Annotated in this window: 56 protein-coding genes (1 of these 56 only partly in view); 38 read left to right on the top strand and 18 right to left on the bottom strand. The window is 60.7% G+C overall.

Going from position 1 to position 56,385, the window contains the following annotated elements:
* The 9 genes from ACXAG8_RS04400 to ACXAG8_RS04360 all read left to right on the top strand — a co-directional run.
* Nucleotides 1-2,282 carry the 3' portion of a peroxidase family protein gene (locus tag ACXAG8_RS04400; protein ID WP_475222513.1) on the top strand. 562 nt of this gene lie to the left of the window's left edge, so the window shows 2,282 of its 2,844 coding nt (coding positions 563-2,844); its start codon lies beyond the left edge, outside the window; its stop codon occupies nt 2,280-2,282.
* Between the two features lie 3 nt (nt 2,283-2,285).
* Nucleotides 2,286-3,656, top strand: coding sequence for a hypothetical protein (locus ACXAG8_RS04395; protein ID WP_475222511.1), 1,371 nt, complete (start codon nt 2,286-2,288; stop codon nt 3,654-3,656).
* Between the two features lie 311 nt (nt 3,657-3,967).
* Nucleotides 3,968-4,963, top strand: coding sequence for a TRAP transporter substrate-binding protein (locus ACXAG8_RS04390; RefSeq protein ID WP_475222510.1), 996 nt, complete (start codon nt 3,968-3,970; stop codon nt 4,961-4,963).
* Between the two features lie 75 nt (nt 4,964-5,038).
* The gene (locus tag ACXAG8_RS04385) at nt 5,039-5,569 is read left to right on the top strand and encodes a TRAP transporter small permease (RefSeq protein ID WP_475222509.1); all 531 of its coding nucleotides are present in this window, start codon (nt 5,039-5,041) and stop codon (nt 5,567-5,569) included.
* A gap of 3 nt (nt 5,570-5,572) precedes the next feature.
* Entirely contained in the window at nt 5,573-6,853 is a 1,281-nt protein-coding gene (locus tag ACXAG8_RS04380) for a TRAP transporter large permease (protein ID WP_475222508.1), read from the top strand.
* Between the two features lie 123 nt (nt 6,854-6,976).
* Nucleotides 6,977-7,693 carry a ribonuclease activity regulator RraA gene (locus tag ACXAG8_RS04375; protein ID WP_475222507.1) on the top strand — a complete coding sequence of 239 codons (717 nt, stop codon included), beginning with the start codon at nt 6,977-6,979 and terminating at the stop codon, nt 7,691-7,693.
* Nucleotides 7,669-8,421 (top strand): FadR/GntR family transcriptional regulator, encoded by a 753-nt coding sequence (locus ACXAG8_RS04370; protein ID WP_475222505.1) that lies wholly within the window; start codon nt 7,669-7,671, stop codon nt 8,419-8,421. The genes ACXAG8_RS04375 and ACXAG8_RS04370 overlap by 25 nt, the downstream gene beginning before the upstream one ends.
* A 141-nt stretch (nt 8,422-8,562) precedes the next feature.
* A complete protein-coding gene (locus ACXAG8_RS04365) occupies nt 8,563-9,483 on the top strand; it encodes a sugar kinase (protein ID WP_475222504.1) in 921 nt (306 codons plus the stop codon).
* Between the two features lie 215 nt (nt 9,484-9,698).
* Nucleotides 9,699-10,445 (top strand): SDR family NAD(P)-dependent oxidoreductase, encoded by a 747-nt coding sequence (locus ACXAG8_RS04360; RefSeq protein ID WP_475222503.1) that lies wholly within the window; start codon nt 9,699-9,701, stop codon nt 10,443-10,445.
* Nucleotides 10,446-10,499: 54 nt separating this feature from the next.
* On the opposite strand, the gene ACXAG8_RS04355 is transcribed toward ACXAG8_RS04360, so the two are convergent.
* From ACXAG8_RS04355 to ACXAG8_RS04330, 6 genes are read right to left on the bottom strand one after another with little or no spacing between them, the layout of a single operon-like run.
* Nucleotides 10,500-11,345, bottom strand: coding sequence for an alpha/beta fold hydrolase (locus tag ACXAG8_RS04355; protein WP_475222502.1), 846 nt, complete (start codon nt 11,343-11,345; stop codon nt 10,500-10,502).
* Nucleotides 11,342-12,415: a branched-chain amino acid ABC transporter permease gene (locus tag ACXAG8_RS04350; protein WP_475222501.1), complete on the bottom strand. Its 1,074-nt coding sequence runs from the start codon at nt 12,413-12,415 to the stop codon at nt 11,342-11,344. The genes ACXAG8_RS04355 and ACXAG8_RS04350 overlap by 4 nt, the downstream gene beginning before the upstream one ends.
* A gap of 5 nt (nt 12,416-12,420) precedes the next feature.
* Entirely contained in the window at nt 12,421-13,398 is a 978-nt protein-coding gene (locus ACXAG8_RS04345; protein WP_475222500.1) for a branched-chain amino acid ABC transporter permease, read from the bottom strand.
* A gap of 22 nt (nt 13,399-13,420) precedes the next feature.
* Nucleotides 13,421-14,125, bottom strand: a complete 705-nt coding sequence (locus ACXAG8_RS04340; RefSeq protein ID WP_475222499.1) for an ABC transporter ATP-binding protein — start codon at nt 14,123-14,125, stop codon at nt 13,421-13,423.
* On the bottom strand, nt 14,122-14,886 hold the full coding sequence (locus ACXAG8_RS04335) for an ABC transporter ATP-binding protein (RefSeq protein ID WP_475222498.1): 765 nt from the start codon (nt 14,884-14,886) through the stop codon (nt 14,122-14,124). The genes ACXAG8_RS04340 and ACXAG8_RS04335 overlap by 4 nt, the downstream gene beginning before the upstream one ends.
* A gap of 56 nt (nt 14,887-14,942) precedes the next feature.
* Nucleotides 14,943-16,139: a substrate-binding domain-containing protein gene (locus ACXAG8_RS04330; protein ID WP_475222497.1), complete on the bottom strand. Its 1,197-nt coding sequence runs from the start codon at nt 16,137-16,139 to the stop codon at nt 14,943-14,945.
* Nucleotides 16,140-16,246: 107 nt separating this feature from the next.
* On the opposite strand from ACXAG8_RS04330, the gene ACXAG8_RS04325 reads away from it, so the two are divergent.
* From ACXAG8_RS04325 to ACXAG8_RS04310, 4 genes are all read left to right on the top strand, one after another.
* On the top strand, nt 16,247-16,849 hold the full coding sequence (locus ACXAG8_RS04325; protein WP_475222496.1) for a helix-turn-helix domain-containing protein: 603 nt from the start codon (nt 16,247-16,249) through the stop codon (nt 16,847-16,849).
* A gap of 116 nt (nt 16,850-16,965) precedes the next feature.
* Nucleotides 16,966-18,426: a xylulokinase gene (gene xylB, locus ACXAG8_RS04320; protein WP_475222495.1), complete on the top strand. Its 1,461-nt coding sequence runs from the start codon at nt 16,966-16,968 to the stop codon at nt 18,424-18,426.
* Nucleotides 18,427-18,437: 11 nt separating this feature from the next.
* On the top strand, nt 18,438-19,370 hold the full coding sequence (locus tag ACXAG8_RS04315; protein ID WP_475222494.1) for an aldose epimerase family protein: 933 nt from the start codon (nt 18,438-18,440) through the stop codon (nt 19,368-19,370).
* The gene (locus tag ACXAG8_RS04310; RefSeq protein WP_475222493.1) at nt 19,370-20,671 is read left to right on the top strand and encodes a cytochrome-c peroxidase; all 1,302 of its coding nucleotides are present in this window, start codon (nt 19,370-19,372) and stop codon (nt 20,669-20,671) included. The genes ACXAG8_RS04315 and ACXAG8_RS04310 overlap by 1 nt, the downstream gene beginning before the upstream one ends.
* Here the strand turns inward: ACXAG8_RS04310 and ACXAG8_RS04305 are convergent, their stop codons facing one another.
* Both ACXAG8_RS04305 and ACXAG8_RS04300 read right to left on the bottom strand, forming a co-directional pair.
* Nucleotides 20,672-22,183 (bottom strand): CRTAC1 family protein, encoded by a 1,512-nt coding sequence (locus ACXAG8_RS04305; RefSeq protein WP_475222492.1) that lies wholly within the window; start codon nt 22,181-22,183, stop codon nt 20,672-20,674.
* A complete protein-coding gene (locus tag ACXAG8_RS04300) occupies nt 22,173-23,390 on the bottom strand; it encodes an ROK family transcriptional regulator (protein WP_475222491.1) in 1,218 nt (405 codons plus the stop codon). The genes ACXAG8_RS04305 and ACXAG8_RS04300 overlap by 11 nt, the downstream gene beginning before the upstream one ends.
* A 152-nt stretch (nt 23,391-23,542) precedes the next feature.
* Between ACXAG8_RS04300 and xylF the strand changes: the two genes are divergently transcribed.
* The 12 genes from xylF (at nt 23,543) to ACXAG8_RS04240 (ending at nt 37,425) form a co-directional block, all read left to right on the top strand.
* Complete coding sequence (gene xylF / locus ACXAG8_RS04295) at nt 23,543-24,562, top strand: D-xylose ABC transporter substrate-binding protein (RefSeq protein WP_475222490.1); 1,020 nt, start codon at nt 23,543-23,545, stop codon at nt 24,560-24,562.
* Nucleotides 24,563-24,627: 65 nt separating this feature from the next.
* On the top strand, nt 24,628-25,926 hold the full coding sequence (locus ACXAG8_RS04290) for a sugar ABC transporter permease (RefSeq protein WP_475222489.1): 1,299 nt from the start codon (nt 24,628-24,630) through the stop codon (nt 25,924-25,926).
* Nucleotides 25,926-26,738: an ATP-binding cassette domain-containing protein gene (locus tag ACXAG8_RS04285; RefSeq protein WP_475223101.1), complete on the top strand. Its 813-nt coding sequence runs from the start codon at nt 25,926-25,928 to the stop codon at nt 26,736-26,738. The genes ACXAG8_RS04290 and ACXAG8_RS04285 overlap by 1 nt, the downstream gene beginning before the upstream one ends.
* Nucleotides 26,735-28,042, top strand: coding sequence for a xylose isomerase (xylA, locus tag ACXAG8_RS04280; protein ID WP_475222488.1), 1,308 nt, complete (start codon nt 26,735-26,737; stop codon nt 28,040-28,042). Before ACXAG8_RS04285 ends, xylA begins: the two co-directional genes overlap by 4 nt.
* 238 nt (nt 28,043-28,280) lie before the next feature.
* Nucleotides 28,281-29,693 (top strand): sugar ABC transporter substrate-binding protein, encoded by a 1,413-nt coding sequence (locus ACXAG8_RS04275; RefSeq protein WP_475222487.1) that lies wholly within the window; start codon nt 28,281-28,283, stop codon nt 29,691-29,693.
* 68 nt (nt 29,694-29,761) lie between these two features.
* Nucleotides 29,762-30,868 carry an ABC transporter permease gene (locus tag ACXAG8_RS04270; RefSeq protein ID WP_475222486.1) on the top strand — a complete coding sequence of 369 codons (1,107 nt, stop codon included), beginning with the start codon at nt 29,762-29,764 and terminating at the stop codon, nt 30,866-30,868.
* A gap of 1 nt (nt 30,869) precedes the next feature.
* On the top strand, nt 30,870-31,691 hold the full coding sequence (locus tag ACXAG8_RS04265; protein ID WP_475222485.1) for an ATP-binding cassette domain-containing protein: 822 nt from the start codon (nt 30,870-30,872) through the stop codon (nt 31,689-31,691).
* A gap of 158 nt (nt 31,692-31,849) precedes the next feature.
* Nucleotides 31,850-33,682 (top strand): 3D-(3,5/4)-trihydroxycyclohexane-1,2-dione acylhydrolase (decyclizing), encoded by a 1,833-nt coding sequence (iolD, locus tag ACXAG8_RS04260; RefSeq protein ID WP_475222484.1) that lies wholly within the window; start codon nt 31,850-31,852, stop codon nt 33,680-33,682.
* Nucleotides 33,679-34,578 carry a myo-inosose-2 dehydratase gene (iolE, locus tag ACXAG8_RS04255; protein ID WP_475222483.1) on the top strand — a complete coding sequence of 300 codons (900 nt, stop codon included), beginning with the start codon at nt 33,679-33,681 and terminating at the stop codon, nt 34,576-34,578. Before iolD ends, iolE begins: the two co-directional genes overlap by 4 nt.
* A gap of 50 nt (nt 34,579-34,628) precedes the next feature.
* Nucleotides 34,629-35,813: a phytanoyl-CoA dioxygenase family protein gene (locus ACXAG8_RS04250; RefSeq protein WP_475222482.1), complete on the top strand. Its 1,185-nt coding sequence runs from the start codon at nt 34,629-34,631 to the stop codon at nt 35,811-35,813.
* A 50-nt stretch (nt 35,814-35,863) separates the two neighbouring features.
* The gene (iolB, locus tag ACXAG8_RS04245; RefSeq protein ID WP_475222481.1) at nt 35,864-36,673 is read left to right on the top strand and encodes a 5-deoxy-glucuronate isomerase; all 810 of its coding nucleotides are present in this window, start codon (nt 35,864-35,866) and stop codon (nt 36,671-36,673) included.
* Nucleotides 36,670-37,425, top strand: coding sequence for an SDR family NAD(P)-dependent oxidoreductase (locus ACXAG8_RS04240; RefSeq protein ID WP_475222480.1), 756 nt, complete (start codon nt 36,670-36,672; stop codon nt 37,423-37,425). The genes iolB and ACXAG8_RS04240 overlap by 4 nt, the downstream gene beginning before the upstream one ends.
* Nucleotides 37,426-37,489: 64 nt before the next feature.
* Here the strand turns inward: ACXAG8_RS04240 and ACXAG8_RS04235 are convergent, their stop codons facing one another.
* Genes ACXAG8_RS04235 through iolC form a run of 3 tightly spaced genes read right to left on the bottom strand, consistent with a single transcriptional unit; the run spans nt 37,490 to nt 40,158 of the window.
* The gene (locus ACXAG8_RS04235; RefSeq protein ID WP_475222479.1) at nt 37,490-38,329 is read right to left on the bottom strand and encodes a class II fructose-bisphosphate aldolase; all 840 of its coding nucleotides are present in this window, start codon (nt 38,327-38,329) and stop codon (nt 37,490-37,492) included.
* On the bottom strand, nt 38,326-39,162 hold the full coding sequence (locus ACXAG8_RS04230; RefSeq protein ID WP_475222478.1) for a 5-deoxy-glucuronate isomerase: 837 nt from the start codon (nt 39,160-39,162) through the stop codon (nt 38,326-38,328). Before ACXAG8_RS04230 ends, ACXAG8_RS04235 begins: the two co-directional genes overlap by 4 nt.
* Before the next feature lie 3 nt (nt 39,163-39,165).
* Nucleotides 39,166-40,158 carry a 5-dehydro-2-deoxygluconokinase gene (gene iolC, locus ACXAG8_RS04225; protein WP_475222477.1) on the bottom strand — a complete coding sequence of 331 codons (993 nt, stop codon included), beginning with the start codon at nt 40,156-40,158 and terminating at the stop codon, nt 39,166-39,168.
* 227 nt (nt 40,159-40,385) lie between these two features.
* On the opposite strand from iolC, the gene ACXAG8_RS04220 reads away from it, so the two are divergent.
* Together ACXAG8_RS04220 and ACXAG8_RS04215 are read left to right on the top strand one after the other, a co-directional pair.
* On the top strand, nt 40,386-41,489 hold the full coding sequence (locus ACXAG8_RS04220; RefSeq protein ID WP_475222476.1) for a Gfo/Idh/MocA family protein: 1,104 nt from the start codon (nt 40,386-40,388) through the stop codon (nt 41,487-41,489).
* Between the two features lie 53 nt (nt 41,490-41,542).
* The gene (locus ACXAG8_RS04215) at nt 41,543-42,676 is read left to right on the top strand and encodes a Gfo/Idh/MocA family protein (RefSeq protein WP_475222475.1); all 1,134 of its coding nucleotides are present in this window, start codon (nt 41,543-41,545) and stop codon (nt 42,674-42,676) included.
* Here ACXAG8_RS04215 and ACXAG8_RS04210 read toward each other — a convergent pair whose 3' ends face one another.
* Complete coding sequence (locus tag ACXAG8_RS04210) at nt 42,677-43,675, bottom strand: LacI family DNA-binding transcriptional regulator (RefSeq protein ID WP_475222473.1); 999 nt, start codon at nt 43,673-43,675, stop codon at nt 42,677-42,679.
* Between the two features lie 243 nt (nt 43,676-43,918).
* On the opposite strand from ACXAG8_RS04210, the gene ACXAG8_RS04205 reads away from it, so the two are divergent.
* The 9 genes from ACXAG8_RS04205 to ureG all read left to right on the top strand — a co-directional run bounded on the left by ACXAG8_RS04205 (nt 43,919) and on the right by ureG (nt 49,419).
* Entirely contained in the window at nt 43,919-44,815 is an 897-nt protein-coding gene (locus tag ACXAG8_RS04205) for an urease accessory protein UreD (RefSeq protein WP_475222472.1), read from the top strand.
* A gap of 1 nt (nt 44,816) precedes the next feature.
* On the top strand, nt 44,817-45,119 hold the full coding sequence (locus ACXAG8_RS04200) for an urease subunit gamma (protein WP_475222470.1): 303 nt from the start codon (nt 44,817-44,819) through the stop codon (nt 45,117-45,119).
* A gap of 12 nt (nt 45,120-45,131) precedes the next feature.
* Nucleotides 45,132-45,299 carry a peptidase M23 gene (locus ACXAG8_RS04195; protein WP_475222468.1) on the top strand — a complete coding sequence of 56 codons (168 nt, stop codon included), beginning with the start codon at nt 45,132-45,134 and terminating at the stop codon, nt 45,297-45,299.
* Complete coding sequence (locus ACXAG8_RS04190; protein WP_475222466.1) at nt 45,296-45,622, top strand: urease subunit beta; 327 nt, start codon at nt 45,296-45,298, stop codon at nt 45,620-45,622. Before ACXAG8_RS04195 ends, ACXAG8_RS04190 begins: the two co-directional genes overlap by 4 nt.
* A gap of 3 nt (nt 45,623-45,625) precedes the next feature.
* Nucleotides 45,626-47,335, top strand: a complete 1,710-nt coding sequence (gene ureC, locus ACXAG8_RS04185; RefSeq protein ID WP_475222464.1) for an urease subunit alpha — start codon at nt 45,626-45,628, stop codon at nt 47,333-47,335.
* A gap of 130 nt (nt 47,336-47,465) precedes the next feature.
* Nucleotides 47,466-47,690: a DUF1127 domain-containing protein gene (locus ACXAG8_RS04180; protein ID WP_475222462.1), complete on the top strand. Its 225-nt coding sequence runs from the start codon at nt 47,466-47,468 to the stop codon at nt 47,688-47,690.
* A gap of 34 nt (nt 47,691-47,724) precedes the next feature.
* Nucleotides 47,725-48,177, top strand: a complete 453-nt coding sequence (locus tag ACXAG8_RS04175) for an urease accessory protein UreE (RefSeq protein ID WP_475222461.1) — start codon at nt 47,725-47,727, stop codon at nt 48,175-48,177.
* Complete coding sequence (locus ACXAG8_RS04170; protein ID WP_475222460.1) at nt 48,161-48,808, top strand: urease accessory protein UreF; 648 nt, start codon at nt 48,161-48,163, stop codon at nt 48,806-48,808. The genes ACXAG8_RS04175 and ACXAG8_RS04170 overlap by 17 nt, the downstream gene beginning before the upstream one ends.
* The gene (gene ureG, locus ACXAG8_RS04165) at nt 48,805-49,419 is read left to right on the top strand and encodes an urease accessory protein UreG (RefSeq protein ID WP_475222459.1); all 615 of its coding nucleotides are present in this window, start codon (nt 48,805-48,807) and stop codon (nt 49,417-49,419) included. The genes ACXAG8_RS04170 and ureG overlap by 4 nt, the downstream gene beginning before the upstream one ends.
* A gap of 10 nt (nt 49,420-49,429) precedes the next feature.
* On the opposite strand, the gene pqqE is transcribed toward ureG, so the two are convergent.
* Genes pqqE through pqqA form a run of 5 tightly spaced genes read right to left on the bottom strand, consistent with a single transcriptional unit; the run spans nt 49,430 to nt 52,539 of the window.
* On the bottom strand, nt 49,430-50,512 hold the full coding sequence (gene pqqE / locus ACXAG8_RS04160) for a pyrroloquinoline quinone biosynthesis protein PqqE (RefSeq protein ID WP_475222457.1): 1,083 nt from the start codon (nt 50,510-50,512) through the stop codon (nt 49,430-49,432).
* Complete coding sequence (pqqD, locus tag ACXAG8_RS04155; protein WP_475222455.1) at nt 50,509-50,796, bottom strand: pyrroloquinoline quinone biosynthesis peptide chaperone PqqD; 288 nt, start codon at nt 50,794-50,796, stop codon at nt 50,509-50,511. Before pqqD ends, pqqE begins: the two co-directional genes overlap by 4 nt.
* Complete coding sequence (gene pqqC, locus ACXAG8_RS04150; RefSeq protein ID WP_475222453.1) at nt 50,793-51,521, bottom strand: pyrroloquinoline-quinone synthase PqqC; 729 nt, start codon at nt 51,519-51,521, stop codon at nt 50,793-50,795. The genes pqqD and pqqC overlap by 4 nt, the downstream gene beginning before the upstream one ends.
* Nucleotides 51,518-52,405 carry a pyrroloquinoline quinone biosynthesis protein PqqB gene (gene pqqB / locus ACXAG8_RS04145; protein WP_475222451.1) on the bottom strand — a complete coding sequence of 296 codons (888 nt, stop codon included), beginning with the start codon at nt 52,403-52,405 and terminating at the stop codon, nt 51,518-51,520. Before pqqB ends, pqqC begins: the two co-directional genes overlap by 4 nt.
* 26 nt (nt 52,406-52,431) lie before the next feature.
* Entirely contained in the window at nt 52,432-52,539 is a 108-nt protein-coding gene (pqqA, locus tag ACXAG8_RS04140) for a pyrroloquinoline quinone precursor peptide PqqA (RefSeq protein ID WP_475222449.1), read from the bottom strand.
* A gap of 187 nt (nt 52,540-52,726) precedes the next feature.
* Between pqqA and ACXAG8_RS04135 the strand changes: the two genes are divergently transcribed.
* Both ACXAG8_RS04135 and ACXAG8_RS04130 read left to right on the top strand, forming a co-directional pair.
* Nucleotides 52,727-54,805: a 4Fe-4S binding protein gene (locus tag ACXAG8_RS04135; RefSeq protein WP_475222447.1), complete on the top strand. Its 2,079-nt coding sequence runs from the start codon at nt 52,727-52,729 to the stop codon at nt 54,803-54,805.
* An 86-nt stretch (nt 54,806-54,891) separates the two neighbouring features.
* Nucleotides 54,892-55,692, top strand: coding sequence for an FAD:protein FMN transferase (locus tag ACXAG8_RS04130; RefSeq protein WP_475222445.1), 801 nt, complete (start codon nt 54,892-54,894; stop codon nt 55,690-55,692).
* Between the two features lie 58 nt (nt 55,693-55,750).
* Here ACXAG8_RS04130 and ACXAG8_RS04125 read toward each other — a convergent pair.
* A partial coding sequence (locus ACXAG8_RS04125; RefSeq protein WP_475222443.1) for an FAD binding domain-containing protein occupies nt 55,751-56,385 on the bottom strand: 635 nt, incomplete at its 5' end.

The raw sequence follows: 56,385 nt of genomic DNA, 5'->3' as shown, positions 1-56,385 counted from the left end.
GTGTCGCGCTGGAAAGCTATTGGAGCAGGGGCGCGATTGCCTGGGGTTCTGAGGCGGTTCGATATACGTTCAAACCTGCCCAGGGCACGCCACAGGTCGCGGGAACCTTTTCCGGCGCATCGCGACTGGCGTCCGAGTTTTCGTCGCGGCAGGCCGCGGGCGACATCACGTTCGACCTGTACGTTCAGCGGTTCGTGTCCGAAGACCAGACCCCGATCGAAGATGCAGCCCATGCCTGGGACGAGATGGTCAGCCCGCCCGTCAAAGTGGCCGAACTGGTATTGCCGCAGCGCGACCTGAGCACGCCGCAGGCGCTGGCCGAGGCGCTGGACATTGAAACACTTGGGTTCAACCCCTGGAATACGACGCATGGCTTTCGCCCGCTGGGCAACCTGAACAGGGCGCGCAAGGCCGTCTATGATGCGTCAGCGACGCACCGGCAGGGGAAGCGGTTCAAGGCGCCCCCTCCGCCAGTTCGGAACCGCATTTTCGGGACGGCGGCGCGTTCGACCCTGCGTGCCGTCAATCGCCGACTACCGTGGCACAAGATCCCGCTCCTGCTGGTGCAACTGCTTAACCTCGATGCGCTGCGGCACGATCTGAGGCAAAAGAACCTGATTGATACCGACCCCGAAGAGCCGGTGCCGACCGCACGCGCCGTTCCGCCCGAACCCAGCCCCGAGCAGCGGATCTATCGCACATATGACGGCAGCTATAACGACCTGTCCGACCCCCGGATGGGGGCGGCCGGGGCGACATTCGGGCGCAACATGCCGTTGCAAGAGCAGCCAGAAGACAGCCCGAACCCGATCCGTGTCGCCCGCAAGCTGATGGACAGGCAGGATTTCATCCCGGCCAAGATCCTGAATATTCTGGCGGCGTCGTGGATTCAGTTCCAGGTTCACGACTGGGTGGCGCATGAGCGGCGCAAGCTGGGCGATGATGATGACGTTGTCCCGGTTCCCGAAGGTTACCCCGACTGGAAGAACCGCCCCAACCAAGCCCCCGAACGCAACATGCGCATTGCGGGCAATATCCCCAAAGCGGGTGCGGACGATCCGTTCCTGTTTGCCAACGAAAATTCCCACTGGTGGGACGGGTCGCAGATCTACGGGGTCAATTACCAGGCCGCGATGGAACTGCGCGAAGGTCCAAAAAACAGGAAAGGCCCGCGGCTGAGGCTGACGAAAGAAGGGTATCTGCCCGAGAATGTACATGGGTTTGAGTTGACCGGCTTCAACGAAAGCTGGTGGCTGGGCCTGTCGACGCTGCATACGTTGTTTGCCCGCGAACACAATGTCCTGTGCGACGCCTTGCAGCGCGAATACCCCAACATGGGTGACGAACGGGTCTATCAGACCGCGCGCCTAATCGTTTCTGCCCTGATCGCCAAGATACACACGGTCGAGTGGACTCCGGCCATTTTGGGGACGCAGGCGTTGGATATCGGCATGAAGACCAATTGGTACGGACCGCCGAAATCCTGGCTGACGCGGCTGGGTATCTGGCTGACCGATGAGCACGCGCTCAAAGGTATACCCGAGACCGAGCCGGACCATCACACCGGCCGCTATGCCCTGACCGAAGAATTCGCAACCGTCTATCGCATGCATCCGCTGATCCCGGACGACTACATCTTTTACGACTACGCAACGGGCCGGGAAAAGGCCCGGCGCGATTTTCTTGCGATCCAGGGCGAAAAGACGGACGAGCAATTGCGGACATTGGGATTGCGCGATTGCCTCTATTCACAAGGCATCGCGCATCCCGGTGCGATTACCCTGCACAACTTCCCCAAGGCGCTGCAGAATCTGGAACGTTTCGGCGAACTGATCGACCTGTCCGTGGTCGATATCGTGCGCACCCGTGCCCGCCGCGTTCCACGGTACAACGCATTCCGTGCGGGGCTTCATATGCCGCCCGTTACCGATTGGGACGACCTGACGGCCAGCCCTGAAACCAACCGTATCCTGAAAGAGCTGTACGGAGACATAGACAAGGTCGATACGGTCATCGGCCTGTTGGGTGAAACACCGCCGGACGGGTTCGGGTTTTCGGACACCGCGTTCCGGGTGTTTATCCTGATGGCGTCGCGCCGCCTACAGTCTGACCGCTTTCTGACCACCGATTTCCGGCCTGAAATCTATACGAAACTGGGCATGGACTGGATCGCCGAAAACGGAATGAAATCGGTGCTGCTGCGGCATTTCCCGGAATTCGCAGCCGTGCTGCCCAAGACCGCTACGGCCTTTGCACCGTGGCACAAGCTGCAGGAGGGGTAGCCCATGTCATCGCCCGAAAGGCCCAAGGGGCTTGATGCGTTCCTGAACGCACCGCTGGCCAGGACGTTGTGGAACCGGCGGACTAAGCGGGTTGGCCGCGGGTCGAACGTGGTGGCGGGCTCGTTAAGCTGGCAGTCACAGAACGATCCTTCGCCGCTTTCGCCCTTGCAGGAAGCGATCCTGATCGCTGCCACCGGCGCCTCGGGGATGACCATGCCGGACCGTCCGTTCTTTGATGACGAAAGCGGTGACCCGATCATGTCCAAACCGAACCTTGTGATGGAGGGCCGGACCGCAGGCAGCCCGGACAATGCGCAAGGCACGCATTTCTTCATGATCAACGACACCGGCACCTATTTCCTGCGCCGTCTTGCACCGCTGACGGGGGGCTTGGACAACTGGACGCCCGAGGTTCTGATCGAACGCGCCGCGCAGGCCAAGGTACAGATTCTGGATCGCCGGATAGACGTGCCCGGAGATATGCGCGATTTCCCGGCCTATCTGGATTCGAACCGTTTCCTGTCGAACACGCCCGGGTCGACGATCTTTTTTCCGGTCGTCGATCTGTCGCATCAATATATCAACGCTTTGATGTACCTGCTGACCCAGCCCGACAAGGCGCGCCCCGTCATCGTGGATGACCGCAACTTCTATCAGCCGGCAGGGGTAAAGAAATGGATCAAATCCGGGTTCCTGAACCCCGATATCAAGATCCCGCTGGGGGTCCTGGGGCAGATGCGGACCCAGATCGAGGCCGATCTTTTGGTGCAGAACCTGTTCCTTGTCACCGAGGCGATGGGGCTGGGCGGCTGGATACATGCCGCGATATCTCCGCCTGTTCTGATGGGCGATCCCAAGTTCAGCGACCGTTACGGCAAGATGCTGGGGTTTGACCATGTCACACCCAAATGGCGGGTGATGGACCTGCTGCGCTGGCACACACTGCCGGTCGCCGCCATGAAACATGTGCGCGCCCACGCGGTGGGCCTGCGCCACCATGGCGAGCATCTGATCAAGGGAAAGTGCCCGCCGTATTACGCCAGCATGTCCGAGGCGGTGGACGCAGTGATCGAAGGCAAATTCGGGCCAAATGGAATCTACAAGGACGGCGCGTTGTTCGACCGGATCTACAAGGGGGAGTTCGGCCGGAAATACCTTGAAGAGGCGGGGGAATATGAACGCGATGTCATCGAATGCGCCCGCGATATCTGTACCTATATCCATGACACCCACGGGCGTTTTCCGGCCCATTGCGAAGCCATTCACGCGCCGGGTGTCTGGTTGCAAACGCACCGTGTTGAAAACGAATATTACGACAAATACTTCGATGCCGGGCTGACCGCCGCCCAGCGCGCCCATGACAGTTTGTGGTAGGCATCTTTTGCGAAAGACCCATTCTGGATGTCTTTTGCAGCCCCCATACACGAGCCCCTGTTCCGCGTGATCCCCCCCCCGCACATCTTTGCCTTTCTACGGTTGAACTGCCCCCATCGCCGGGGCCGGAGCAGGGGCGAGATGCGCGAATCTCTTGGCGCGCGGTGCCCTTGATTCCCGGCGTTCGGACCCTGCGGACGGTGTTTTTCCAAGTGAAAACAGGGGATGAAAAGTGACCAATCTTTTTTAATTGTAAAAATTTGTAACTTATGAAAGATATGTGATGACAATTTGTCAGGAGGAGAAATCACATGACTTTCACAAGCCTTTTGGGGCGTGGGACCGTTGCTGGTCTGGCGGCTTCGATCACCATTCTTTCGACCGTAGCGGCCGAAGCCAAGGACTGGCGCGGCTGGAATATCCACGTTGAGGACTATCCGGTGTCTCACGCGATGGAGGCCTTTATGGCCGAAGTCACCGAAAAGACCGGCGATGATCTGAAAGGCGAGGTTTTCCACGCCGGCGTTCTGGGTTCGCAGCCTGACGCGATCGAACAGCTGCGCCTTGGCATCATCGATTTCGGCGTATTCAGCCTTGGCCCGATGGGGCAGGCCGTGCCGGAAACAAACGTCGTTTCGCTGCCCTTTATCTTCAAGAGCGTGCCGCAGATGCACGAGCTTATGGACGGGGCAGGGGGCGAGGCTCTTGCCGCCGCGTTTGAAGCTAAGGGTATTGTTCCGCTTGGATATTACGACGCAGGTGCACGGTCGTTCTATAATTCGATCAAACCCATCAACAGCCCGGCAGACGTTGCTGGGATGAAGGTGCGTGTCATGAACAACGACCTGTTTGTCGGCATGATCGAATCCATGGGCGGCAACGCAACACCGATGGCCTTTGCCGAGGTTTACCAGTCGATCAAGACCGGCGTCGTGGACGGTGCGGAAAACAACCCGCCCTCGTATGAATCGACCAATCACTTCGAGGTTGCGCAGTATTACTCGCTGTCGCAGCACCTGATCATTCCCGAATGCCTGTGCATGAGCAAAAAGACGTTTGATGCGCTCTCCCCCGAGCAGCAGGACATCGTCAAGGAAGCTGGCCGCAACTCGACCGAACTGCAGCGCAAGCTGTGGGAAGAGCGTGAGATCGCGTCCATGGAAGTTGTCAAAAACGGTGGCGTCGAGGTCAACGAGATCGCTGACAAATCCGAGTTCCAGGCAGCCATGGCACCGGTTTACGAGTCCTTCCTGGCCGATAACCCGGACATGACCGACCTTGTGAACCTGTTCCGCAACGCCGAGTGATCTGAAAACCTGAACAGGCCGTGTCCCGCCCTGAGTGGGGCACGGTCCAAAAAGACAGACAAGGGGGGCGGTCCAATGGAGTTGGACACCGGAATCGTACCTAAAATCGAGTGGATATTGGACAGGCTCAGCAGCCTTTGCATCCTGGTGGCATCCTGCGCGCTTGTTGTTCTTGTCGCTACGTTTGGCTGGCTGGTTTTCGGACGTTACGTATTGAATGCGACGCCGACATGGGTCGAACAGCTTGCGCTGCTGCTGGTGTGTTACATCGCCTATCTGGGGGCCGCCGCGGGCGTTCATGAAAACACCCACCTGGGGGTTACCATGTTCCGGGATTCGCTGGGTGAAAAGGTCAGCGGCATTCTCAAGCTGGTGAACGACGTCATCCTGGCCGTCTTCGGATTTGCGATGCTGATCGCCTGTATCGAACTGTTCAACTTTGGCTGGTCGACGCTTCTGCCGATGCTCGACATTCCGGAAAGTTTCCGCACCCTGTCGGCCCTTTTGTGCGGCGGGTTGGTATTTGTGTTTGCAGGCCTGCGGGCGGTGCTGCGCGTGATCTACATGACCAAGGGTCAGACATACGTTGGAAGAGAGGCGTACTGAATTATGGGACTGGCAATTCTTCTTGGGATGTTCTTTGGCTGCGTTCTGATCGGCCTTCCCGTTGCATTCGCCATGGGCATCGCGGCTGCCGCGACCTTTTGGTACGAGGGCTTTCCGCTGCTGATCACGTTTCAGCGTTCGGTCTCTGGGATTTCGGTCTTTTCGCTGCTGGCGATCCCGTTCTTCGTTTTCGCGGGCGAGCTGATGCTGCATGGCGGTATCGCCAAACGCCTGGTTCAGTTTGCCTCGGCCCTGGTCGGGCATGTGCGCGGCGGTCTGGCCTCGGTCAACATCTTTTCAAGCATGTTGTTTGGCGGGATTTCAGGGTCTGCTGTTGCCGACATCTCGGCGTTGGGGTCGATCCTGGTGCCGGTGATGAAGGAACGCGGGTATCGGCCGGATTATGCGGTCAACGTGACCGTTACGTCTTCGATTGCAGGGATTGTCATCCCGCCCAGCCACAACATGATCATCTTCGCGGTCGCAGCCGGTGGCGGGATTTCGATTTCCAAGCTGTTTCTGGCCGGGGTCGTTCCGGGTATCCTGATGTGCGTCTGCCTGGCCGTTTCGGCCTATGTCATTGCGATAAAACACGAATACCCGGCCGAAGCGTTCCCCGGATGGGGCGCTGTCTGGCGGGCTTCGGTCGCTGCGGTGCCCGGTCTGATCACCGCCGTCATCATCGTCGGTGGCGTGTTGTCGGGCGTCTTTACCGTGACCGAGTCCGGTGCGTTCGGGGCCATCTATGCGCTGTTGCTGACATTCTTTGTCTACCGGTCGCTGGATTGGAACGGGTTCAAGATCGCCGTTGTGTCGTCTGTGCGCACAACGGCCATGGTCATGGTCCTGATCGGCTTTGCCAGCTCGTTTGCCTATCTGCTGGCGCTGTACCAGGTGCCCGACAAGCTGAGCGACTTTATGCTGGGCATCACGCAGGAAAAGATATTTGTGCTGCTGATGATCAACGTCATGCTGCTGGTTCTGGGCATGATCATGGACATGGCCGCGTTGATCCTGATCTGCACCCCGATCTTCCTGCCGGTGGTCAAGGACCTGGGTATGGACCCGACGCAATTCGGTATCATGTTGCTGGTCAATCTGGGGCTGGGCCTGTGCACGCCGCCGGTCGGGACCTGCCTGTTTGTCGGATGCGCGGTCGGCAAGATCAAGATCGAACAGGCGCTGAAATCCATCTGGCCATTCTACCTGGCCATCCTGGCGGCGCTGATCCTGGTGACCTATGTGCCGGCAGTGTCGCTGTACCTGCCATCCTTGCTGGACTAGCCGGGCGAACTGACCTCGATACGGTCCCGCGCAACTTGCGCGCGGGGCGGTTCCTTCCCCCCGGCAGCACCTGCACGGGCCGGGTAAGGCATACTTAAAACTGCGTGAAGAACGGAGAATACGATGACATCCCTCAATTCGAAGACGCGCACCAAGCTGATGACCGTCAGCACCGCGACACTGACCACCGTCTTGTTCAAGCGTGGCTTCAAGAACGTCTACCTTCACGGCCCCCAACGGATGAACCCGGGTCCGAATATGGTCGGCGAAGCCTATACGCTGCGGTACATCCCGGCGCGCGAAGACCTCGACGGGCTGGACTCGTTCGCGGACCGCACCAACCCGCAACGTAAAGGTGTCGAGGAATGCCCCGTTGGCGCGGTTTTTGCCGTCGATTCCCGTGGGGATGCGCGGGCGGCCTCTGCCGGAGGCATCCTGGTTACACGGCTCATGGCGCGTGGCTGTGCCGGGATCGTCACCGATGGCGGGTTTCGCGACGCACCCGAGATCAGCGCGCTTAAGATGCCCGCCTACCATCACCGGCCCAGTGCCCCGACAAACCTGATCCAGCACCACGCCGTGGCCATCAACGACCCGATCGCCTGTGGCGGGGTTTCTATTTTCCCTGGCGACATTCTGGTCGGGGACAATGAAGGCGTCGTGTGCATTCCGGCACATCTGGTCGATGAAATCACCGACGAAGCGCTGGAAATGACAATCTTTGAAGACTTCGTATTGGAGATGGTGCAAAATGGCGCTTCGACGTTCGGACTGTACCCGCCGACCGACCCCGAAACTATGGACAGGTTTTCGTCGTGGAGAAGGAAAAACAACCGATAGAGCTTGCGACAAGCCCCAAGCCCAAACCGGAAAAGCGTTCTGGTGATCGTACTCTGGCAGACCGGGTGTACGAAAAGATACTGGCCATGATTTCCAGTGGCGAGGCGCCGGTCGGCGAAAAGCTTCCGACCGAACACACGCTCAGCGAACGGCTGGAAGTGTCGCGCCCGGTCTTGCGGCAGGCACTCAAGCAATTGCGCGAAGACGGCGTAATCGTGTCCCGGCAGGGGTCCGGGTCGTATGTCCAACGCCGCCCCGAGGCCGCAGTGCGCGACTTTGCCCCCGTGGGGTCAATCGCCGATATCCAGAGAACATTCGAGTTCCGCGCTGCGATCGAGGGCGAGGCGGCCTATCTGGCGGCCGAACGCCGCAGCGAAGCCGATCTTGAAAAAATGCGCGAAACGCTGGCCGAGCTTGACCGATGCATCCGCGAAGGTGAGCTGGGTGTCGATCTGGACGAGACCTTTCACGAGATGATCTGCCATGCATCGGGAAATCAGTATTTCTCGGCGGCGCGGACATCCATGAAATCGAATATCGTTGTCGGAATGAACCTGACCCGCAACCTGTCATTGACCAAGCCGATTGAACGGATGGAACTGGTACAGCAGGAACATTACGACATCCTGCGCGCCATCGAGGCCAAGGACAGCGAGCGCGCGCGGCTCAGCATGAGGGCGCATGTCGAAAACGCGCGCAAACGTGTGTTCGAGGGGCAGGGGATCTAACCAGCCTCTGGGCGCATACGCGGGCGCCTTTTGCCTTATCTCGCGCGTATGCAAGATTTACAAGCGATCAGATATTGTATATATTTGTAAACCAAATCGTCGGCAAATGGCTGGGCGATCTTTGGGAAATGCTGCTTGAAAATGACAGTCATGAAAGAGCCGGACTTGAATACGTTTCTGGGAATTGGCGAGTGTATGGTCGAGATCGCCTCGCGGGATGAAGGCGGCTTGTGCCAGAATTTCGCAGGCGATGTCCTGAACTCGCTCTGGTATGCGCGGGGCTTTCTGCCCGACGGGTGGAAGGCCGAGTTCTTTACGGGCTTTGGCGCAGACAGGATATCAGAAGAGATGCGGCAGTTCATCGAAGGTGCCGGTATCTCGTGCAAGCATTGCCCCACCTTCAGCGACCGCACGGTCGGTTTGTACCTTATCCATCTCGGGAATGGAGAACGCAGTTTCAGCTATTGGCGCGACACCTCGGCCGCACGTTCGATGGCGCGCGATATTTCGGCGCTTTGGGCGCGTGTGGCAAAGGCCGATCTTGTGTATCTTTCGGGGATATCGCTGGCGATCCTGCCATCAGAAGATCGGCAGGTTTTGCTGGACAAAATTCGCAATAATATGAAGAAAAATGCGATTCTGGCCTTTGACCCGAATATCCGACCGCGGCTTTGGGAGGGCCGGGATGTCATGCTGGACACCCTGTCCAGGGCCGGTGGTATTTCGGATATCGTCTTGCCCAGCTTCGAAGATGAGGCCATCAATTTCGGGGATCGTGACCCGCACGAAACCGCCCGGCGATACCTGGATCTTGGGGCCAAGCTGGTCGTGGTCAAAAACGGCGCCGAACCGACAATCGCCTGTCGCAATGACGACAGGTTCGAGATGCCGGTAGAAGCTGTGCAAAAGCTGGTCGACAGCACGGCTGCTGGCGACTCGTTCAACGGCGCGTTCCTGGCGCGAATGCTAAGCGGATGCGGTGTGCCCAAGGCCATGGAGGCGGCGCAGCGCTGTTCCGCACGTGTTGTCAGCCAGCGCGGCGCGCTGGTCCCGGTGGAGTGAAGGGCGCAGCCCCGATCCGGCATCCGGCCTTGCCGCGTGCCAGGACGGTAGCGCGGTCAAAGTTGTAAAAATTTGTATTGAGCTGACGCGGAAAATGGGCTAGGAACGTCCCTGATTGGTTCCGGGTCATCGACCCGTTTGCCACAGGGCGGGCGCCGCCTTTGCCACCGAACACGGCACCGGCCCCGACTGCGAAATGCCTAGAGGAGAGTGAAATGAGTTTTGACGGAAAAACGGTGATCGTTACCGGCGGCGGGCGCGATATCGGTCGTGCCTGTGTGATGGAACTGGCAGCGGCCAAGGCCAACGTCGTCATCAACTACCACGCCAGCGCCGAAGGCGCGGACAGCGCGGTGCGTGAGATCACGGCAGCCGGCGGTCGCGCCTTTGCCCTGCAGGGTGACCTGACCAAGGAACAGGACGTCAAGGCACTGGTCGCCAAGACCGTCGAAGAATTTGGCAAGATCGACTCGCTGATCCATGTGACCGGCGGGCTGATCGCGCGTGTCACCTTGGCGGATATGACGCTGGAGCATTGGAACAAAGTGATGGATGTGAATTTCACGTCGTTCATGCTGGTGTCGCGCGAATGCCTGCCGCACATGCCCGAAGGGTCCTCGATCGTGGCTTTCGCATCCCAGGCCGGGCGTGATGGCGGCGGCGGCGGGGCCTCGGTTTATGCGGCGTCAAAAGGGGCCATCATGACCTTTACGCGCGCCATGGCCAAGGAATTGGGGCCGAAGATCCGCGTCAATTCGGTTTGCCCGGGGATGATCGACACCGATTTTCACAATACGTTCACCAAATCCGAAGTGCGCTCGCATGTTGCGGGGATTACACCGCTCAAGCGCGAGGGAACGTCGGAAGAAGTTGCCAAACTGGCGGTGTTCCTTGCTTCTGACGCAGCTTCGTTCATCACCGGGGCCAATGTGGATATCAACGGCGGTTTGCTGTTCTCGTGATTTCTGCAGGACTTGCCTTGGGGCAGTGACCCCGGCCGCCGCTCGGATGCGCCCTTAGGTCAGGCGTTGGATAACCGAGCGGACGAGCCGGGCATCCTGTTGTCGTGACAGGCTGGGCGCATGGCCGCACCCGTCCAAGACCGTCACGTCAGGGCAGGGGCCACTTGTCTGCATTCTGGCCGCAATCGCGCCGGTGAGCAGATCAGAGGTCGCACCGCGGATGACATGCATGGGCGTCCGGATACGGTCGTATCTGTCCCAGCTTTTCAACTCGTCCCCCGAGGCGGTGAACTGAATCGTGATATTGGGATCGAAATGGGTGGTAAAGCCGCCGCCATCCCGTCTGCGAACCGAGCTGCGCGCCATTCTGGACCAGAACGCGTCATTGGCGGGGCCGAAGGGTTCATAGGTCTGGCGAAACCAGGTTTCGGCCTCGCGCAGGCCCGAAAAACTGGGCGCGGTTCCGGAATAGGACAAAATCCGCTCGATGGCCTGGCCGGGGATTTCAGGGCCGATGTCGTTCACGATCAGATATTCCAGCCGGTCGGCCAGCGGGCCAGAGGCCATGCGCAATCCGATCAGCCCGCCCATCGAGGTGCCGATCCAGCCTGCGCGGTCGATCTCGAAGAAATCCAGCAAGTCTGTTGCGATGCCCGAGTAATACTCGATCGAGTATTCGGCCCTTGGATCGGATGACCAGCTTGACAGGCCCCGCCCGATCGTGTCGGGGCAGAGGACAAAGAATTCGTCAGACAGGGCGGCAGCCAGTTCGTCGAAATCGCGGCCCGTGCGCGCCAGGCCGTGCCACATCACCAGGGGCCTGGCGGACGGGTCGCCCCAAAGGGTCACATGCAGTTCGTGATCCATGATCGGAACGAAGGCGAACCGGGGAAGGGTCATGCCTTGTCGCCTTTGCGGGCCAGCGTCCCGGCGATGCCCTGCGGGAAAAAATAGACCAGCAGGATGAAGATGATCCCCAGCCAGAACAACCATCGGTCAGGTTCCAGAATGAAGGGCAGGACCGGTATGTTCGACATCGCCTCGGCTGCGCTTCCCATGAGGTCGCGCAGGTAATATTGCGCAAGCACCAGCAGGACCGCGCCGATGACCGCGCCGTACATGGTTCCCATGCCGCCGATGACGACCATCAAAAGGATGTCGATCATGATCGTAAAGCTCAGCGCGGTGTCCGGGCCGGTATATTTAAGCCAGATTGCATAGACCGTGCCTGCCAGCGAAGCGATCACGGCGGCGACGCAAAAGATAAAGGTCCGATAGGCGACGACCCGGTATCCGATGGCCTCGGCGCGCGCCTCGTTTTTCCGGATCGCCTTGAGAACCGTACCAACAGGCGAGCCGACAAGGCGCAGCATGAGAAGGAACAGAACCAGGCAGGTGGTGAACACAAAGTAATAGGCCGCAAGCTTGCCATTGAGCCTGACGTCAAACAGCCGCGCGACCTTGCCGTCGTCGGTCACGGCCAGCTTGGTTGCGGGCTTGAAAAGATCGGGCGCTTTATAGGTGATCCCGTCCTCTCCTCCGGTGAACTGGGACAGTTGGCTGGCCAGAACCATGGCAACGCTGGCGGCCGCCAGGGTGATCATCGCAAAAAAGATGGCCTTGACCCGCAGCGACAACAGGCCGATGGCGATGGCCAAAATCAGCGAAACAAACGCACCGGCCACCGCGCCGGTCAAAACCGCATCCCAGCCCGGACCCATCTGCCGCAAGGCGATTGCAGCGCCATAGGCGCCCAGTCCGAAGAACATGGTATGGGCAAAGCTGACGATGCCGGTATAGCCGATCAACAGGTCATAGCTGGCGACCAGAACGATAAAGACGCAGATACGTGCGGCAACCTCAAGCGACCGGATGTCCTGGAACAGGAAGGGCGCAAACAGCAACAGCGCGGCGATCAGCAGAACGATGATTTTCACGGTCACGGCACCTGTGGTGAGAGTTTCATTCATTTGTGTCACCTCACCGCAGGACGCAGCCCGTTCGGCCGCCATAGCAGGATTGCCATCATCAGGATCATGTTCGAGGCCAGCGCCAGTTTCGGGGCCAAAAAGCCCACGTAATTGGCCACCAGCCCCACCAGGATGGCCCCCAGCAGCGTACCTTCGATCGAGCCCAGACCGCCGATGATGACCACGATGAACACCACGATCATCAACTCAGCCCCCAGCGCCGGGGTAATCAGCGTTTCATACCCGGCCCACATCGCGCCCCCCAGCGCGGCAAGGGCCGACCCCACCATGAATACGCCGACAAACAGCCGGTCGATGCGAAAGCCCAAAGCCTCGACCATTTCGCGGTTTTCGACACCGGCCCGGATCAGCAACCCGATGCGGGTACGGTTCAGTGTGGCGTAAAGGGCGGCATAGACGATGAGGCCCAACAGGAAAGCGAAGGCGCGGTAGATCTCGATGGCGACGTCACCGATGATGATCGACCCCTTTAGAAAGCCAGGGCGCGGGACGTTCATCGGGGTGCCGCCCCAGATGGCAAGGATGATCTGTTCGGCGACGATCAGGGCGCCCATGGTGATCAGGATCTGCCGCAGGTGGTCGTGATAGACCGGTTTGATGATCACCGTTTCAAAGAACCACCCGGCGGCAAGACCAAAGAGGATTGCCGCGGTAAAAGCAGCCAAAAGTGCGGCCGCGTTCAATACCACGCTGTCCGATCCCAGCCATCCGGCCAGCCAGCCCAGCACCGAGGCCGCGACGAATGCCCCAAAGCTGACAAAGGCCGAGTGACCAAAGTTGAGAACATCCATCAGCCCAAAGACCAGCGACAACCCCGAAGCCATGAGAAAGATCATCATCCCCATTGCCAGCCCGGCGACCGTCAGCGTCACCCAGGATGAGGGCGCGCCAATCAGGACAAAAGCCACCGCCGCGACCGCGACGGGCAGAAGATTGACGCCGCCAAAACGTTCCAATGTCATGCGTAACTGATCCATGTGTTCCTCAGGCAGATAGGCTGAGCAGGCTGTCCTGCAGGTCTTTGTCGGCGACGAAATCGCTCATCGTCCCCGTATGCGCGATGCGCCCGTCGTCGATCACCGCCATGTCCCGCCCCAGCGCGCGGGCAAATTCAAAATTCTGTTCGACCAAAAGGATGGTCGTGTTGTGCGAGATTTCCCGAAACGCCTCGGCCATGGCGTCAACGATCGAGGGGGCCAGCCCCTTGGTCGGCTCGTCGATCAGGATCAACTCGCGCGGCTCAATTATGGCCCGTGCAACGGCCAGCATCTGTTTCTGCCCGCCCGACAGGGACCATGCCGCCTTGGTCCAAAAGGTCTCAAGCGCGGGAAACAATCGCCAGATATGTTCAAGCCGGTCCTGGTCGAAACTGCCATTGGCGGTTGCCAGCACCAGGTTTTCCTGAACGGTCAGCCCGCCGAAAATGCCCATGTTTTCGGGTACGAAAGCGATGCCCAGCCGCGCGATTTCCGCCGTGTGCAGGCCGGAAATGTCACGCCCGCGGAAATGAACAGACCCGGGCGAGGGTTTCCACAGACCCATGATCGAGCGCAACGTCGTGGTCTTGCCCGCGCCGTTGCGCCCCAACAGGACAAAAACGCCACCTTCGGGAATATCCAGCGTGACGTCATGCAAGACCGCGTATTGGTCGATATTGGTCTGCATGGATTTCAGGGACAAAAGGGTCATGCGGGCTCCGCCGATTTTCCTAGATAGACATCGCGGACGATCTGGCTGGACATCACCTCGTCGGGGGCGCCATCGGCCAGCAGCTCTCCGTTGTGCAAAACGATGATGCGATCGGCCAGCGTGCGAACGACGTCCATCTTGTGTTCCACCAGCAGGATGGTCTTGGTCTGGTCATGTTTGATCTCGGCAATCAGGTCCAGCACGTCGGGCGCGTGGTCCAGCGACATGCCTGCTGTTGGTTCGTCGAACATGTAGATGTCCGGCTCCATCGCCATAAGAAGCGCCACCTCAAGCTTGCGCTGATCCCCGTGCGACAGGGCCGCGGCCGGAAGGTGCGCGACAGAACTCAGCTTGGTCGCCTCAAGGTAGCGTTCGGCCCTGGCTGCAAGCTCGGTCAGGGATTGCGTGCGCGTCAGAAACCGCCACCCTTCGCCGGACCGGGCCTGAACCGCCAGGCGGATGTTTTCCAGCACGCTCAGCTGGGGGAAGAGATTGGTCAGTTGAAAGGCGCGCCCGATGCCGTGATGCGCCCGTTTTGACGGCGGCATCGCCGACATGTCGACGCCATCCTTGATGACCTGACCCGCACTGGGCATCAGCTGCCCGGAAATCAGGTTGAAATACGTGGTCTTTCCGGCGCCGTTTGGTCCGACAATTACGGTAAGCTCGCCGGGGTTGAACGCGCAGCTGACGGCGTTCACGGCGACGTGCCCACCAAACCGGATCGTCAGGTCCCGCGTGACAAGAGAAGGTTGCGACATCGATAGCACCTGTTTGGGCAAGCCCCGGCCCGCAATCAGGCCGGGGCAGAGCAAACTTAGTTCGAGCGGCCCAGCGGGATGTCCATTTCATCCGCCGTGATTTCGCGCACCAGTTCGGGAATGGCCCAATCCACATCGTCATCCACGCGGATTTTGAAGTGATACATGGATTGCAACGCCTGGTGATCCTCGGGGCGGAAACTCATCGTGCCCTTCGGGGTTTCCCAGCTCATGCCTTCCATCGCCTCGATCAGGGCTTCGGTTTCCCATTCCTCGGCCGTTTCCAGCGCCTTGACCACCGCCAATGCTGCGGCCATTCCGCCTGCGGTAAAGAAATCGGGGGGGCTGTCAAAGCGGTCCAGATGGGTTGTGACCAGCCAGTCGTTGATCTCGTTCTTGGGGCTTTCGTAATAGTAGTATATCGCGCCCTCCATGCCCGGAACCTGCTTGTAGGTCGGCAGGACCGGCAGGATATGCCCGCCTGTCGAGATCTCGATGCCAAAACGGTCAGGTTGCATGGCCTGGATCTTGCCCATCGGGTCGCCGCCGCCTGCAACATAGATCAAAATGACCTTGCGGCCTTCCTTGTCTTTCAGCGCGTTGAACATCCGTTCGGTGGCAGCGGTGAAATCCGTGGTGCCCTGGGGGATGTATTCCTCGGTCACAACCGTCGCGCCCGAGCCGTCCAGCGCGGCCTTGAAGGCGCTGATGCCGTCGCGGCCAAACGCATAATCTTCGGCCAGGGTCGCAACATAAAGGTTTTCATCCGGGTTCAGCGCCAGGGCCTGCGCCTGCATGTCCATGGACGAGTTGCGCGAGGTCTTGAAGACGTACCGGTTGCCGTCGGGGCCGGTCAGGCTGTCGGCAACCGCCGGTTCCACCAGCAGGATCTTTTCATATTCCTCGGCGATCGGCAGCAGCCCCTTGGTTACGCCGGACGAGGTTGCGCCAACGGCCAGCAGGACTTCGTCATCGCCATAGGCTTCGGCCAGAACCGCGCGGGCGACATCCGGCTTGAACTGGGTGTCCTTGTGAATGATCTCGATCGGGACGCCTTTGACCATGCCGGTCCCGTCCGTCGCATATTCGATGCCCAGCTCGAACCCCGTTTGGGCCTGTTTCGAGAACACCTCGAAGCTGTGCCCGGAAATTCCGTGGACCAGCGCGATCTTGACCGGGTCTTGCGCATATGCAGCCCCGGCCAGTGACACGGCAATCCCTGCCGCACCAACCAGTTTCACCAGTGGGTTCATTCTTTCCTCCCTCATTTGTCGTGGCCCGGCATCCGTTGCGCAGGCCGTTCCTTTTGAGTAACTCTTCGATCACAATGGTTTCAAACGGCGCCGGAGCACGCAATATTGTGGAAACACGTATCGATGACTGCTTTGGAAGCGGACAGTTCGCGGAACTGGCGTTCACATATGCGCCGGTCGGATTGGTCGTTACCGAAAGCCGGGTGATCCGCGATTACAACATCGCCTTCGCCGAGATGTTCGGATATGGCGTGGATGACTTGAAAAATCAGGTTTTTTCAATCCTTTACCCGACGGATGAAGAATTCACAAATGTCCGGGACCGCGGGGTCAAACGGTTGCGGGAAACCAATACCTATTGGGATGAACGGATCATGGCCCGAAAGGACGGCAGCCTGTTCTGGTGCCGGGTCAGGGGGCATTCCTTTACGCCGGATCAACCGCTGCGCCGCGCGGTCTGGAGCTTTGCCGACCTGTCCGAAATCCGGCCCTATCGCGACCTGACCCGCCGCGAACGCGAGATCGTTTCCTATCTTGCCGATGGGCTGACCAGCAAGGAAATCGCGCTCAAGCTGGATATCTCGTACCGCACGGTCGAGGTGTACCGGGCCAAGCTGCTCAAGAAATTCGGTGTCGCCAATTCCAACGCTCTGTTCCAGGCGCTGGGCGATATCGAGGGCGATCACGTCGTTCGCCATGTGCCTGAATAGGACCGGGTCGGTTTCCCCATGGTCGCAGATCGGCGGGTTCGGCCGGAACTCCACGCTTGACATAACCCGGCGTCCAATTAATTTTACCAACTAAAATAAAATGGGGGGAGTTTGGGATGTATCTCGGGCTGGATTTGGGCACGTCAGGTCTGCGCGGCATTCTGGTGGACGAGGGCGGCGTTGTTGTCGGCGATGCCGAGGCCGCCGTCGCGACCCAGATGCCGCATCCGGGATGGTCCGAACAGAACCCCGCGGACTGGATCGCCGCCTGCGGTCAGGTTGTTGCGGCCCTCAAGGCCGCGCATGGTGCTGCGTTTGCGCAGCTGCGGGGCATCGGGCTAAGCGGGCACATGCACGGGGCAACGGTTCTGGATGCCGATGGCGCGGTTCTCAGGCCCTGTATCATGTGGAACGATACCAGATCGGCGGTCGAGGCCGCAGCGTTGGACGCGATGCCGGAAATGCGTGCGATTTCGGGCAATATCGTCTTTCCGGGGTTCACGGCGCCCAAGCTTGAATGGCTGCGTCTGAATGAACCGGGGGTCTATGCCAGAATTGCCAAGGTCCTGCTGCCAAAAGACTATCTCAGGTTCTGGCTGACCGGGGACTATATCGGCGAGATGTCAGACAGCGCGGGCACATCATGGTTGGATACCGGCGCCCGGCGCTGGTCGCAGACCGCGCTGGATCTGAGCCATATGGAGCATGGCCAGATGCCGGACCTGGTCGAAGGCAGTGCCGCTGGCGGGCAACTCAGGTCCGACCTGCAGCGCGAATGGGGGCTGAATGGCCGTATCGTGGTTGCGGGCGGTGGCGGCGACAATGCCGCCGCAGCCTGTGGTGTCGGCAGTGTGAACGAGGGCGAGGGGTTTTTGTCGCTCGGCACGTCGGGCGTTTTGCTTGTGGCCAAGGACCGCTATGCGCCCGCGCCGGAAACGGCGGTGCATTGTTTCTGCCATGCCGTTCCCGACCGCTGGATACAGATGGGGGTTATCCTGTCGGCCACAAACAGCCTAAACTGGCTGTCCAAAACCCTTGGACAGCCAGCCGCCGCGCTGGCCCAGGCAGTGCCTGACCAACTGGAGGGCCCGGCGGATGTTACTTTTCTGCCCTACCTCTCGGGCGAGAGAACGCCGCATAACGATGCCGATATTCGGGGCGCGTTGCTTGGGGTCGACATTTCGACCGACCAGGCCGATCTGACCATGGCGGTCATGGATGGGGTCGCCTTCGCCATGCGGGATTGCCTTGAGGCGCTGCGCGAAACCGGAACCGAGGCCGGAACGCTGCTGGCGGTTGGGGGGGGCGCAAGGTCTCGCCCCTGGTTGGAGCGGTTGGCAACCGTGTTGAAGCTGCCTTTGGCCTTGCCGGGTGGCGGTGAGCTGGGCGCGGCGGTCGGCGCGGCCCGCCTGGCCATATGCGCGGCGACGGGGGCAAATGCGCAGGATGTGATGACTGCCCCGGAAATCGTGGAAACGATCAGCCCGCGCGCCGATTTGTTCGCGGCCTATGATGATCGGTATGAACAGTTCCGGGGGTATCATCGCGCTTTGTCTTCGGCGGTGAAAAGAAAATGAATAACAATAGTTTGAGTGGTAAAGTTGAACAAGTAACCCTGGCGGATGGCGACATGCGTCTGGATGTGCTGAGTTATGGCGCGCGTACGATGGCATGGCGGTTGGGTGAGATACCGTTGATCCTTGGATACCGTGACCCGCGCCAGTACCTGCAAGACACATTCAGCATGGGCGCGATCGTTGGCCCGGTTGCCAATCGTATACGCGGCGCCACGTTTGACCTTGGCGGCGAGCGCTATGATCTGGACCGGAATGCGGGGGCGCATACGCTGCATGGTGGCGCGGCGGGCCTGGGCCATTGTGACTGGACCATCGCACAGGAAACGGACCGTGACGCTGTCCTGACCTATACGTCCAGACTAGGCGAGGGTGGGTTTCCTGCCGAAGTGGCGTTTGAGATCAGGGTAAGCTTGCGTCAACGGCGGCTGACCTATGCGATCTCGGCCATTCCGGACCGCCCGGCGCCGATCAGTCTTGCGCAGCACAATTACTATACTCTGGGACAGACATCCGGGATTGGTGAAACCTGCCTGCGGCTGGCCGCGGCAGAGGTTCTTGAAGCGGATGCAGAGGGTATTCCGACGGGGCGCAGGCTGTCGGCGGCGGATGAGGGGCTGGATTTCACGCGATTGCGCAAGATCAGCGCAGCCAGGCGCGCGCTGGATGATTACTTTCTGTTCGCGCCCGCGCGGGAATGGACCACACCTGTTGCCGAGTTGCTGGCCCCGTCCGGTATCGCCATGTCCGTCAGGTCCGACCAGCCGGGCACGCAGGTGTATACGGGGGCGCATCTTGGCGCCCCATTCGGGGCCGGGGCGGGGCTGTGTATCGAACCGGCCGGATACACGAACGCGGTCAATACGCCCGAGTTTCCGTCCGTCATCTATACGCCCGACCAGCCATACAAGCAGATGCTGACGCTGGAAATCGCAGGGGTCGGCTGATGCAAACGGTGCGGACAGCGATTGCGGCCAGCGCTTTGGTCCTGACGGGGCAGGGCGCGCTGGCGCAGGACCTTGGGCCAAGGCCGCAATTCGACCCGCCGGACATGCACAGCGTGCACCTGGGGCAGCTTTTGTTTTACGATCCGATCCTGTCGGGCAACCGCAATATCAGCTGCGCCACATGTCACCATCCCGATCACGGAACCTCGGACGGGGTTTCGCTGGGGATCGGCGAGGGCGGGGTGGGTCTTGGCCCTGACCGCGCTCTGGACCCGGACAACCCGCCCGAGCAGCGCATTCCGCGCAACTCACCAGCGCTGTGGAACCTGGGGGCGCAGGAATTCACGACGTTTTTTCACGATGGCCGGCTGGGCGATGACCCGACGCAGCCAAACGGGATACGAACGCCGCTTGGCGCGCATATGCTGCCCGGATTTGACTCGGCCCTTGCTGCGCAAGCGATGTTTCCGGTGTTGTCGCCGGATGAAATGGCGGGTCACTATTCCGAGAACGACGTAAGCCAGGCGGTGCGCCTTGGCCTGATATCTCAGCCGGGTGGGGCGTGGGACCTGATTGCCGCGCGGGTTGCGGCCATCCCGGCATATGCCGAAGGTTTCGAAAAGCTCGCACCGGGTCAGGCGCTGGATTTTGCCATGATTGCCAATGTCATAGCAGACTTCATCGCGTTTGAATGGCGCGCGGATGACAGCCCGTTCGACAGGGCAATGCGCGGTGAGATCACCCTGTCGCAGGACGCGCTGCGCGGGCTGGATCTGTTTTACGGCAAGGCCGCATGTGCAGGCTGCCACGCTGGCTGGTTTCAGACCGATCACAGGTTTCACGCAATCGCGATGCCGCAGATCGGGCCGGGCAAGGCGGCGCGGTTTGAAAACCACGCCCGCGATGACGGGCGTTTGCGGGTCACCGGGCGCGCACAGGACGCTTTTGCCTTTCGCACGCCGTCGCTGCGGAATGTGACCCTGACGGCACCCTATGGGCATAGCGGGGCCTTTGCCGCGCTGGAAGGCGTCATTCGTCACCACCTTGACCCGGACGCGTCGCTGCGCGCCTATCGGCTGGACCAGGCCATGTTGCCGGTCTTTCCAGGGGCAGACGATGCGCGGGTTCTGTCCGACCCGAATGCCGTGGCCGCCATCGCGCAGGCAAATGAGCTGTCAGGACCCGTTCTGAGCGATGCCGATATCGCGGCGCTGATTGCCTTTCTTCACAGTCTGGAAGACCCCGCCGAACGCCTGGGCGTACCGGACGCGGTTCCCAGCGGCCTGCCGGTGGACAGGTAATCAGCGGCTGAGTTCGATGATCCGATTCGGTTCGCTTTCGATCCAGTCCGAAGTCCTGCCATCGGGCCAGATCACGCGAACCCGCACCGGGTCTGACCCCGCCAACCCAAAGTGGTGATAGCCTGCAATCCCGCTGGCATGCCCCCCGCCGATCGTGATTTCGCGCACATGTTGGCCTGTGGGCGATGACAACTCGATAAAGGCTCCGGCGGCCTGGCGGTTGGGGCGGTCCTGCGAGACCGCGACAAGGGTCCAGTTTCCGCCCGCCGTCAGGTTCTGAAACACCTCCATCGGCGCGCCGCGATTAACCACGATCAGGTCCAGGCGACCGTCATTGTCGAGATCGGCCAGCGCGCCGCCGCGCGATTTGGCCATTGACCCAACGCCTGCGACCCGGGCGGTTTCCGTGAACCGGCCATCGGGGCCCTGCACCAACAGGGTGTTGGGGTCGTCCATCGCGGCGTCGGGCATTTGTTCGACATTGCCTTTGGCCACAAAGATGTCGTCGCGACCGTCGTTGTTCACGTCGCCGAATTGCGCGTGCCACCCGGTCGAGGGCCGCCCATCCGGGCCCGAATGCGGCCGGTGCGCGGTGGTTCCGCGCTCGTATGTTGCGTCCCGCCATGTCGGCCCGCCTGATGCGGGTTCAAAGACCTGGAATTTCTGATCCCCCATCGAGGTCAGGTAAACCTCGGGGAACCCGTCTCCGGTCAGGTCGCGGGACGCGATGCCCATGCCCCAGATCGCGTAGGGCTGCCAACCTTCCTTTGCCGTGTAAAGGCGCGGATCGGGCTCCATCGCCCAAAGCTGTTCCTGACCGTCTCGGACATAGTAGTGCCGGTCATTGCTGACCCGCAGGTCGGCCCGGCCCGTGCGTGCCCAGTCGGAAAACAACAGCGACAGCGCGCAGTATCCGGGCCGCAAGTGCCGCGCTGCCCCGTAGGTGCCGCCGTTTGGACGATACAGGAGCGTCGCGTCGCAGGCCTCGAATGGCCCGTCCGGGGCCGCGCGGTCCACATAGGTGCCAAAGGCCAGCGTCGGCAGGGTCTGGCCCTTTTCCCATGTGGCAGAAAAACCGGTGGTCCAGTGGTCACCCGATTGAAACCCGATCCCTTCAAACGGTACGAATGCGCAGTCAGGCTGCCCGCGCATCAGGATGTCGGGGCCCACGCGCAGGATGGCCAGGTCCATCAGCCCGTCGCTGTCAATATCGATGGGGTACGCACCGGTGACATGATCCAGGGCCAGCACAGGCGGCGTTTGCGCGTGAAACGACAGGGTTTGGGACGAGGTGTTCACGAACAGCTGGGCCGGGTTCGATCCACCGGCCACATAGGCGTCGGGCAGGGCATCGCCGTTGCAGTCAAACACGGCCACGCCGCCGCCCACGAAATGCTCCCACCCGCCGTCATAAACATGGGGCGGCACCGGGACGGTCGCGAAGTCCGGCGTCACGGTCCCTGCCTGTGCGACCGAAGCGGTCAGGATGAACGCCGCGACTTCAATCCGCATGGCTCGCCAGTTCCTTGACCTTCAGGATCGACACTTGTTCGATCCCGTATGCGGCAGCCCCCTTGGTAAACAAGGCGTCGCCCCAGTGATGGACCGTGATCTCGGGAAGCGGGGCATCGACATCGGCCACGCCCTGGCGGATGCGGGTCATGACCTCGGGCGAGGACAAATAGTCGAACTTCATCTGAGCGCCCGACAGAATGATCAACTCGGGGTCGAACAGGTTGATCAGGTTCGAAACCCCCATCGCAAACATCTTGCCCGCGCGGTCCAGAACCGAAACTGACCGGGCATCGCCGGATTTTGCATTGGCATAGACATCCGCGACTGACTGTACCTCGTTTCCGTGTCCGGCAATGTTGGCCTCGCGGATCAGGGCATAATCCCCGACATAAGCCTCAAGACAACCACGCTGACCGCACTGGCACAGCGCACCTTCCAACTGAACCTTGGTATGGCCGAACTCGGCACCACACCCGCGTTCGCCGCGATGCAGTTTTCCGTCAAGGACGATACCCATGCCCACGCCGTGTTCAACCGTGATGACCAAAAAGTTCTTCAGCTCTTTCCCCAGCCCGAACAGTTGCTCGGCCTTGGCGACAAGGTTGGTGTCGTTTTCGACAAAGGCCGAGCAGGGCAGGTGGTCCGACAACAGAGGCCCGAAATCCACGTTCCGATCCGTCAGGGACGAGGACCAGTGAACAAAGTTCCGTTCCGCATCCACCAGCCCGGCGATCCCGATCGAGATACCGGCCATGTCATCAATGGACCGGCCGATCGAGGCACAGGCGCCTTCGACCGATTTGCGCACAGCCTTGGTAAAGGTATGGGGGTCCATGCAGGGATCGGTCAGCGGATGTTCAAATGAGGTGATTTCGGCCCCGGCAAAATCGACCAGAAGCACCGATATCTGGTGGCGCGCAACCTTGAGCCCCGCCACCAGGCTGAAGTTGCCGTTCAATTGCAGCAGGACCCTGGGCCTGCCGCGTTTGCTGGCGCGGGCGGCCCCGTCGCTTTCGGTTTCCTTGATCATCCCGGCCGAAATCAGGTCGGCCGTGGCGGCGGTCACCGTTGCCGGGCTGGTTTGCAATTCAGACGCTATGTCGATCCGCGAGATCGCCCCCTTGGCCCGGATATGCTCCAGCACCCGCAGGCGCGTTACCTCGCGTTGATCCAGTGAAATTGAAGAAACGTTTCGTTTCAGCATTTTAACCCCGCGACTCTGCCGTGACTGGCAGCATATTTCTTTTTGTGCGGTTCTGGTAGAGTAAATATTTTACCGACTGAAATAAATATGCTATCACCTTTGATCAGGGCCACGAATCGAATTGCGATGGCTCGGATAAATGGGAGGAAATCATGAAGGGCTTACTCAGCTTGTCTGCTGTGGTTGCATTGTTGGGGACAACGGCCTTTGCCGACCCGACGGTGGGTGTCAGCTGGTCAAATTTTCAGGAAGAACGCTGGAAGACCGACGAGGCCGCAATCAAATCCGCTTTGGAAGCGGGCGGTGCGGACTATATTTCAGCCGATGCGCAATCGTCATCGGCCAAACAGCTTGCGGATATCGAAAGCCTGATCGCGCAGGGCGTTGATGCCCTGATCATCTTGGCGCAGGATGCACAGGCGATCGGCCCGGCGGTTCAGGCCGCGGCGGACGAGGGCATTCCGGTAATCGCCTATGATCGTCTGATCGAAGACGACCGGGCCTTTTACCTGACCTTTGACAATGTCGAAGTGGGGCGGATGCAGGCGCGGGCCGTTTTCGGGGCAATGCCCAAGGGCAACTATGTCATGATCAAGGGGTCTCCGACGGATCCGAACGCGGATTTCCTGCGCGGCGGCCAGCAAGAGATCATCCAGGCGGCTGTTGACAGCGGCGATGTCGTGATCGTGGGCGAGGCCTATACCGATGGCTGGTTGCCCGCAAACGCGCAGCGCAACATGGAGCAGATCCTGACCGCCAACGAAAACAATGTTGACGCCGTGATCGCCTCGAATGACGGCACCGCCGGTGGGGTCGTCGCCGCGCTGACCGCGCAGGGTATGGAAGGCATCCCGGTTTCGGGACAGGATGGCGATCATGCCGCGCTGAACCGGGTGGCGCTGGGAACCCAGACCGTTTCGGTCTGGAAGGATGCCCGCGAACTGGGCAAGGCGGCAGGCGAGATCGCCGTGGCGCTGAGCAACGGGACCAGCCCGTCTGACGTGGACGGCGTTGTCAGCTGGACCTCGCCGGGGGGTACCGAAATGAACTCGGTCTTCCTTGCGCCCGTTCCGATCACCCGCGACAATCTTTCGGTTGTTGTCGATGCCGGATGGATCCCGCTTGAGGACCTGTGCCAGGGCGTCGAAAACGGCCCCGCGCCGTGTAACTAACCCGATATACCCCGATCCGCCTGCAGCGCGGGTCGGGGCCACAAGCTGACTATGGAAGCGCGGAAATGACCGACACTTCATCTCAGCCGATACCTCAGAAAGTCAAACGCGGCCTGTTTCAGCAACTGGAACTGGATATGCGGCTTCTTGGCATGATCGGCGCCTTTTTAATCCTGTGCATTGGGTTCAACATCGTTACCGATGGCCGGTTCCTGACTGCGCGAAACCTGTTCAACCTGTCGATCCAGACGGTTTCGGTTGCGATCATGGCCTGCGGAATGGTGTTCATTATCGTGACCCGCCATATCGACCTGTCGGTTGGTGCCTTGCTGGCCACCACATCGGCGGTCATGGCCATGACCCAGACCGAATTGCTGCCGCATATGTTTGGCCTTGGCCTGAACAATCCGGCCACCTGGGCGATTACCCTTGTCGTGGGACTGGCGGTGGGCACGCTGATCGGTGCGTTTCACGGCTGGATGGTCGGCTACCTGACAATTCCCGCCTTTATCGTGACGCTGGGCGGTTTCCTGGTCTGGCGCAACGTCGCCTGGTACCTGACCAGCGGCCAGACAATCGGCCCGCTGGACAGCAACTTTCTGATGTTCGGGGGCACCAACGGAACCCTGGGCACAACCGCAAGCTGGATGATCGGGCTGTTTGCCACGGCAATTGCGATCTGGGCCTTGTGGAGCGCCCGTCGCGCCAAGGCGGCACATGGCTTTCCGGTCAAGCCGGCCTGGGCCGAGACAACACTGGCCTGCGTGATTGCCTGCGCGATCCTGGGATATGTCTATATCCTGAACAGCTATGCCATTCCGACGCGCAAACTGCAGCGCATGTTTGAAGCCGCCGGACAGACAATGCCCGAGGGCCTGGTCGTGGGATACGGTCTTCCGATCTCGGTCCTGATCCTGATCATCGTCGCGGTGACGCTGACGGTTGTGGCCCGCAAGACGCGGTTTGGCCGCTATGTCTTTGCCACCGGCGGCAACCCGGACGCGGCCGAGCTTTCGGGGATCAATACCCGTCTTTTGACCGTCAAGATCTTTGCCCTGATGGGGTTCCTGTGCGCGCTGTCCGCCGTTGTGGCCTCGGCCCGTTTGGCGAACCATTCCAATGACATCGGGACGCTTGATGAACTGCGCGTCATCGCCGCGGCCGTCATCGGCGGGACCGCATTGTCGGGCGGGATCGGCACGATTTATGGCGCAATCCTTGGCGCGTTGATCATGCAGGCGCTGCAATCGGGCATGGCCATGGTCGGTGTGGACGCGCCGTTCCAGAACATCGTCGTGGGCAGCGTTCTGGTTCTGGCGGTCTATATCGACATCGTCTATCGCAAACGACTGGGGGCAAAATGATGCAGTCCAAGAACGCACAAGACGCCGCGTTGCCGTCGGGTCGTGGATCAGGTCAGCCGCCCCTGGTCGAAATGCGCGACATCTCGATCTCGTTCGGCGGCATCAAGGCCGTGGATCACGTATCGGTCGATCTTTATCCGGGCGAGGTCGTCGGCCTGCTGGGGCATAACGGGGCAGGGAAGTCCACGCTGATCAAGGTTCTGTCGGGGGCCTACCAGATGGACCAGGGTGAAATCCGCATCAACGGCACGCCGGTCGAGATCACCAACCCGCGGGATGCCCGCGCCAACAACATCGAAACCATCTACCAGACGCTGGCGCTGGCCGATAATCTGGATGCAACGTCGAACCTGTTTCTGGGGCGCGAAGTGATCACGCCGTTTGGCCTGGTCAACGACGCCGCGATGGAGGCCGAGTGCCGCAAGATCATGGCGCAGCTCAACCCGAACTTTCAAAAGTTCAACGACCCGGTATCGGCCTTGTCCGGGGGGCAGCGGCAATCGGTGGCAATTGCTCGCGCGGTGTACTTCAACGCGCGGATTCTGATTATGGACGAACCAACGGCTGCGCTGGGTCCGCACGAAACCCAGATGGTCGCGGACCTGATCCAGAAACTCAAGGCGCAGGGCATCGGAATATTCCTGATTGATCACGACGTTCACGCCGTCATGGAACTGTGTGACCGGGCGTCGGTGATGAAGAACGGCCAGCTTGTCGGAACGGTCGATATCGCCGACGTCACGGATGACGATCTTTTGTCGATGATCATCCTTGGCAAGACACCGGATCAGCTAAAGGAGAAGAACACGTGAGCAGCGGTTTTTTCGAAGGGATCGAAAAGGTCCGGTACGAAGGCAGCGACAGCACCAATCCGCTGGCGTTCCGGCATTATGACCCGGATGAGATCGTCCTGGGTCGGCGTATGGAAGAGCATCTGCGCTTTGCCGTCGCCTGGTGGCATTCTTTCGCCTGGGAAGGCGGCGATCCTTTTGGCGGTTCGACCTTTGAGCGCCCCTGGCATCCGCAGGATGACATGGGACGGGCCCGCATCAAGGCGGATATCGCGTTCGAACTTTTCGAAATACTCGGTCAGCCGTATTTTTGCTGGCATGACGTCGACATTCGCCCCGAGCAGGGGAATTTTGCCGACAACCTGCGGACACTGAATGAGATCACCGATTATATCGGCGAGAAAATGCAGGTGACGGGAACCGCGCTGCTGTGGGGCACGGCTAACATGTTCAGCCATCGTCGGTGGATGTCCGGGGCCAGCACCAACCCCGATCCGGATGTGTTTGCCTTTGCCGCCGCGACGGTCAAGTCATGCATGGATGCAACCCACAAGCTGGGGGGCGAGAATTATGTTCTGTGGGGCGGGCGCGAAGGGTATGAAACACTTCTGAACACCAACCTGAACGCCGAGATGGACCATATGGGCCGGTTCCTGTCCATGGTTGTCGACTATAAGCACAAGATCGGGTTCAAGGGCGCCATTCTGGTCGAGCCCAAGCCGCAGGAGCCGTCGAAACATCAATATGACTATGACGCCGCCACCTGCATCGGGTTCCTTCGCAAATACGGGCTGGAAAATGAGGTCAAGCTGAACCTCGAACAGGGCCATGCGATCCTGGCCGGGCATAGTTTCGAACATGAAATCGCCGTTGCCGCCGCCGAGGGCATGCTGGGGTCGATCGACATGAACCGCAATGATTATCAGTCGGGATGGGACACGGATCAGTTTCCCAACAATACGCCCGAAGTGGCCTTGGCCTTTTACTATATCCTGAAATCGGGCGGCTTTACCTCGGGCGGCACCAATTTCGACGCGAAGATCCGGCGCCAATCCATTGATCCTCAGGACCTTGTTGCCGCTCATGTCGGTGGCATGGACATTTGCGCCAGGGGTTTGAAGGCCGCCGCAGCCATGCTGGAGGACGGCGGGTTGGAAGAGGCGCTGGTCACGCGGTATGCCGATTGGGAAACGCCCCGCGCACAGGCGATGCTGAATTCCGACCTGGATGAAATTGCGACCCGTGTTCTGGCCGAAGACATCAATCCATCTCCGCGGTCTGGCCGGCAGGAGATGCTGGAAAACCACGTCAACAGATTTGTCTGACCCACAACGTGGGGCCGAACGCTGTGAACGGGGCGTCGATCAGTGATGGTCGACGCCCTTCTTTTGCGAGCTGGCCGAAACTTTTTGGCGTGCGAATCCCGATTCGCGCCATTGAACAAGGCGTGCAACCGGTTGCAAAATGACGCTCACTTTTTGCCGTTGTGGGGTGCAGAATTGGCCAAGGACCCCGGTCAATTTGGGGCCACGTCGCACCTATTTCCTTTGTTGCACCGGGGCAATGGATCGCCTGCAAAGCAACATTTGGCGCCGGAAAATGCCGCCGTTGGGGGCGGGTTTCACCCCTGCAAATTGGCGCGCACACACCCAGACGATGACGAAGAGTTCTGCGGACTTGGAAATATTGTGCGCGAAAATGGCCTCGGCGCTACTTATTAAGCAAGGTCAACATGTTGAACGGGCTGTACGTCGCTTGGCGATGCCCAAAAACAACATCGGCGTTTTCATGTGGCGCGCGATACTCATCGCCGTTGCTGGCGCGGCGGAATCGACCGTGGTCGCGATGCATGCCATGGCTGCAATCCCAATGGCGCCCAGTCCGGGCCAAAGACCGATGCGCTTGAAAGAATTTTTTGAAACCGGTTGCAAAATGAATCGATATAGGGAAACTGAGGGGACCCTGACCAACAGGGTAGCAGAGATTCGGCTTTATCGAATCGCCGGGGCAGAGACCCCGTCAGACAATAGAATTGTTCCAATGGGAGGAAACCAAATGAACAAATTCATCAAAGGGGCACTGGCTGCAGGGGCCCTGGCTCTGGCAACACCCGCCTTCGCTCAGGAAATCATCGTTGTTTCGCACGGTCAGGCCAACGACCCGTTCTGGAGCGTCGTCAAAAACGGTGTTGAGCAGGCCGGCAAGGATGTGGGCGTGAACGTTGACTATCGCGCACCGGAAACCTTCGACATGGTCGCCATGTCGCAGCTGATCGACGCAGCCGTGAACCAGGAACCCGATGGTCTGATCGTTTCGATCCCTGATGCGGATGCGCTTGGCCCGTCAATCGAACGCGCCGTTGCAGCCGGTATTCCGGTTATCTCGATCAACTCGGGCTCGGACGTATCCAAAGGGCTGGGTGCATTGCTGCACGTCGGTCAGGACGAGTTTGACGCAGGCAAGGCCGCGGGTGAAGCGCTGGCCTCGATGGGCGGAACAAGCGCCATCTGTGTGAACCAGGAAGTCGGCAACGTGTCGCTGGACCTGCGGTGCTCGGGTTTTGCTGAAGGCTTCGGTGGCAATGTAGCAGTCCTGCCCACAACCAACGATCCGGCGGAAATCGAGTCCAAAGTTGCGGCGGCCCTGGCTGCAGACGAAGGCATCGACACCGTTATGGCGCTGGGTGCAAGCACAGCCGGTGAGCCGGCGGTAGCTGCTGCCAAAGCGTCGGGCCGTGACGTCAAGGTTGCGACCTTTGACCTGTCGGCAGACTTCCTGCAGGCCATCGTTGACGGTGATGCAGCATTTGCAATCGACCAGCAGCAGTTCCTGCAGGGCTACCTGTCGGTGAACTTCATGGGCCTGCACGCCAAATTCGGCCTGATGCCGGGCGGCAACGTTCCTTCGGGCCCGAACCTGATCACCGCCGACAAGGCAGGCCAAGTGATCGAACTGTCCGCACAGGGCATTCGCTGATCTCGGTCGCGAACTCAAACCAGAGGGGCGGCGCATGGGCGCCGTCTCAGACACATTGGGAGGAAACGATGAGTGATTCAGCTCAACTCGCAGGGGACGAAAGGGTCAAGAAAGAGCCTTTCCTGACCAAGCTCATGAAACGACCAGAGCTTGGCGCCATGGCTGGCGTGGTTCTCGTATTCATCTTTTTTGCCATCACGGCAGATGAGTCGATGTTCACCCTGGCGGGGGTCATGAACTTTATGACACCGGCGGCGCAGTTGGGCATTCTTGCCATCGGTGCGGCCCTGTTGATGATCGGTGGCGAGTTCGACCTGTCCATCGGATCCATGGTCGCATTCTCGGGCCTGTTCTTCGGCGTCTGCGTGGTGACGTGGCAATTGCCGCTGATCCTGGCGATCCCCATGACATTTGTTTTTGCGGCCATCGTCGGCGCGATCAACGGCAATATCGTGATCCGGTCGGGTCTGCCGTCCTTTATCGTGACGCTGGCCTTTCTGTTTATCCTGCGCGGTTTGTCCCTGGTGGGGCTCAAGGCGGCGACGGGCGGTTCGACCCAGTTGCGCGGCGTGCGTGACATGGTCGCGAATGACTGGCTTGCCCCGTTCTTTTCGGGCGAGGCATTCGGTGGGCTGTTTGCCTGGATGGCGGCCAATGGCATGATCGACACTTTCAAGAGCGGTGCCCCGAAAGTGCCGGGCGTTCCGGTCGAGATCCTGTGGTTCATCGTGCTGGCCCTTGTCGCCACTTACGTACTTCTCAGAACACCTGCGGGGAACTGGATCTTTGCTTCGGGCGGCGACAAGACTGCCGCGTCGAACTCGGGTGTTCCGGTCAGCCGTATCAAGGTATCGCTGTTCATGCTGACGGCCTGCTGCGCCGCACTGGTTGCGATCATCACCGTGATCGACGCCGGATCGACCGACGCGCGCCGTGGCTTCCAGAAAGAATTCGAGGCGATCATCGCCGCGGTGATCGGCGGCTGTCTGCTGACAGGCGGCTACGGATCGGCCATCGGCGCGTTCTTCGGGGCCATCATTTTCGGCATGGTCGTGATCGGCCTGACCTACACGGATTTCGACCAGGATTGGTTCCAGGTATTCCTGGGTGCAATGCTGCTGATCGCGGTTCTGTTCAACAACGCAATCCGCAAACGCGTAACCGGGGAGCGCTGATATGACCGAAGACACCAAGTTCCATCATGGCGATGCGGTCACCGATCAGGCACCGATTGTCGAAATGAAAGACATCGAAAAGCACTTTGGCAACATCATTGCCCTGGCTGGCGTCAGCTTTGACGTCAAACCCGGCGAATGCCATTGCCTGCTTGGCGATAACGGGGCAGGCAAGTCCACCTTCATCAAGACGATGTCCGGGGTTCACAAACCCACCAAGGGCGAGATCTACTTTGAGGGCAAGCCGCTGCATTTCGATACACCCCGAGATGCAATGGAGGCCGGGATCGCTACGGTGTTCCAAGACCTTGCCATGATCCCGCTGATGAGCGTGACCCGGAACTTTTTCATGGGGCGCGAGCCGACAAAGGGCAAAGGCCTGATGAAACGGTTCGACGTGGACGCAGCCAATGACATCTGCATGGAAGAGATGCGCAAGATGGGCATCAACCTGCGCGGTCCGGACCAGGCGGTCGGAACGTTGTCCGGCGGTGAACGTCAGACAGTTGCCATCGCTCGGGCGGTCTATTTCGGGGCCAAGATCCTGATCCTTGACGAACCGACATCGGCTTTGGGCGTTCGCCAGACTTCGAATGTTCTGGCAACGATCGACAAGGTGCGCAGCCAGGGCGTCGGGGTGGTCTTCATCAGCCACAACGTGCGTCACGCGCTGGCGGTTGGCGACCGGTTCACGGTTCTGAACCGCGGCAAGACGCTGGGAACCGCGCAGCGCGGCGACATCACGCCCGAGCAACTGCAGGACCTCATGGCCGGTGGCCAGGAGATGGCAGAACTTGAAGGGTCTTTGGGCGGCACCATCTAAGCTGTCCGAAATCAGATGCACCGCCGGGGACGGCGGTGCATCACCCAGTGCAAGGCCCCGTGCGGCCAAACCCGATCAGGTGGGTCCAAGTGCCTGAACCTTCGAGAACGCGAAACCCGACGGATTGCCCATAGCGGCATGTGTTGAAAGGGATCATGATGAGCAAGACAATCCGATTGACCGCGGCGCAAGCTTTGGTGCGCTATCTGGGGGCACAGATGAACGATTCCGGCGAGCCGTTCATCGCCGGCGTCTGGGCAATTTTCGGACACGGGAACGTGGCGGGTCTGGGCGAGGCTTTGCACGGCGCCAAAGACAGCCTGCCGACCTACCGTGGGCACAACGAACAGACCATGGCGCATTCTGCCATTGCCTATGCCAAACAGTTGGGCCGTCAGCGCGCCATGGCCGTGACCTCGTCCATCGGGCCGGGGGCCACCAACATGGTAACCGCCGCGGCGCTGGCCCATGTGAACCGAATTCCGGTGCTTTTTCTGCCCGGTGACGTGTTTGCCACGCGAGGACCGGACCCGGTTTTGCAGCAGATCGAGAATTTCGGCGACGGGACAGTCTCGGCGAATGACTGTTTCAGGCCTGTCAGCCGGTATTTTGACCGGATCACGCGCCCCGAACAGTTGTTGACGGCCCTGCCGCGCGCCTTTCGGACCATGACCGACCCGGCCGATTGCGGCCCTGCAACGCTGGCCTTCTGCCAGGACGTGCAGGCCATGGCCTATGACTATCCCGAAAGCTTTTTCGAGCCGCGCGTCTGGCATCAGCGCCGGGTTCGCCCGGACACGGACGAGTTGGCCCGCGCGGCAGCGGCGCTGAAATCGGCCAAGCGCCCTGTTATCGTCGCCGGTGGCGGCGTGCATTACTCGGACGCGACGGCCGCATTGCAAAGCTTTGCCGAGGCTCACAACATCCCCGTGACCGAAACTCAGGCCGGGAAATCCTGTCTGGCATGGGATCATCCCCTGAATCTGGGTCCGGTTGGCGTCACGGGTGGCGCGCCCGCCAATACCGTATGTGCCGAGGCGGATCTGGTTCTTGGTGTCGGAACTCGGTTCCAGGATTTCACAACCGGATCGTGGGGCCTGTTTGCCAATCCCGAACGCCAGCTGGTCTGCCTGAACACCGCAGCCTATGACGCCGCGAAACACGATGCGATGCCGTTGCAAAGCGACGCGCGTGTCGGTCTTGCGGAACTGGGCGCGGCGCTGGATGGCTACCGCGCACCCGAAGTGCCCGAAACGCTCAAGTCCGAATGGTTTGGCAACGTGGATACGCTGACCGCGGCACCTGCTGACGGAAACGCATTGCCGACCGATATGCAGGTGGTCGGCGCGGTACAGCGTGCGGCGCATGACGAGACCGTTGTGATGTGCGCGGCTGGAACCATGCCGGCCGAGCTGCACAAACTGTGGAAAGCGCCGCGCCCCGGTGCCTATCACATGGAATACGGGTTCAGCTGCATGGGCTATGAGATTGCCGGTGCGATGGGCATCAAAATGGCCCAGCCCGAACGCGACGTGATCTGCTTTACCGGCGACGGCACCTATATGATGGCCAACTCGGAAATGGCGTCGGCCGCGATGATGGGCGTGTCCTTCACCGTGGTTGTGACCGACAACCGTGGCTATGGCTGCATCAACCGCCTGCAGATGGGAACAGGCGGGGCCGAGTTCAACAACCTCCTGGATCATTCGTACCACGAAACCCCCTCGGCGATTGATTTTGCGGCGCATGCCGGTTCGATGGGCGCAACCTCGGTCAAGGTCAGCAACATCGCAGAGCTGGAAGAGGCGCTGGCCAAACGGAGCGAGATCAAGGGGCCTTATGTGGTTGTCATCGACACGGATCCCTATCCCTCGACCGAATATGGCGGAACCTGGTGGGAAGTCGCTGTTCCCGAAGTCAGCGTGCGCCCATCGGTGAACGAGAAACGCGTGGCCTATGAGGCTGCAATCAAGGAAAGAAATACGAAATGAGCGTGAAAATCGGTATCTCTCCGATCGCCTGGCAAAATGATGACCTGCCGGACCTGACGGCGGATTACACCATGGAGCAGGCGCTGAAGGAAGCCCGCGAAATCGGGTATACGGGCGTCGAGCGCGGTCAGCGCATGCCTGGCGACACCGAGGGGCTGCGGGCCTATCTCGACAGCAACCAGATTGCCTTGTGCGGTGGCTGGTGTTCGGGGGCGACTTTGGTCAACGACCTTGCCGCGGAACGTGAAGCGGTGCGCGAGCAGGTCGCGCAGTTCGTGGCGCTGAACAGCCCTTGCATCGTTTACGCCGAGTGTTCGAATACTGTTCAGGGCCAGATCGGCACGCCGGTCAACAGCCGCCCGAAACTGTCTCGGGACGAGGTGCTGGCCTACGCGGCCAAGTTGGGTGAACTGGCAAAATGGATGGCCGATCAGGGCATGCCGATGGCCTACCATCACCACATGGGCACCATCATCGAAAGCGAAGATGACGTGAACTGGCTGATGGAAGGGTCGGGCCCCGAGCTGAAGTTGTGCTTTGACACGGGCCACCTGTTGTTTGGCGGCGGCGATGTTCTGGCGACGCTGAACCGCTGGGGCGACCGTATCCAGCATGTCCATTTCAAGGATATCCGCCCCGAGGTGGTTCAGGACACGCGGGAAAACGACCGTAGCTTCCTGGATGCCGTCATCGCGGGCGCCTTTACGGTGCCGGGCGACGGGTGCATCGATTTCCAGGCCGTCGCCAACGCGCTTGAGGCCATGGATTACGATGGCTGGATCGTGGTCGAGGCCGAACAGGACCCGGCCAAGGCGCCGCCCTACGAATATTCCAAAATGGGTTACGAGCACATTGTAGAGGTCTGCGGGCAGGCCGGATTGGAGATCGTTTCCTAAGCACGCTTTTTCCGAAGATCAACGCCGACGCCATGAGAGAGGAGCACGTCATGGTACATCAAGACATTGGGTTTGTTGGATATTTCGACCGGAAATCCTGTGATCTGGATGAATTCAAGGTGTTGACTTCGCAAAACCTGACCGCCGCGTCCGTGCCATATGCCGCGGCGGTCGAAAAGAACGTTCCGATCTATGATATGCAGGCCCTGCGGCCCGCGCTGGATGATCCGCGGGCGCGGCGGGACCTGTTGGCCGAATGGGGCCATGTTTTGAACCGCTCTGCCGGTGTCATCGCTCTGAAAGGCGCGTTTGCCGATCATTCAGTGATCGACCGGGCCAGTGATGTATTTCGACAGATCATAGCGGACGAACGCCTTGGCGGTGCGGGCAAGGGCGATCACTTTGCGGCCTCGGGTGCCAATGACCGGATCTGGAACGCCTTGCAAAAGCATTGCCTGACGGATCCCGAAGGATTTGCGCTTTATTTTGCGAACAAGGCCGTGGCGGCCGTGTGCGAGGCCTGGTTGGGGCCGAATTACCAGATGACCGCACAGGTCAACCAGGTGCGGCCCGGAGGAAAGGCCCAAACGGCGCATCGCGATTACCATCTGGGGTTTCAGTCGGCGGAAACCGCGTCGCGCTTTCCGGCGCATGCCCATCTGCTGACATCGGCCCTGACGCTGCAGGGGGCTGTTGCTCATTGTGACATGCCCCTGGAAAGCGGGCCGACCAAATTGCTGCCGTTTTCGCAGCTTTATCCGGCGGGATACCTGGCGTTTCATGACCCGGCACATCAGGCATTTTACGAGGACACCTGTATCCAGATCCCCCTGCAAAAGGGAGATGCGGTCTTTTTCAATCCGGCGCTGTTCCATTCGGCGGGCGAGAACACCAGCGCGGACATTCACCGGATGGCGAATTTGCTGCAAGTCTCGTCTGCTTTCGGGCGCGCGATGGAGGCGGTCGACAGGCGAGCTATGTCCGAGGCCGCATACCCCTGGCTTCTTGCGCTGAAGCAGCGCGGCGATCTGACGGATGCGGACCTGGACGCGGCGATTTCGGCGATAGGCGAAGGATACGCGTTTCCCACCAACCTTGATACGGACCCCCCGATTGGCGGCAACGCGCCCCAAAGCCAGGCTGACATGCTGCGCGAAGCGCTGGCCTCGGGCTGGTCCCCGGAACGGCTGGCCCAGGCCCTGTCTGCCCTGCAGACGCGGCAAGCGGCCAGATAGGAACAAACCGGGCGGATCGGTTTCGGTTCACCCAAAGAGGAGCGAACAGAATGACGAACTTGTTGAGAAAACCCTTCGGAGCCCGCGGAAAGGTCCATGAAATCACCCCGACCAGCGCCGGTTGGCGCTATGTCGGGTTCAGCCTTTACCGGCTGCGCGCCGGGGACCGGGCGGCCGAGGCCACCGGCGATCGCGAGGTTATTCTGGTCATGGTTGAAGGCAAGGCCAAGGTGACCGGAGCCGGGCAGGACTGGGGTGTTCTGGGCGACCGGATGAACGTGTTCGAGAAAACGCCTCCTCATTGTCTCTATCTGCCCAACGGCACCGACTGGGAGGCGGTAGCCGAAACGGATTGTGTCGTGGCGGTCTGCTCGGCCCCCGGAATGGGCGGGCACAGCGCCCGGCGCATCGGCCCGGACGGCATCACGCTGACCGAGCGTGGCAAGGGCGCGAACACCCGCCTTATCAACAACATCGCCATGGAAAACGAGGATTACGCAGACAGCCTGCTGGTCACCGAGGTGTTCACGCCCGCCGGCCACTGGTCTTCCTATCCCAGCCATCGGCATGACGAAGACGACTATCCCCGGATCACGTATCTTGAAGAAACCTATTACCACCGTTTGAACCCTGCCGACGGGTTTGGAATTCAGCGTGTGTATACCGATGACGGGCAACTCGATGAAACCATGGCGGTGTCCGATGGCGATGTCGTTCTGGTGCCGCGCGGGCATCACCCATGTGGCGCGCCTTATGGGTTTGAGATGTATTACCTCAACGTCATGGCCGGACCGCTGCGCAAGTGGCGTTTCGTGCCCGCACCGCCCGTCGAATGGATCATGGAGCGCGATGCGAAATGACCGGTTTCGCGCGCTATCCCAGCCTGAAGGACAAGACTGTCTTTGTGACCGGCGGGGCCGGGGGGATCGGTGCGCTGACGGTCCGCGCCTTTGCCGAGCAGGGCGCGCGGGTTGGGTTCGTCGACATCAACGCAGCGGCCGGGGACGCGCTTTTGGCCGAACTGGACGGGACCCATGCCTTTGCGCAATGCGACCTGCGTGACGCCGAGGCGTTGCGCGGCGCCTTCGCGCAACTCAGCGATCAGTTGGGCAGCGCCCATGTTCTGGTCAACAACGCCGCCCATGATGATCGCCACGATTGGCGCGAGGTGACACCCGCGTATTGGGACGAGCGTATGGCCACCAATATCCGCCATATGTTCTTTGCAATTCAATCAGTCGCCCCGGCAATGATTGAACGGGGCAGCGGTTCGATCATCAACCTGGGGTCCAATTCGTGGTGGGAAGCAGGGGCCGGGTTTCCGGCTTATGCGACGGCGAAATCGGCCGTTCACGGCTTGACCCGAACCATGGCGCGCGAATTGGGCGACCACCGCATCCGCGTGAACACGGTTGTTCCCGGCTGGATCATGACAGACCGCCAGAAAGAGCTTTGGGTGACGCCCGAGGCGCTGGCCAAGCAGGTTGACCGGCAATGCCTGCCTGACCCGATCGACCCGGTCTATGTTGCCCGGATGGTCCTGTTCCTGGCCTCGGATGACGCGGCCATGTGCAGCGCCGGCAACTTCATGGTCGAAGGCGGATCAATCTAGACCCGTAGCAGGCCCCGGTTCGCTGGGGCCGTGTGGCACCGACCCGGCGCGGCTGGGTTCGGCTTCAGCGCTGCGGCGGCGCGCCAAACGTCCGCAGGACGGTGCGGGCGGCCTGTTCGACGGGCGCAAGCGTATCCTTCAGGATCGTGACCCGGTCGAACCGGTCGGGGTCGCTGTTTACCGCGTCGCGCAATGCGCTGCCAAAGGCCATGCGCAGTTCGGTGCCGATGTTGAACTTGCAAATCGAGGTTTCGCGCGCCAGCCGCGCGCGTTGTTCCACAGGCACGCCAGAGCCGCCGTGAATGACCAGCGGAATATCGGTGGCCGCGTCGATCAGGCGGATGCGATCCTCGTCCAAACCGCCTTCCTTGTTTTGCTGAAGGTGCACATTTCCGACCGAGATTGCCATGGCGTCAACGCCGCTGTCGCGGGCGAATTGCGCGGCCTCGTCCGGGTCGGTGCCGGCCGAATTCTCGCCGCCGGAATAACCGACAAACCCGATTTCACCTTCGCAGGATATACCGGCCGCGTGCGCCAACTCGGCAATCGCCGCCGTTTCGTCGATATTCTGCTGCAGCGGTTTGCGCGATCCGTCAAACATCAGCGACGTGAAACCGCTTTCAAGGGCCTGCTTGCATTCCTCGAACGTGTAACCGTGGTCCAGATGGGCGACGACAGGGACCGAGGCCCCCTCGGCCAGGTGGCGGAACATTTTGCCCAGAACGGGCAGGGGCGTGTGCTCGCGGCAGCTTGGCCCCGCCTGCAGGATCACGGGTGTGTTCTCTGCCTCGGCGGCGGCAACATAGGCGCGCATGTCTTCCCATCCAAGGGTCACAAGGCCGGCAACGGCATAGCCTTTTTCATAAGCGGGGGTCAGAATATCCGAGAGTGTGGCGAGGGTCATTTGAACTTTGCAATCATATCCTTGATGCCCGGGATCGTTTCGATCTGATAGGCATGGGTGGGTTGGAAATACTGAACCAGTGACCGCTGGCTCAGCCCGCCCAGAATGGTGAAATAATACATCTCGTATCCGGGCAGAACGCAGCAGGGGTGGTAGCCGGTGTCGATGCAAACGGTCGACCCGTCGACGATGTGATAGGCGTCACCGGGGGCGTTGTCTTCGCGCTGCAGCATCTGCAGACCCGATCCCCATTTGGGTTTGAACCGGAAGTTATAGGTCTCGTCATGACGGGTTTCGTCGGGCAGGCGGTCGGTGTCATGCTTGTGGCTGGGAAAGCCGGACCATCCGCCCTGTCCGACGGTATACAGCTCGCTGACCAGCAGGCGCCCGACCTTGTCGCTTTGTTTCTGGCCGAGTATGTGCTTGATCTTGCGGTGGGTTTTCGTGTCGTCGCTGCCGTATTGAACCAGGTCATGGTTCCGGACATCGAACGGGTCCAGAACCTTGTCGTATTTTGCGCCCGCGACAAAGACCTCTGCCGCGTCGGTTACACAGACCATCTGAGCCTTGGCGCCAACAGGCACATAGACACCTTCGGGTTCGCCGTCCCAAACGTCTTCGCCCCGGTTGCCCAGCCCGGCAAATGCGACGCCTTCGATATCGACATCGACGGTGCCTGTGGCGGGCACGATGCAGGTCTCGTATCCCGGCACCTGGTATTCGAAGGCTTCGCCCTTTTTCAGCTTGACGATGTTGAAATAATTCAACGGCACCGTGGGGTCATCGGCGTCGACGATCGGGCTGTTTTGGTTGTCAAATGGGGCGATATGCATGGGTTACTCCTGACCTGGTGCTGTCGTTCCCGGATGGGATGCAAGAAAGGCGTCCAGTTCCGATGTGGTGGGCATTGCAGGCGCGCAGCCGGGTTTGGACACGACGATCGACGCACAGGCCGATCCCCGCATGACGGCCGTTTCCAGATCATGGCCCGCCGCGATCGAGGCAAGAAGACCCGCCATGAAACTGTCACCCGCGCCGTTCGGCTTGACCGCTGTCACGGGGTAAATGCCGGTATGGATCGTCTGCCCGTCGACAAGGGTGACCGCGCCCTTTTCACCCATCTTGTAGATCACAATGCGGCCCGGCTTTTGTGCAAGCTCCTGCGCCTTGGCAAATCCCTTTTCGATGCCACCGGCCATGAATCCGAACTCTTCGTCATTGCCGACGATCAGGTCGCTTTGTTCCCCGGCGCGCGACAGGACCTCGGCCGCTATGTCGGGCGATGGCCAGCTGTAGGGGCGGTAGTCGATATCGAAGATCACCGGCAATCCGGCCGCGCGGGCGTTGTCAAAGGCCCGGAACGTCGCGCTGCGCGATGGTTCGGCGGCAAAGACGGTTCCGGCCGAGATTATGGCAGAGAACCGGTCATACGCGACCTTGTCCATGTCGTCTTGGGTGACTTCGAAATCGACCGCGCCATTTCTGTAGATGACGTTCTGAAAGTTCTCGATCCGGCTTTCGTAAACCGCCAGCGATGTCCGAAACTCTCCGCCGACCATCCGGATGAACGTGGTATCGACCCCGTAGTGCCGCAGGCGGTTCAGGCAAAACCGGCCAACCGCGTCGTCGGACACGGACGTCACCAGCGACGACTGGCACCCAAGTTTGACAAGCCCCGCGCAGATATTGGCGGATGAACCACCAAGATCGGCCCGGAAGGTTTCGGCGTCTTCGCTTTTGACACCGATCGGGTCGGCGAACATGTCCATTCCTGCGCGCCCGAATACCGCAAAACGGCCGCCGGAGATTCCGTCAATCAGCGCACTCATGTCGCGGGTCCGGTCGCGGCAGGGACGCAAAGCGCCCGATCAGCCGGTCGTCTGGAGGGGGAACTGAACGCGACAAGCCGCGGATTTCGTGCAATTCGAGAAAGGCGCATTTCGGTTTGGAAACCTCCGTTATAGCCTGTCGAGCCGTCAATTGAATCTTGCATTGCGACCCTTCCCACGATACAGATTTTGCAACCGGTTGCAACACTATCTTGGGAGGGGTAGGAATGCCTGAAATCGGAATTGGCATCATTGGTGGCGGTTACATGGGCAAGGCGCATTCTGTCGCCATGTCCGCAGTGGGCGCGGTTTTCAACACCGGCTTGCGACCCCGCCTTGAAATGATTTGCGCCACCACAGCCGAAAGTGCAGAGCGTTACCGCGTGGCCTATGGGTTTGCGCGCGGAACCGATGACTGGGCGGAACTGGTCCGCGATGACCGGGTCGAAGCCATCGTGATTGCCTCGCCCCAAAGCACGCATCGCCCCATCGCCGAAGCCGCAATTGCACTGGGCAAGCCGGTGCTGTGTGAAAAACCGCTTGGCGCGTCGATTGCCGACAGCCGGGCAATGGTAGATGCGGCCGAGGCCGCCGGTGTCGTCAATATGGTCGGGTTCAACTATATCCGCACACCGGCCAGCCAGTTCGCGCGCCGGTTGATTGCCGAGGGCGAAATTGGCGATGTCACGTGGTTCCGCGGCGAACACACCGAAGACTTTCTTGCAGACCCTGACGCGCCGGCGACGTGGCGCACGCAGGGGGTGGCCAACGGAACCATTGGCGATCTGGCGCCGCATATGGTCAATGGCGCGCTGGCCCTGATCGGTCCGATTGCCGAGGTGATGGCCGATGTCGAAACGGTTCACCGGACCCGTCCCGGCGGTGATGTTACCAATGACGATCATGCCCAGGTCATGTGCCGGTTTCAGGGCGGTGTCATGGGCAACCTGTATTTCAGCCGCGTGGCCACTGGGCGAAAGATGGGCTATGCCTACGAGGTCTCCGGGACCAAGGGCGCCATTCGTTTCGATCAAGAGGATCAGAACGCATTGTGGCTGTACCGGCGCGAAGGCCCCGAGGCATCGCGCGGGTTCACCAAAATCCTGACCGGCCCGGCGCATCCCGATTACGAGCCGTTTTGCCAGGGGCCCGGCCACGGCACGGGTTACCAGGATCAGATCATTATCGAGGCCAAGGACTTCTTGCAGGCCATTGAAACCGGCCAGCAGGTCTGGCCCACGTTTCGGGATGGGCACGCGGTCAATTGCGTGCTTGCTGCGGCGTTGAAATCATCTGAAACACGCCAGTGGCAAAGCGTTTCGAACGACTGATATCCAACTATGCCCCGCGGTTGGTCCGGGGCCTCTTCGAGAAAGATATACCGATGGCAAAGCTGAAATGGGGAATGATTGGCGGCGGAGAAGGCAGCCAGATTGGGCCAGCGCATCGCCTTGGCGCGCTTGCTGATGGCAGGTTCGAATTCGCGGCCGGTGCATTGGATCATCGCCCCGAAGCGGGCCGCGCCTATGCCCGGCAACTGGGTATTCCGGCAGATCGTGCCTATGGCGACTGGCAAGAGATGCTGGCCGGTGAAAAAGACCGCGACGACAAGGTCGATCTTGTTACCATCGCGACACCGAACTCGACCCATTTTGAGATCGCAAAAGCCTTTCTTGAGGCCGGGTTCAACATCCTGTGCGAAAAGCCGATGACCATGACAGTGGAAGAGGGCGAAGAGATCGTTCGAGTTGCAGAATCCTCGGGCAAGATCTGCGCGGTCAATTACTGCTACTCTGCCTATCCCATGGTGCGCCAGGCCCGCGCCATGGTGCGCGCGGGTGAGCTGGGCAAGGTGCGTCTGGTCGTGACCAATTTCAGCCACGGCCACCACGGCGACGCGACGGATGCCGACAACCCGCGTGTGCGTTGGCGTTATGACCCGGCCATGGCGGGTGTTTCGGGCCAATTCGCCGATTGCGGTATCCACGCGCTGCACATGGCAAGCTTTGTCTGTGATGACGAGGTGAAATCCCTGTCCGCAGACATGGCCTCGACGATTTCCAGCCGCGTTCTGGAAGACGACGCGATGGTGAATTTCCGAACCGAAAAAGGCACAGTCGGACGGTTGTGGACCTCGTCGGTTGCCATCGGGCGCCAACACGGGTTCGACATTCAGATTTTCGGTGAGACCGGCGGGCTTCGCTGGGCCTCGGAACAGCCCAACCAGCTGATCTATACTCCGGTCGGCGGCCGCACGCAGATCATCGAAAAAGGCGAGGGGGGCTTGCACGCCGATGCCCAGCGCCTGTCGCGGGTGGCCATTGCCCATCCCGAAGGTTTCCCCTTGGCGGTGGCCAACCTGTATTGCGACCTGGCGGATGCCATCCAGGGCGAAACCCGCGATGGGCTGCCGACCGCGCCCGACGGGGTTCGGTCGATTGCGGCGGTCCATGCCGCCGTCGCATCAGCCAAGGACGCAGGCCAATGGCAGGACGCGCGCCCGCCGATGTTTCGGTGATCAGGGGCGGGGCCGAAGGGTGCCCCGCTCGACCACCCGGCAGGGGAATATCCGGGCTTCGGGATAGCGATGCGCTTGCTTTAGCATCGCTTCGACCAGATCGACGGATGCCTGTACAATTTGCGTGATCGGTTGGTGTATCGTGGTCAGGTTAATGCTTTCCCATCGTGCCATCGCCATGTCATTCAGTCCGATGATCCCGATATCGCGCCCGGGTTTCAGCCCATGGTCGGCAAGCGCCGACAGGGCGCCGATCGACAGGATGTCGTCGCCGCAAAAATATGCCTCTGCCGGGGTTCCGGCCAGCAGGCGCAGCATCTCATCCCGTCCGGCCTGGAATGAATATGCCTCGGCAAAGCTGTCGCTCACGTCGATCCGGGGATGCTTGCGCAGTTCATCTATAAAACCATGATGCCGGTCCAGCGCCGAGGTGGCGCTTTTGGGGCCGCCCAAATAGCCGAGGCGCTCATAGCCGCGGGCGATCAGTTCTCGGGCGGCCATGCGGCCACATTCGATATTGTCGATGCCAACCACGTTAACCTCGGGCGAGGTCGCCGACCGGCCAAATGTGTGGACCACCGGAACGCCAGCGTCGTGGAACGCCTTGGCAAAGCCTGGCGGCAGCGTCGAAGACGCGACAATGGCGGCGTCCACCGAATATTGCCGCAGCATCCGGACCGAATTCGCAGGCTCGGTCTCGTCGGTCAGGTTTACGATCAGCGGACGCAACCCGCGTTCCTGCAAGGCACAGGTGAACTGATCGAAAACCTCAAGGAAGATCGGGTTGTGAAAGTTGTTTGAGATCAGGCCAATCAGCTTGGTCCGCCCTGTCGTCAGCGAAGATGCCAGCGCATTTGGGCTGTAGCCAAGCTCTTTGGCCGCTTTCTCGACCTTGCTGCGCGTCTTGGCCGAAACTGACGCGCCTTCGGTAAAGGTGCGTGACACGGCCGAGCGCGAAACGCCCGCAAGGTTTGCCACATCTTTCAGGGTGACGCTCATTTGAAAGGGCCCCCGGAGCGGGACGTGGTGCTGTTATTGTTTGTCTTCATGATCAGAACACTATGCATGTTTGCAATATTGTTGCAATCGGTTGCAAAAATTTGTTCCGCCACGGAGCTTGGATTGGAATTTTGGTTTGGATTTCGGTGTTTTTGGTATGCCTAAAAATTAATCGTCTGAGTTAGAAGATGCTCACAAAATGTGCATCTATGCTGGATTTCGCTTTGGAGATCATGCTCGACGATGCGCCCCCTCCGCGTCGGTGAGACACATTTCCGGGAAACGCTTTGCAAGGGGGCTCTGATTACCGACCTTCCGACCATATCCTCCAGGGACGCCAATGCGCCGCCACGGGCGATCGGGTCCGTGCGCCTTGGGACCAAGCGGGCCGGTGACAGGACCGTACTGGACAGGTTTCGCCAATCCGGGTCGTTGAAATGCCTGTTTCCGCGCGCACGCGGCAGGGGTCTGGATACGGTGCTGTTGAACACAGCCGGTGGGGTTACAGGCGGCGATACAATGCGGACGGCGGTACATGTGGCCGCTGGCTGTGACCTGACCGTAACAACCCAAGCGTGCGAGCGGGTCTACAAGGCGCGGCCAGGGCCAATGGGCCGTGTGCGCAACCGCCTGACGGTGGACGCTGGCGCGCGGCTCAACTGGTTGCCGCAGGAAACGATTCTGTTCAACGCAAGCGCTTTGAACCGCCGCCTGACCGTCGACCTGTCCGCCGGGTCCGAACTGTTTTTGGTTGAACCGCTGGTTTTCGGGCGCGCGGCCATGGGGGAAACGCTGACGGATATCCGGTTCGCGGACCGCGTCGAAATTCGCCGCGACGGTGAACCCGCCTTTCTGGACGTGACCGCCTTTGACGGTGACCTGCACGCCCATCTGGCGCGGCCCTTCGTGGCAAGCGGTGCCGGTGCGATGGCGCTTGCGGTTTATGCCTCAGCATCGGCCGAAGGTCAGTTGGCCACGGTTCGCGGCCTTTTGCCGACCAGGGGCGGGGCAAGCCTGCTTGACCGTGATCTCATGGTGATCCGCCTTTTGGCCGACGACAGTTTCGAACTCAGGCAAACTCTGCTGCCGCTGCTGCGGTGCCTGAACCACCAGGAAATCCCAAGATGCTGGATGATGTGACATGAACCTTTCCCCCCGAGAAAAAGACAAGCTGCTGGTCGCAATGGCGGCAGAGGTTGCCCGCAAGAGGTTGGCCCGAGGTGTGCGGCTGAACCATCCCGAAGCGATCGCGCTGATTACGGATGCGGTAGTGGAAGGCGCCCGCGACGGCCGGTCCGTGGCCGATCTGATGGAGGCAGGGGCGCATGTCGTTTCCGCAGACCAGTGCATGCTGGGCATCCCCGAAATGATCCACGAAGTTCAGGTCGAAGCGACGTTTCCCGACGGAACCAAGCTTGTCACCGTACACAACCCGATCCGCTGAAGGAGATTTAGGATGAAATACCTGCTGACCGCTGTCGCCTCATTGTTGTCCAGCCCGGTTCTGGCCCATGACGGCGCGCATCTGCATCCGCATGGGATGGATATTACCCTGACCGCCGTTTTGGTTGCGGTTGCTGCCGCTCTGGGGGCCGCCGTGTTTTGGGGGGTGAACCGGAAATGATCCCCGGAGAGGTGATGGCCGCAGAGGGTGATCTGATCCTGAATGCAGATCAGGCGGTTACCGTCCTTCGGGTTGCAAATACCGGTGACCGGCCCGTGCAGGTCGGCAGCCATTATCACTTCGCCGAGGCCAACCCGCGTCTTGAATTCGACCGCGATGCCGCGCTTGGCATGCGTCTTGATATCGCCGCGGGAACCGCTGTCCGGTTCGAGCCGGGCCAGGTGCGCGAGGTGCATCTGATCCCGATTTCGGGTGCGCGCATCGTTTACGGTTTCAACCAGCGTGTCATGGGGCATCTGCCGGCCCTGGAAGAAAAGGGTTAGATCATGCCAGTCTCGATTTCCCGTCCCGACTATGCCGCGATGTTCGGTCCGACCACGGGCGACAAGGTCCGGTTGGCCGATACCGACCTGATCATCGAGGTCGAAAAGGACCTGACGATCTATGGCGAAGAGGTCAAGTTCGGCGGCGGCAAGGTGATCCGCGACGGCATGGGGCAATCTCAGGTCACGCGGGCCGAAGGTGCGGTTGACACGGTCATCACCAATGCGCTGATTGTCGACCATTCGGGTATCTACAAGGCCGATGTCGGCCTGAAAGACGGGCGTATTCACAAGATCGGCAAAGCCGGAAACCCGGACACGCAGCCCGGTGTCGACATCATCATTGGCCCCGGAACCGAAGCGATTGCAGGCGAAGGCCGGATTCTTACGGCCGGTGCCTTTGACAGCCACATTCACTTTATCTGCCCCCAACAGGTCGAGGATGCCCTGCATTCGGGTGTTACCACCATGCTGGGCGGCGGCACCGGGCCTGCCCATGGCACGCTGGCCACGACCTGTACGCCGGGACCCTGGCATATCGGGCGGATGATGCAGGCGCTTGATGCGTTTCCAATGAATTTCGGCCTGTCGGGCAAGGGCAATGCCAGCCAGCCAGCAGCGCTGGTCGAAATGGTCAATGCAGGCGCCTGTGCGATGAAGCTGCACGAAGACTGGGGCACCACGCCGGCGGCGATCGACTGTTGCCTGTCGGTGGCCGATGACATGGACGTTCAGGTGATGATCCACACCGACACGCTGAACGAAAGCGGTTTTGTGGAAAACACCGTTGCCGCCCTGAAAGGGCGCACCATCCACGCCTTCCACACCGAAGGGGCAGGGGGCGGCCACGCGCCCGATATCATACGGATTTGCGGCGACGAAAACGTGTTGCCCTCGTCAACCAACCCGACGCGGCCCTTTACGGTGAACACGGTCGAAGAACACCTGGACATGCTGATGGTTTGCCACCACCTGGACAAGTCCATCCCCGAAGATGTCGCATTTGCCGAAAGCCGGATCCGGCGGGAAACCATCGCCGCCGAGGACATACTGCACGACATAGGCGCGTTTTCGATCATCGCCTCGGACAGCCAGGCGATGGGCCGGGTCGGCGAGGTCCTGATCCGAACGTGGCAAACGGCCGACAAGATGAAAAAGCAACGCGGCAGGCTGGCTGACGAAGCCGGTGACAACGACAATTTCCGCGTGCGCCGCTATATCTCGAAATACACCATCAACCCGGCGATTGCGCACGGGATCGCCGGCGAAATCGGCAGCATCGAAGAAGGCAAAAGGGCTGACCTTGTCCTTTGGTCGCCTGCGTTTTTCGGGGTAAAGCCCGAAATGGTATTGCTGGGCGGATCGATTGCCGTGGCCCAGATGGGGGACCCGAATGCGTCGATCCCGACGCCACAGCCGGTCTATTCTCGTCGGATGTTCGCGGCCTATGGGCGGTCGGTCGAACATTCCGCCGTGACATTTGTCAGCGCCGCGGCCCAAGACAACGGCATTGCAGGCCAGTTGGGGCTGGCCAAGCAGACGGTCGCAGTGTCGAACACCCGAACTATCGGAAAGAAGGACCTGATCCTGAACTCTGCGACCCCGGAAATCGAGGTCGACCCCGAAACCTACGAGGTACGCGCCGATGGCGAGGTCCTGATCTGTCAACCCGCCGAGGTCCTGCCCATGGCGCAGCGATATTTTCTTTTCTGATGAAAAAAATCGCTGCGTTGCAGCAAGCGCAATCCGGCCATGACGAAACAACCCCTTCTAAGCGAGGAAAAAATGTCGAAATATGAACCACAAGGGAGCAGCAACGTAACCAAAGTTACCGAGGGTTCGAATGGCACATACACTCAAAATCACCCAAACCGGCATCTCTATCGGCGGGTTCCTGTCGTCGATCGGCGAGGCCATCTTCTCTGCGATGATGAAAGTTGCCGAGGCAAACTCGCGCTCGAAGGAAATCGAGTTTCTGCGCGCACTCAGCGACGAAGAGCTGGCCAAGCGCGGCCTGACCCGCGACCGGATCGTGCAGCACGTTTTTGCCGACCGGATGGTCTTTTAACACCGCAAGCACACAGTTCTGAGGAGGCGCTGTCATGAGCGCTATCCTCAGCACGGCGCGCAGGTATTGCGATCACCTGCATGGCGACCCCGCAGATCACCTGAGCCTGACTTACGAAGACCGGTTTCTGCGGCGCAAGGTTCTGACCTGCGAAAGCGGCAGGCAGATCCTGGTGGATCTGTCGCAGACCACATCCCTGGACCATGGCGGTGCGCTGGTTCTTGAGGATGGAGAACAGGTCGAGATAAAGGCAGCGCCCGAAATCCTTCTGGAAATTACCGCCCCGGACCTGCCGCGTATTGCCTGGCATGTGGGCAACCGTCACACACCCTGTCAGATTGAGCCAACCCGGCTGTTGATCCAGGATGACCACGTCATTCGCGATATGCTGATCAAGATCGGCGCTGAGGTTCGCACGGTCCGCGAACCCTTTACGCCCGAGGGCGGGGCCTATGGGCATGGGCGCACGCATGGCCACGCACACTGATGTCCTGACCCTTGCACAATGGTTTTCGCCCGCCTTTCCGGTGGGCGCCTTCGCCTATTCGCATGGGCTGGAATGGGCCATCGACGCAGGTGATGTGGCTGATGCCGACGCGACGCGCGACTGGGTGGAAACCGTGTTGCGCCACGGGGGCGGGTGGAATGACTGTATCCTGCTGGCCTGTGCCTATCGGGCGCAGGACACCGATGCGCTGGCCCATGTGGACGCGACCGGTCGGGCTCTGGCATCCTCGCGCGAACGTCTGATCGAGACACAGTTGCAGGGTCAGGCGTTTTGCGATGCGGTTTCGCGGATATGGCCCCAAACGCTGGACGGGCTGATCTATCCGGTGGCCGTCGGCTGTGCCGCGCAGCGGGCCGGGTTGCCGCTGGAGCTGACGGCGCAGATGTTCCTGCAAGCCTTCCTGAGCAACCTGGCGGCGGCCGCGACGCGCCTGGTGCCGCTGGGCCAGACCGAAGGGCAGACCATCATTCGGACGTTGACGCCGCTGTGTTCCGAGATTGCGACGGACGCGGTGCAGGCGGGGCTGGGCGGGCTGAAATCCAGCGCGTTTCTGTCCGATATCGGTGCTATGAAGCACGAAACCCAATATTCAAGGATTTTCAAGACATGACCAATATGAACGGCCCGCTGCGCGTCGGCATTGGCGGCCCTGTCGGCGCAGGTAAGACAACCCTGACCGCTGCCCTGTCCGAGGCGCTGCGCGACAGGCATTCGGTCGGCGTCATTACCAATGACATCTACACTCAGGAAGATGCAGAGGCGCTGATGCGCCTGCAGGTTCTGCCACAGGATCGCATAATCGGCGTCGAAACGGGCGGCTGTCCGCATACGGCCATCCGCGAAGACGCATCGATCAATCTTGCCGCCGTGGCCGAAATGTGCACGCGCCATCCCGATGTTGAGATCGTCCTGATCGAAAGCGGCGGCGACAATCTTTCGGCGACGTTCAGCCCGGAACTGGCCGATCTCACGCTATACGTCATCGACGTCGCCGCCGGAGAGGAAATCCCCCGCAAAGGTGGCCCGGCAATCACCAAATCGGATGTTCTGATTATCAACAAGACCGATCTTGCGCCGCATGTCGGGGCCTCGCTTGAGGTCATGGACCGGGATGCCCAGAAAATGCGGAACGGTCGCCCATTCGTCTTTACCGCGCTGCGGCACCGGCAAGGGGTGGATCAGGTTGTTGACCTGATCCGCCAGATTGGTGGTTTGCAGTAGCGGCCGTGGGTCATGGGTTGACCCGATAGGAAAAAGCGTCGGTCCGATCGTTCGGCTGATCCAAAAGCGCGCGCGTCACTTGCGCGTGCAATGGTGATTTCCGGCAGATCGGGTCCGTCGCCCCCGCGTCGCCCGCAAGGGCCAGCGCCTGGCACCGGCAGCCGCCAAAGTCGATCTCTTTGCGTTCGCAGTTTTGACAGGGTTCGGGCAACCAGTCGGTTCCGCGATAGGCGTTGAAGGCAGGGCTGTCGTTCCAGATGTCGGCCAGCGCATGGTCGCGGATGCTCTGGAACTCTAGATGCGGGATAGTCTCGGCCGCGTGGCAGGGCAGGACCGTTCCGTCCGGTGTCACGTTCAACCCGGTCGACCCCCAGCCGTTCATGCAGGCCTTGGGGTAATCGGCGTAGTAATCCGGCGGTACAAAGTCAAAGGCCAGGACTCCCTGCAAACGCTGCACGGCTTTGGCGACCGTGGCCTTGACCGCCTGCGTCTGCTCGCGTGTCGGCAGCAGCGCGGCACGGTTGCCCAGGGCCCAACCGTGGAATTGAACACAGGCGACCTCAAGACGGCGGGCCCCGAGTTCGACCGCGATTTCAATCGTCCTGTCCAGGTCGTCCAGGTTTTGCCGGTGCATAACCGCGTTGAGCGTCAGCGGGATGCCGCGGGCCTTGATCTCTTGGGCGACGGCCATCTTGCGGTCAAACCCACCGCGATAGCCGCCAATCCGGTCGGCCAGGGCGGCATTGGTGCCTTGCAGGGACAGTTGGATATGGTCCAGCCCTTCGGCTTCGAGCTGATCCAGACGGCGCGGCGTCAGGCCGATGCCCGAGGTGATCAGGTTGGTGTAAAGCCCGGCCTCCGAGGCGCCGCGGGTCAAATCTTCGAGGTCGCGCCGCGCTGCGGGCTCGCCCCCGGACAGGTGAACCTGCAGGACGCCAAGCTCGGCCGCCTGCCGGAACGCCTTGATCCATGTATCGGTATCCAGTTCCGCGTTCTTGCGCACCAGCTCGGTCGGGTTGCTGCAATAGGGGCAACTGAGAGGGCACCGATGCGTCAGCTCGGCAAGCATCGCGATGGGCGGTTGCACGGTCATTGCTGCACCATCAGGTACAGCCGCGCGCGCAGCGTGCCAAGAAAGCGCTGCACATCGGCCTCGATTTGATCGGGTGGCGCGTCATATGCCGCCGCCAGGTCGGTTACGATCTGGTTCATGCTCGACTGCCCATCGACGCGCGACAGGATGGCCACGCCGGGTTCGTCCAGTTCCAGAACTTTTTCGGGGGCCAGCAAAACCGTCCGGCCACGCACCTTGTCGGCATGTACCCGGACCCCGCGCGGCAAATAGGGGCGATCTTCGGGTTTCAGGCCAGCCGTCATAGCATGCCTTCCCCCGGACGCCATGCTCCCGGCGGAATGCGGCCCGGTTCGACATAGGCGCCCCACAAGGCGTCCAGCTGGGCCCACAACACGTTGGTTTTGAAGATCAGGGCATCACAGGCCATGTCTTCTTTTTCCGCGTTGTCAGCGTGATCCAGCACCCATTTCAGCCCAAAGGCGACGTCTTTTGGGGCCTCGGTCAGACGTTTGCGGAAATACGAAAGGCTGTCGGGATTGGCGAAATCGTAATGTTCAAGCAGCCCTTCGATGCGCTGTTCGTGAATCTTCGGGGCAAATAGCTCGGTCAGCGATGATGCGACGGCCTGCAACAAGGGGCGGTCGCGGACATAATGGATATAGGCATCCACGGCGAATTGCGTCGCCGGCAGAACGCCACGACCCGACGCGACATAGTCCGGATCCAGCCCGACGGCCTCGGCCAGTTTCAGCCATCGCCGGATGCCACCGCCCTGGTCAATGCCGCCGTCGTGGTCCTCGATCCGTGATCGCCACTCGCGCCGCATGTCCGGGTCGGTGCAGCGCGACAGGAAAGCCGCGTCCTTCATCGGGATGGCCGCCTGATAGGCCCAGCGGTTGATGACCCAGGCCCGGACCTGATCGGGGCTGCATTTGCCGCCGTGCAACAGGTGATGAAAGGGGTGTTTGTCGTGATAGCGTTCAGCGCCGATCTGGCGCAGGCGGCGCTCCAATGTCTCTCGGCTCATGCCACGATCTCCTGCCCGTCCCGAGCAATGCGCCACCCGGCGTCCAGAACAAAGGCATGTTCTGGTCCGCCCGGTTGCAGGATCGGGTTTGTGTTGTTGATATGAATAAAGACCTTGGCCGCATTCACCCCGGCCAGCATGGCAATGGACCCGTCCGGGCCGCTGACGGGGATGTGACCCATGCGACGCCCGGTCTTGATCCCGGTGCCCGAGCGGATCATCTCGTCATCGTCCCACAGCGTTCCGTCAAAGAACAACAGGTCGGCATCTGCAAACTGGGCCAGCAGGGCATCGGTCACCTGTGCGCACCCCGGAACGTAATAGGCCACCTTGCCGCCGCCGGCCAGGCGAACCCCCACGGTCTGTTCGCCGATCAGATCGGTTTGGACAGTCTCGCCTTCCATGAACAGCGGGACTTTGCCGGGAACGGCAAAGATACGGGCGCTCAACCCGTCTTGCAGCGCGAAATCGGTATCCAGCGCAACCGGATTGCGCCCCACCTTTTCGCGGTTCACCGCGTCGAAAACGCGGTTTTCCGACAGCACGTCCAGGATGTCTTGGGTTGCAAACAGGGTAAACGGTGTCTGTTCACGCAGGCTGAGCAACCCGGCGATATGATCGATGTCACCGTTGGTCAAAAGCACAGACCGCACCGGCGTGTCGCGCAGGGCGCGCGGGTGCAGCTGCGCGTTGTCCAGCATTTGCTGGCGGATATCAGGGGATGCGTTCAGAACGCTCCAATGTTCGCCGTCAACCGATACGGCCAACGACGATTGGCCGGAAGGCGGGATCACGCCTTTGCGCGCATCCTCGCAATTCCGGCAACCACAATTCCATTGTGGCAACCCACCGCCCGCAGAAGCCCCTAGAACCAGAAAATGCACGTCGGGCCTCCGCTAGGTCCTGGGGGTCAGAACAGGTCGCGGTCCTGTTCGCGTCCTTCGTCCTCGGATGGAGAATACATGTTGATTTCCATACCGCAGTTAACTTCTTTGAGTTTCGGTGCGCTCCAAGCCATTAAGACCTCCCTTGGCTGCATGGTGTTTGTGAAAAGCTACTATTGGTTCCGGCTTTCGGAAATGCTGCTTTGGTCGTATCTGGTCGCAGGCCGGGATTGGTGACGCGCGGAAATGTGAACGGATTGCGCCGCGCGCTAGGACTTTCGTCGAATATTGCTTGGCACTTGCGCTTTATAGTCTCCGTCCATGCGCGCAATTCTTGTGATGATCACGGTTCTTGTCGTCGGCGTTCTGGGCAGCCCGGGCGCATCGGCTGATCCCTTGTCGCGCGAACAGTTGGAACCCTATGTTCGTGCGCCTTTTTCCCTGGGCGAGCGGCTGAGTGACAATGGCGTCTACGCGCTGCTGAACTCGGGCGGGAGCGAGGCCGGATACGTCTTTGAAACCGAACCGCTTGCCCCGCTTCCGGGGTTTTCCGGGGCGCCAATCAACATGCTGGTGGTTCTGGACCTCGAGGGTCGGTTCATGGATGTTCAACTGATCGCCCATAACGAGCCGATCTTTGTATCCGGGCTGGGCGAGGCGCCGTTTCACAAGTTTTTCGAACAATATGGCGGTTTGTCGATATCCGATTCCATCGTGGTGGGAACGCCCTATGGCGACGGCGCATCAGGGTCGTCGCTGGTCTATCTTGACGGGGTCACCAAGGCCACGGCCAGCGTGCGCATAGCCCATGAATCGGTGATGGGCGCGGCGCTTGCCGTGGCGCGCGAAAAGATGCAAGGGCTGGCGACCACTCCGCCTGCCTTTCCCGATCCCGATCACGACGAGGCGCTGACATGGGACGATCTGGTCGCGCAGGGCATTGCAACCCGCAAGACGGTAAGCAATGCGCAGGTCGATGCCCTGTTTTCCGGGACGCTCTGGGCAGATGACGATCCCGAGGCAAGTGAGTTTCCCGATGAGGCCTTTCTTGACCTCTGGATCGTCGATCTGGGGCCAAAGTCAATCGCGCGTGCCGTTCTGGCCGAAGATACGTTCGATGAACTTCAGCGTTTCCTGGCAATCTCGGATAATGATGAGCCGATCCTGCTGATCGAATCTGCGCGTCACGGTTTGGTCAGCGATGACTTTGTCCGCAACACCGCGCCGGATTGGATCTCGGCGGAACAGGACGGGTTCCCCATTGCGCTGCGGGATGCCGACCTGTTCGTCGAACTGGTCCCCGACGCGCCCGAAGGGGTTGCGATGATCCTGCGAACGGATCGCAGGCTGGGATTCGACCCGTCGCGCCCCTGGACGCTCAAGATGCTTGCGGTTCGGGAACACGGGATGTTCCAGCCCGAGATCGGCTCGGTCACGCTGGAAAGCCAGCATCAGACGCCGCCGCGTTTCTTTCTGCAACCGGTTCAGCATGTGCCCGTGCCGCCATGGCGCGAGGCTTTGCGCAATCGTCAGGCGGACCTTGTCTGGCTTGGCCTGTTTCTGGCCGGTCTGGTCGTGGCGCTTGCATTTGGCATGAACCAGCTTGCAGGCGCGCGCTTTTTCACACCCATTCGCCTGGGTGTTCTGGCGGTGGTCGTCGGTTTTGTCGGCTGGTGGGGGCAGGGGCAGTTGTCGATCGTGACGGTTTTGGGCGTGATCCGCACCGCACTCGATGGCGGCAGCTTTGCCTTTCTTGTGTATGACCCGTTCTCGCTGGTGGTCTGGGCCGTGGCGATCCTGGGCTTCGTGGCCTGGGGCCGGGGCCTGTTCTGTGGCTGGCTGTGCCCGTTTGGCGCCTTGCAGGAATTTGCGCACCATCTGGGGCGCGTGCTGCGCATACCGCAAGTCGAGCCTTCGCCGAAATGGGACAGGCGGTTGAAATGGCTGAAATATGTCGTGCTGGCCGCGCTTGTGATCACCGTGTTCGTGGCGCCGGATCAGGTCGACAAGGCGGCCGAGGTCGAACCGTTCAAAACCGCGATCACCACCTTTTTCCTGCGCGAATGGTACTATGTCGCCTATGCTGTTTTCTGGATCGTGGCGGCGATGGTCCTGTTCAAGGGCTTCTGCCGCTACCTGTGTCCTTTGGGTGCTTTCATGGCGATCGGAGGGCTGCTGCGCGGGCGCGACTGGATCGCACGGCGGGCGGAATGCGGGTCACCCTGTCAGCTCTGCCGCGTCAAATGCAAATATGGCGCCATCGAGCGCGAAGGGAAAATACGGTATGACGAGTGTTTTCAATGTCTGGATTGCGTCACCATCCACGATGATCCGCAGCAATGTGTCCCGCTGATCCTGTCCCGCCGCAAGGGCACCCGCGACGCGGTGGCGGCACAATGATTACCCGGCGGCGGTTCTTGGCCATATCTGCCGCGAGCCTGGCCAGCCCCGCACGGGCGACACCCTTTCGATGGAGGGGACACGCCTTGGGGGCCGAGGTCAGCCTGACGCTGGATGCAGACATTTCCCAGGCGCGCACCGTGATGACGCAGGTCAGGAACGCTTTGGCCGAATGTGAAAACCTGTTCAGCCTCTACCGACCGCACTCCGCCCTGTCCCGGTTGAACCGGGATGGATATGTCGCGGCGCCGGACGCCCGGTTTTATCGCCTATTGCGTCACTGTGATCATATGCATCTCGTGACCGGGGGTCGGTTTGACCCCACGGTTCAAACGCTTTTTGCCGCACATGCCCGGGGGCAGGGGATCGCAGCGGCGCGAATGGCAGTCGGCTGGTCCCGGGTCGTTCTGGACCCTGGTCGCATCTCGCTTGGCACAGGGCAGGGGATAACGCTCAACGGAATTGCCCAAGGCTTCGCGACGGACTGGGTCGCCGGCCTCCTGCAAGACGCCGGACTGACGGACATTTTGGTGAATATAGGCGAGTATCACGCCGGTGGCAGATACTGGACGCTTGGGATTTCCGACCCTGAACGTGGGCTTGTCGCCACACGAAAATTGAAAAACCGGGCCGTCGCAACATCCAGCCCCGGCGCGATGCTGCTGGCCGGTGGCCAGTCGCATATCGTGAACACCGTCGGCACAGCAAACCCGGTCTGGTCGACCGTCAGTGTCGAGGCGATCGAGGCGACCACAGCAGACGCACTTTCGACCGCCTTTTGCCACGCGACCCCGACCGAGATCGCGGCAATGCTCAACCGCGCGCCGGGCAATCCTGTCGCGATCTGTGTCCCAACCAAGGGCGCGATCCAAACAATTTCCGGATAAAGAAAAACCCCGGGGAATTTCTTCCCCGGGGCTGTTCGTTGCTGTCGGGATTCCCCGCCTACAAACACCCCTGTACGGCGCGTTTTGTCATGACGCTGACGAGATGCGCGCGGTAGGCTCTGCTGCCATGCAGGTCGGCGATCATGTTCGCGGGGTTGATGCTGAGACCGGTCAGGGCATCCGGGCGGAATTCCTTGTTCAGGGCGGCCTCCGCCTCTGTCCACCGGAACACGCCGTCTTCGCTGGCGCCGGTGACGGCCACGCGTACGCCATCGGCGAACCGCGCCACGAACACGCCCACCAGTGCAAAGCGGGACGCGGGCTGCAGGAACTTCTGATAGCTCGCCGCCTGCGGCACCGGAAACCGGACCGAGGTGATGATCTCGCCCTCTTCCAGCACGGTGGCGAACATGCCTTCGAAAAAGTCATCCGCCGCAACCTGCCGGGTATTGGTCACGATCGTGGCCCCCGAGCCCAGCACACCCGCCGGATAACAGGCCGCCGGATCATTGTTGGCAACCGACCCGCCAATGGTGCCGCGATTGCGCACCGCCGGGTCACCGATCTGACCGGCCAGCGCCGCCAGCGCCGGATACGACCCCGCCGCCTCGGCGGCCACGGTGGCATGGGGCGTCGCCCCGCCGATGACCAGCGCCCCGTCATCCTCGACACAGACGCCCCGCATCTCGGCAA

It is taken from the genome of Ruegeria sp. ABD4_443 (assembly GCF_056160865.1).
The sequence above is the reverse complement of the archived record's forward strand: the minus strand, read 5'-3'. Positions and strand labels throughout refer to the sequence as shown.

Coding starts and splice junctions, on each gene's coding strand:
- ACXAG8_RS04395 (WP_475222511.1), top strand. CDS start 2,286: ATGTCATCGCCCGAAAGGCCCAAGGGGCTTGATGCGTTCCTGAACGCA.
- ACXAG8_RS04390 (WP_475222510.1), top strand. CDS start 3,968: ATGACTTTCACAAGCCTTTTGGGGCGTGGGACCGTTGCTGGTCTGGCG.
- ACXAG8_RS04385 (WP_475222509.1), top strand. CDS start 5,039: ATGGAGTTGGACACCGGAATCGTACCTAAAATCGAGTGGATATTGGAC.
- ACXAG8_RS04380 (WP_475222508.1), top strand. CDS start 5,573: ATGGGACTGGCAATTCTTCTTGGGATGTTCTTTGGCTGCGTTCTGATC.
- ACXAG8_RS04375 (WP_475222507.1), top strand. CDS start 6,977: ATGACATCCCTCAATTCGAAGACGCGCACCAAGCTGATGACCGTCAGC.
- ACXAG8_RS04365 (WP_475222504.1), top strand. CDS start 8,563: ATGACAGTCATGAAAGAGCCGGACTTGAATACGTTTCTGGGAATTGGC.
- ACXAG8_RS04360 (WP_475222503.1), top strand. CDS start 9,699: ATGAGTTTTGACGGAAAAACGGTGATCGTTACCGGCGGCGGGCGCGAT.
- ACXAG8_RS04355 (WP_475222502.1), bottom strand. CDS start 11,345: ATGACCCTTCCCCGGTTCGCCTTCGTTCCGATCATGGATCACGAACTG.
- ACXAG8_RS04350 (WP_475222501.1), bottom strand. CDS start 12,415: ATGAATGAAACTCTCACCACAGGTGCCGTGACCGTGAAAATCATCGTT.
- ACXAG8_RS04345 (WP_475222500.1), bottom strand. CDS start 13,398: ATGACATTGGAACGTTTTGGCGGCGTCAATCTTCTGCCCGTCGCGGTC.
- ACXAG8_RS04340 (WP_475222499.1), bottom strand. CDS start 14,125: ATGACCCTTTTGTCCCTGAAATCCATGCAGACCAATATCGACCAATAC.
- ACXAG8_RS04335 (WP_475222498.1), bottom strand. CDS start 14,886: ATGTCGCAACCTTCTCTTGTCACGCGGGACCTGACGATCCGGTTTGGT.
- ACXAG8_RS04330 (WP_475222497.1), bottom strand. CDS start 16,139: ATGAACCCACTGGTGAAACTGGTTGGTGCGGCAGGGATTGCCGTGTCA.
- xylB (WP_475222495.1), top strand. CDS start 16,966: ATGTATCTCGGGCTGGATTTGGGCACGTCAGGTCTGCGCGGCATTCTG.
- ACXAG8_RS04310 (WP_475222493.1), top strand. CDS start 19,370: ATGCAAACGGTGCGGACAGCGATTGCGGCCAGCGCTTTGGTCCTGACG.
- ACXAG8_RS04305 (WP_475222492.1), bottom strand. CDS start 22,183: ATGCGGATTGAAGTCGCGGCGTTCATCCTGACCGCTTCGGTCGCACAG.
- ACXAG8_RS04300 (WP_475222491.1), bottom strand. CDS start 23,390: ATGCTGAAACGAAACGTTTCTTCAATTTCACTGGATCAACGCGAGGTA.
- xylF (WP_475222490.1), top strand. CDS start 23,543: ATGAAGGGCTTACTCAGCTTGTCTGCTGTGGTTGCATTGTTGGGGACA.
- ACXAG8_RS04290 (WP_475222489.1), top strand. CDS start 24,628: ATGACCGACACTTCATCTCAGCCGATACCTCAGAAAGTCAAACGCGGC.
- ACXAG8_RS04285 (WP_475223101.1), top strand. CDS start 25,926: ATGCAGTCCAAGAACGCACAAGACGCCGCGTTGCCGTCGGGTCGTGGA.
- ACXAG8_RS04275 (WP_475222487.1), top strand. CDS start 28,281: ATGGATCGCCTGCAAAGCAACATTTGGCGCCGGAAAATGCCGCCGTTG.
- ACXAG8_RS04270 (WP_475222486.1), top strand. CDS start 29,762: ATGAGTGATTCAGCTCAACTCGCAGGGGACGAAAGGGTCAAGAAAGAG.
- ACXAG8_RS04265 (WP_475222485.1), top strand. CDS start 30,870: ATGACCGAAGACACCAAGTTCCATCATGGCGATGCGGTCACCGATCAG.
- iolD (WP_475222484.1), top strand. CDS start 31,850: ATGAGCAAGACAATCCGATTGACCGCGGCGCAAGCTTTGGTGCGCTAT.
- iolE (WP_475222483.1), top strand. CDS start 33,679: ATGAGCGTGAAAATCGGTATCTCTCCGATCGCCTGGCAAAATGATGAC.
- ACXAG8_RS04250 (WP_475222482.1), top strand. CDS start 34,629: ATGGTACATCAAGACATTGGGTTTGTTGGATATTTCGACCGGAAATCC.
- iolB (WP_475222481.1), top strand. CDS start 35,864: ATGACGAACTTGTTGAGAAAACCCTTCGGAGCCCGCGGAAAGGTCCAT.
- ACXAG8_RS04240 (WP_475222480.1), top strand. CDS start 36,670: ATGACCGGTTTCGCGCGCTATCCCAGCCTGAAGGACAAGACTGTCTTT.
- ACXAG8_RS04235 (WP_475222479.1), bottom strand. CDS start 38,329: ATGACCCTCGCCACACTCTCGGATATTCTGACCCCCGCTTATGAAAAA.
- ACXAG8_RS04230 (WP_475222478.1), bottom strand. CDS start 39,162: ATGCATATCGCCCCATTTGACAACCAAAACAGCCCGATCGTCGACGCC.
- iolC (WP_475222477.1), bottom strand. CDS start 40,158: ATGAGTGCGCTGATTGACGGAATCTCCGGCGGCCGTTTTGCGGTATTC.
- ACXAG8_RS04220 (WP_475222476.1), top strand. CDS start 40,386: ATGCCTGAAATCGGAATTGGCATCATTGGTGGCGGTTACATGGGCAAG.
- ACXAG8_RS04215 (WP_475222475.1), top strand. CDS start 41,543: ATGGCAAAGCTGAAATGGGGAATGATTGGCGGCGGAGAAGGCAGCCAG.
- ACXAG8_RS04210 (WP_475222473.1), bottom strand. CDS start 43,675: ATGAGCGTCACCCTGAAAGATGTGGCAAACCTTGCGGGCGTTTCGCGC.
- ACXAG8_RS04205 (WP_475222472.1), top strand. CDS start 43,919: ATGCGCCCCCTCCGCGTCGGTGAGACACATTTCCGGGAAACGCTTTGC.
- ACXAG8_RS04200 (WP_475222470.1), top strand. CDS start 44,817: ATGAACCTTTCCCCCCGAGAAAAAGACAAGCTGCTGGTCGCAATGGCG.
- ACXAG8_RS04195 (WP_475222468.1), top strand. CDS start 45,132: ATGAAATACCTGCTGACCGCTGTCGCCTCATTGTTGTCCAGCCCGGTT.
- ACXAG8_RS04190 (WP_475222466.1), top strand. CDS start 45,296: ATGATCCCCGGAGAGGTGATGGCCGCAGAGGGTGATCTGATCCTGAAT.
- ureC (WP_475222464.1), top strand. CDS start 45,626: ATGCCAGTCTCGATTTCCCGTCCCGACTATGCCGCGATGTTCGGTCCG.
- ACXAG8_RS04180 (WP_475222462.1), top strand. CDS start 47,466: ATGGCACATACACTCAAAATCACCCAAACCGGCATCTCTATCGGCGGG.
- ACXAG8_RS04175 (WP_475222461.1), top strand. CDS start 47,725: ATGAGCGCTATCCTCAGCACGGCGCGCAGGTATTGCGATCACCTGCAT.
- ACXAG8_RS04170 (WP_475222460.1), top strand. CDS start 48,161: ATGGCCACGCACACTGATGTCCTGACCCTTGCACAATGGTTTTCGCCC.
- ureG (WP_475222459.1), top strand. CDS start 48,805: ATGACCAATATGAACGGCCCGCTGCGCGTCGGCATTGGCGGCCCTGTC.
- pqqE (WP_475222457.1), bottom strand. CDS start 50,512: ATGACCGTGCAACCGCCCATCGCGATGCTTGCCGAGCTGACGCATCGG.
- pqqD (WP_475222455.1), bottom strand. CDS start 50,796: ATGACGGCTGGCCTGAAACCCGAAGATCGCCCCTATTTGCCGCGCGGG.
- pqqC (WP_475222453.1), bottom strand. CDS start 51,521: ATGAGCCGAGAGACATTGGAGCGCCGCCTGCGCCAGATCGGCGCTGAA.
- pqqA (WP_475222449.1), bottom strand. CDS start 52,539: ATGGCTTGGAGCGCACCGAAACTCAAAGAAGTTAACTGCGGTATGGAA.
- ACXAG8_RS04135 (WP_475222447.1), top strand. CDS start 52,727: ATGCGCGCAATTCTTGTGATGATCACGGTTCTTGTCGTCGGCGTTCTG.